Consider the following 57671-nt stretch of genomic DNA (forward strand, 5'->3'; position numbering starts at 1 on the left):
GACACCGAGTCCGTCCGCGCGTTCGTGTCCTACCTGGAGGCGCGCGACGTCCGCTGCGCGCGGCTGAGCGTGTCCGGGGCGTTCCACTCGCCCCTGATGCGGCAGGCGCAGCAGGACTTCGGCCGCTTCCTGGACGGCTTCACCCTCGGCGACCCGGAGACGCCCGTCATCGCCAACGCGACGGCCCGCCCGTACGAGCCCGGAGCCACGGCCCGCCTGCTCACCGAGCAGATCGTGCGGCCGGTGCGCTGGACGGAGAGCGTGCAGCACCTGCTCGGCCTGGGGGTCACCGACTTCACCGAGCTCGGCGGCCGGGTGCTGGGCAAGCTGATCGACCAGATCCGCTCGGCCCCGCGCCCGGCCGCCCCCGAGGCTGCCCCCGCGGCCGTGCCCGCGCCCACGCCCGTGCCCGCCCCCGCACCGGCCCCCGCCTCCGTCCTCGGATCGGCGTCCGTCATCACCGCGGAGACGCTGGGCAGCCCCCTGTTCCGCCGGCGCATGGGGCTGCGGTACGCCTATCTCGCCGGGGGCATGTACCGGGGCATCGCCTCCCCCGAGATGGTCGTCCGGCTGGGCCGGAACGGCATGCTCGGCTTCCTCGGTACGGGCGGCCTGTCGCTCCCGGAGATCGAGGAGGGCGTGCGGGCCGTCCAGGACGGCCTGGCCGCAGGACAGCCCTACGGCGTCAACCTGCTCGCCGACCACGACGACCCCGCGGCCGAGCGCCGCGTGGTCGAGCTGCTGATGCGCCGCGGCGTGCGCGTCGTCGAGGCGTCGGCCTTCATCCGGATGTCGCCCGCCCTCGTCCTCTACCGGGCCCGGGGCCTGCGCCGTGCCCCCGACGGAACGACGGTGTGCGACCACCGCATCGTCGCCAAGGTGTCGCGGCCGGAGGTCGCCGAGGCGTTCATGGCCCCCGCACCCGGGCCGGTGCTGGACAGGCTCCGCCAGGAGAACGCGCTCACCGACGAGCAGGTGGAGCTCGCCCGCACGGTGCCGATGAGCCACGACATCACGGTCGAGGCGGACTCCGGCGGGCACACCGACGGCGGCGTCGCCACGGTGATGATGCCGGCCATGCTCGCCCTACGGCAGAAGGCACAGGAGCGGTACGGCTACGCCGAACCCGTCTGCATGGGTCTCGCCGGAGGCCTCGGCACCCCGTCGGCCGTGGCGGCGGCCTTCATGCTCGGCGCCGACTACGTCCTCACCGGATCCGTCAACCAGTGCACGGTGGAATCCGCCACGAGCGACGTGGTCAAGGACATGCTGCAGGACACCGGCATCGCCGACACCGCCTACGCACCGGCCGGTGACATGTTCGAGATGGGCGCCCAGGTGCAAGTGCTGCGGAAAGGCGTCTTCTTTCCCACCCGGGCCAACAAACTGTTCGCCCTGTATTCCCATTACGAGGGCATCGAGGAGATACCGGCGAAAACGCGCACCCTCCTGGAACGCACCTATTTCGGAAAGAGCCTCGACCAGGTCTGGAACGAAGTCCGCGACTATCTCCGGTCACGGGGAAGGGACGCCGAGGCCGACCGGGCCGAGGCGCAGCCCCGGCTCCGCATGGCGCTGGTGTTCCGGTGGTACTTCTTCCACACCACGCGCCTCGCCCTGACCGGCGACGGCTCCGGCAAGGTCAACTACCAGATCCACACCGGGCCGGCGCTGGGCTCCTTCAACCAGTGGGTCGAAGGCACCCCACTCGCGTCGTGGCGCCGGCGGCACGTCGACCGGATCGGTCTCATGCTGCTCGAAGGCGCCGCCGAGCACATCGACTCCGCCGTGCGCCGATGGCACGGCACCCCGCAGCTGAGGAGCGCGTCATGACCCTCGCCCTGCCCGCCACGGGAGCCGAGGTCCGGCTCGCCGCCCGGCCCCGGGGATGGCCCACCCCGGAGACGTTCTCCGTCGTACGAACCGAACTGCCCGCCGTCCGCCCCGGCCAGGTGCTCGTGCGCAACCTGCTCATGAGCGTCGACCCGTACATGCGCGGCCGGATGAACAACGTGCGCTCCTACGTGCCGCCCTTCGCCGTCGGCAAGGCGCTCGACGGGGGAGCGGTCGGCGAGGTCGTGGTCTCGAAGTCACCGGCCCTCGCGGCCGGTGACCTGGTCCTGCACGGCCTCGGCTGGCGCGAGTACGCCGTCATGGGAGCCGCCGGCGCGGTCAGGGTCGACCCCGCGGCCGCACCGCCCGGCGCGTACCTGGGAGTTCTGGGCATGCCCGGCCACGCCGCCTACGCCGGGCTGCTGAAGGCGGCCCGGCTCCGCGAGGGCGACGTGGTGTTCGTCTCCGGAGCCGCGGGCGCCGTCGGCTCGCTGGCCGGCCAGATCGCCCGGCTGTGCGGGGCGTCGAAGGTCGTCGGGTCGGCGGGCAGCGCCGCGAAGGCGGCGTACCTGACCGGCGAACTGGGCTTCGACGCAGCCTTCAACTACCGCGACGGCCCGGTGCGGGAACAGCTCGCCGCGGCCGCTCCGGAGGGCATCGACGTCTACTTCGACAACGTGGGCGGCGACCACCTGGACGCCGCACTGCTCCAGGCCAGGATGAACGCACGGTTCGCCCTCTGCGGAGCCGTCTCGCAGTACAACGAGCAGGACGGGGCCACCGGCCCGCAGCAGCTGATGCAGGCCATCGCCAAGGGCATCACGCTGCGCGGCTTCCTGGTCAGCGAATTCGGCGGGCTCAGGGACGAATTCCTCACCCGGGTGGGCCGCTGGCTGGCCGAAGGCAGGATCACCTACCGCGAAACCGTCGTGAACGGGCTGGAGAACGCACCGGCCGCATTCATCGACATGCTGCGCGGAGCGAATACCGGAAAAATGCTCGTCAGAATCTCCGATTGAGTGCGGAATTCGCTGGCTTTTCGTTCCCGGGCCGGTATCGTGTTCTCCACGCGGATGCCGCGCCGGGGCGTACGAGAACCCGGTGAGCAGGCTTCGGACCATCCGGCCGCGGCGCAGCGGCCAGAGCCGCACCTCTTTCTCCCTCTCGCTCTCCCTCTTTCCCTTCCTTCTCCGGGTTCCGGAGAAGAATTTCCCACCCCGTAACGGAGGACCTCCCGTGTCCAGCACCCACACCCTCGCCCCCGTCCCCACCCCCGTCCCCGAAGAGGTCGGACGCCTCTACGACCGCCTGACCGCCCTCGACACCGCCAAGACCGGCGGAAGCCTCCACCTCGGCTACTGGGACCCCGAGGACGACGAGGTGCCGCTCGTCGAGGCCGCCGACCGGCTGACCGACATGATGACGGACCGCCTGGGGATCGACGAGAACCACCGCGTGCTCGACGTCGGCTGCGGAGTCGGCCAGCCCGCCATGAGGATCGCCCGCCGCACCGGAGCGCACGTCACCGGCATCTCCATCAGCCACGACCAGATCGGCCGCGCCACGGAGCTCGCCGAGGCGGCAGGGCTGGGCGGCCGCGTGGAGTTCCGCCACGCCGACGCCATGCGGCTGCCCTTCGAGGACGACTCGTTCGACGCGGCCATCGCCATCGAGTCGGTCTTCCACATGCCCGACCGCGAGCAGGTGTTCAGCGAGATCCGCCGGGTGCTGCGCCCCGGCGGCCGGCTGGTCCTGACCGACTTCTTCGAGCGCGCCCCCATCCCCGCGGACAAGCGGCCCGCCGTCGACCGGCTGCTCCGGGACTTCATCATGACGCTGGCCCAGCCCGAGGACTACGTGCCCATGCTGCGTCGCGCGGGCCTGCGCTTCGTCGAACTCCTCGACATCACCGAGCGGAGCGTGCGCCAGACCTTCGAGCAGATGAGCCGGACCACGCACGGCGAGGAGGAGATGCAGACCGCGTTCGACGAGGAGGCCGACGAGAAGTTCAGCCCCGCGGCCATGCTCGGCGTCGACGAGTTCGGATCCGTCCTGCTGACCGCACAGAAGCCCGCCTGACATGACCGACGACCACTCCGCGCCCGCCTTCCCCTTCCCCCGCACCTGCCCGTACCGGCTGCCCGCCGAGTACGCCGGCCTCCGCGAGAGCGAGCCGGTCTCCCGGGTGACCCTGCCCACCGGCAAGCCCGCCTGGATCCTGACCCGCTACGACGACGTCCGCAAGGCGCTCAACGACCCCCGCCTGAGCTCCGACCGGGGCAACCCGGACTTCCCCATGCTGGTCGAGATCGCCCACAGCGAGAAGGACTCCACCCTCTCCCTGGCCGGCATGGACGCCCCCCGGCACACCCGGGCGCGGCGCGCGGTGGTCGGCGAGTTCACCTACCGCCGGATGGAGGCGCTGCGCCCGCGCGTCCAGGACATCGTCGACGCGTGCGTCGACGACATGCTGGCCGGCCCCAAGCCGGCCGACCTGGTGAAGGCGATCTCCTTCCCGGTGCCGTCCCTGGTCATCTGCGAGCTCCTCGGAGTCTCCGACGCGGACCGCGACTTCTTCGAGGACCGCACCTCCCGGATGCTCAGCATGACCCTGCCGCCGCTGACCCGGCAGAAGGCCTTCCTGGACCTGCAGTCCTACCTGGACGAGCTGGTCACGAGGAAGGAGAAGGAGCCCACCGACGACCTCCTCGGCCGTCAGATAGCCAAGGGCCGGGACTCCGGGTCCTACGACCACGACGACCTGGTCGACCTGGCCTTCCTCCTCCTGACCGCCGGCCACGACACCACCGGGAACATGATCTCGCTCGGCACGCTGGCCCTCCTGGAGCGGCCGGAGCTGCGGGCCAGGATCACCGGCGACCCCGGCAGCACGCCGGACGTGGTGGAGGAACTGCTCCGGTACTTCACCATCACCGACATCATCACCACCCGCGTGGCCAAGGAGGACGTCGAGATCGGCGGCAGGACCATCCGCGCGGGCGAGGGCGTCTTCGCCCTCGGCGGTTCGGCCAACCACGACCCGGAGGTCTTCGAGAACCCCGGCGAACTCGACGTCGACCGCGGCGCCCGCCAGCACGTGGCCTTCGGCTACGGCCCCCACCAGTGCCTCGGCCAGAGCCTCGCCCGCATGGAACTGGAGATCGTCTACGACACCCTGCTGCGTCGCATCCCCGGTCTCCGCCTGGCCTGCCCCGCCGGGGAAGTGCCGCTGAAGAATGACGCGGCGATCTTCGGCCTGCACGCCCTGCCGGTCACCTGGTAACGACCGCCGGCAGCTGCTCAGCGAGCCGGACCGCCACCTCTCACGAGGCGGCGGTCCGGCCGGCGCCGTTTCCGGCCGGTCGAACAACACGGTTGAACGATGCGGTCCAGCAACGCGGGGAGCGGTGCGGTCAGACGATCCTGATGACCGCCGTCGGGCACCTCTCGGCGGCCTCCTCCACCGCCGCCCGCAGGCCGGCACCGGGAGTGGCGTCGAGCAGGATCACCGTGCCGTCCTCGTCGTTCTGGTCGAAGACGTCAGGGGCGATGAGCACACAGGTGCCCGCGCCGCAGCAGAGGTCCTCGTCGATCTCGATCCTCATCGGGTCCGCCTCCTTCACCAGCGCACCGGGAGCTCGAGGACGCCGTACGTCACCATCATCTCCCGGGTGCCGATCTCCTCCGCCGGAACGGCGAGCTCCAGCCGGGGGAAGCGGCGCAGCAGCGACTCGTAGCCGATCGCGAGTTCCAGCCGGGCCAGGTGGTGGCCCATGCACTGGTGGGGGCCGCTGCCGAACGCGACGTGACGGGTGGCGCCGCGACGGATGTCGAACGTGTCCGCGTCGTCGAAACCGAGCGGGTCGCGGTTGGCGGCCGGCAGCGACACCGTGACCACCTCGCCCTTGCGGATGTCCTGCCCCTCGAACTCGAAGTCCTCGGCGGCGACGCGGATCGGGCCGATCTGCACGACGCTGAGGTAGCGCAGCAGCTCTTCCACGGCGCCGTCCATCAGGGACCAGTCGGCGCGCAGGGCAGCCAGCTGACCGGGGTGGCGCAGCAGCGCGTAGGTGCCCAGCGCCAGCATGTTGGTGGTGGTCTCCAGCCCGGCGATGAGCAGGACGATCGTGATGCCCAGCAGCTCCTCGTCGGTCAGCTCGGTCTCCACGGTGAGCCGGCCGAGGATGTCCGGCCCCGGGGCCTTGCGCGCGGCCGCGATCAGGTCGTTCAGCATCCCGCCGAGCAGCATCATCGACTGCTGCATCTCCTCGCCGCTGCTGGAGAGGCTGAAGAGGACGTCGACGTGACGCGCGAACTGGGCACGGTCCTCCTCCGGCAGCCCGAGCAGCTCCGAGGTGACCAGCGTGGGCAGCGGCTTGGCGAAGGCCTGCACCAGGTCCACGGGCCCGCCCGCGTTCTCCATCCCGTCCAGCAGGCGGTCCGTCATCTCCTGGATGCGCGGCCGGAGCTCCCGCACGCGCCGGATGGTGAAGTGCTTGCTCAGCAGCCGCCGGTAGCGGGTGTGGTCCGGCGGATCCATGTTGACGAACATGCCCGGGGGCAGTGCGTCGGTGCTCAGTGCAGCGCCGGGGGACATGACCGGCGAGCGCTTCCCCGCCGGCAGGGAGCTGAACCGGGTGTCGGCCAGCACGGCCCGCGCGGTCTGCAGACCGGTGACCAGGTGGCCGACGTGCCCGTCGGGGTACTGCAACGGGGTCATCGGGCATTCCCCGCGCGCTTCCGCGAAGGGGGCGGGCGGGTCGAAGGGACAGCCCGAAGGGCGCGCCGTGGGGAAGGGACGCGCCGCACCTATTTCGGATTCCCGAGATGGCGACATGACGATGGCACCTCTTCGTGAGAGGAGAGAAAAAAGGGGAAAGGTTAGACGGCCCACGAGCCTTCCACAACTGCCTCTAGTGTTCTCCTTAGTGATGCGATGTGGCCTCAGGAGCCCGCCCACGCCGTCCATTTGGGATTCCCCTAGACCTGAGCCGGAGCAGCGCCGGAAACACGGCCGGGGGACGGAAACTGGGGTCACATCGCACCATGCCGCGGCATGGTGCGGTGCCTTTTCGTTCTCTGTGTGGGTGGGTGGAGCGCAATATGGTCGAGTCCGGGCTCAGCGGAACGGGGAATCGGGCCGGTTCGGCGGATTCGGCCGATGGCATCGCCGTCATCGGTCTGGCGTGCCGGCTGCCGGGGGCCGCCGATCCGGCCGCCTTCTGGCGGCTGCTCAGCGAGGGCGCGGACGCGATCACTGACGTCCCCCCGGACCGGTGGGACGGGGCCGCCGTGGCCGACGCCGATCGCTCGGCGCCGGGCAGGACCGACATCCGCCGGGGCGGGTTCCTCGACCGCATCGGCCACTTCGACGCCGGGTTCTTCGGGCTCTCCCCGAAGGAAGCCGCGGCCATGGACCCGCAGCAGCGGCTCGTGCTGGAGCTGGCCTGGGAAGCGCTGGAGGACGCGCACGTGCGCGCCGAGACGCTGCGCTCCACCCGCACGGGAGTGTTCGTCGGCGCCATCTGGGACGACTACGCGACCCTGCACTACCGCTCCGGGCTGACGGCCATCTCCCCGCACACCGTCACCGGCCTGCACCGCAGCATCATCGCCAACCGGGTCTCGTACTTCCTCGGCCTGAACGGCCCCAGCCTGACCGTGGACTCCGGCCAGTCCTCCTCCCTGGTCTCGGTCCACCTGGCGTGCGAGAGCCTCCGCAAGGGCGAATCGACGATCGCCCTCGCGGGCGGCGTGAACCTCAACATCGTCCCCGAGAGCACCCTGGGCGCCGCGAAGTTCGGCGGCCTGTCCCCGGACGGCCGCTGCTTCACCTTCGACGCCCGCGCGAACGGCTACGTCCGCGGCGAGGGCGGCGGCATCGTCGTCCTCAAGCCGCTGGCCCAGGCCGTCGCGGACGGGGACCCGGTCTACTGCGTGATCCGCGGCAGCGCGGTCAACAACGACGGCGGCGGCGACGGGCTGACCGTTCCCCTGCAGTCCGGGCAGGAACAGGTGCTCCGGCTCGCCTACGAGCGGGCCGGCGTGGACCCCGCCGACGTCGGCTACGTGGAACTGCACGGCACCGGCACCAAGGTCGGCGACCCGATCGAGGCGGCCGCGCTCGGCGCGGTGCTGGGCGCCGGACGCGACCCCGGGCGGCCCCTGCGGGTCGGCTCGGCCAAGACCAACGTCGGCCACCTGGAAGGCGCCGCCGGCATCACCGGCCTGCTCAAGGCAGCCCTGTCGCTGAGCCGGCGCGAACTGCCCGCCAGCCTCAACTACGAGACCCCGAACCCGGCGATCCCGCTGACCCGGCTGAACCTCCGGGTGCAGACCGAGCACACCGCCTGGGACGGCCGCGACGACCGCCCGCTTCTCGCGGGAGTGAGCTCGTTCGGCATGGGCGGCACCAACTGCCACGTCGTACTGGCGGAACACCTCGCGGGTGCGGAGACGAGCACGGGCGCGGGGACACGGAGGGGCGCCGGTACGGGCACGGGTACGGAGACGGGCACGGGCACGGGCACAGGTACGCGTACGGAGGAGGCCGGGGGCGCGGGTGCGGTCACGGCTCCGACGCCGTGGCCGCTGTCCGCCAAGACCGCCGCCGGGCTGCGCTCCCAGGCCGCCGCCCTGCTCGCGCACACCGAGGCGCATCCCGGCCTCGCCCTCCCCGACGTCGGCTGGTCCCTGGCCACCGGCCGCACCGCCTTCGAACACCGGGCCGTCGTCGTGGGCGAGGACCGCGACGACTTCCTGCGCGCCCTGCGCGAACTGTCCACCGGCGGCATCGACGCCGCACTGACCACGGGCCGCACCGGACCGCGCGGCAAACTCGCCTTCCTCTTCTCGGGCCAGGGCAGCCAGCGAGCCGGCATGGGACGCGAACTGGCCGGGGTTTTCCCGGCCTTCGCCGCCGCCCTGGACGAGGTGTGCACCCACCTCGACGCCGAACTGCCCCGGCCGCTGCGCGAGGTCATGTTCGCCCCCGAGGGCTCCGAGGAGGCGGCCGAACTCGACCGGACCCTCTACACGCAGACGGCGCTGTTCGCCGTCGAGGTCGCCCTGTTCCGCCTGCTGGAGAGCTGGGGCCTCACCCCCGACCTGCTCATGGGCCACTCCATCGGCGAACTCGCCGCCGCGCACGCGGCAGGCGTCCTCTCCCTCGCCGACGCCTGCACCCTGGTCGCCGCGCGCGGTCGCCTGATGCAGGAGCTGCCCACCGGCGGCGCCATGATCGCGGTCCAGGCCGCCGAGGACGAGGTCCGCGCCCGCATCGGCGACCGCACGGACCGCGTGAGCATCGCCGCGCTGAACGGCCCGGACTCCGTCGTCGTCTCCGGCGACGAGGACCTCGTCACCGAGATCGCCGCCGCCTTCGCCGCCCAGGGCCGCAAGACCAGCCGGCTGCGCGTCAGCCACGCCTTCCACTCCCCGCACATGGAACCCATGCTGGCGGAGTTCCGCCGCGTGGCGGAGGGGCTGACGTTCCACGCCCCGCGCATCCCGATCGTGTCCAACGTGACGGGCCGGCTGTCCGCGGAGACCGAAGGGTACGAGGGCCGCACGGCCGAGTACTGGGTCCGCCACGTCCGCGACGCGGTCCGGTTCGCCGACGGCGTCGCCCGCCTCGACGAGCAGGGCGTCCGCACGTACCTGGAGCTCGGCCCCGGCGGTGTGCTGACCTCCATGGCCCGCACCGGCGCCGACGGCGACGCCCTGTTCGTCCCCGCCCTGCGCGCCCGCCGACCCGAGCCGCAAGCCCTGCTGACAGCGGTCGCGTCCCTGCACGTCCACGGCCTGGAGCCGGACTGGACCGCCCTGTTCGACGCACGAGGAGGCGTACGCCGTAAGGTCGCGCTCCCCACCTACGCGTTCGAGCGGCAGCGGTACTGGCTGGACGGCGGCGACACCACGACCCCTGCCGCCACCACGTCGGCTCCTGCCGTCCCGCAGCCGGAGGAGACCGCGACCGCCGGCAGCGGGAGCACGCCTGTCGGCGCCCTGGCCGAGCGACTGGCCGGACTGCCCGAATCCGCACGCGACGAAGCGGTACTCGACCTGGTCCGCGCCCACATCGCCGCCGTCCTGGGACACTCCGAATCCCGCCAGGTCGAGACCGAGTGGACGTTCAAGGACCTCGGCTTCGACTCCCTCAGCTCGGTGGAACTGCGCAACCAGCTCGGCGAGGCCACGGGGCTGCGCCTGCCCAGCGGCCTGCTGTTCGATCACCCGACCCCTGCCGCGCTGGCCCGCCACCTGAGCGCGGAAGCCCTGGGCGGGACCGCGGCGGGCAGCGCCGCCCCCGCACCGGCGGCCGACCCCGACGAGCCGATCGCGATCGTAGCCATGAGCTGCCGCCTCCCGGGCGGGGTGAGCTCGCCGGAAGACCTGTGGCGCCTCGTCGCCTCCGGCGGCGACGCCATCTCCGGATTCCCGGCGGACCGCGGCTGGGACGTCGAATCGCTCTACGACCCGGAACCCGGAACGCCCGGAAAGTCCTCGACGCGGCACGGCGGATTCCTCCACGACGCCGCGCAGTTCGACGCGGGATTCTTCGGCATCAGCCCCCGCGAGGCCGCCGCGATCGACCCGCAGCAGCGGCTTGTCCTGGAGACCGCGTGGGAGGCCTTCGAACGCGCCGGGATCGACCCCGTCTCCCTGCGCGGAACCCGGGCCGGCGTGTTCATCGGCGCGACGGCACAGGACTACGGCCCCCGGCTCCACGAGCCGGTCGAAGGCATCGAGGGCTACCTGCTGACCGGCACGACGACCAGCGTCGCCTCCGGCCGGGTCGCCTACTCGTTCGGCCTGGAGGGGCCCGCCGTCACGGTGGACACGGCGTGCTCGTCGTCGCTGGTCGCCCTGCACCTGGCCATCCAGTCGCTGCGGAGCGGCGAGTGCACGATGGCCCTCGCCGGCGGCGTGACCGTGATGTCCACGCCCGGCATGTTCGTGGAGTTCAGCCGCCAGCGAGGCCTGTCGGCGGACGGCCGCTGCAAGGCGTTCGCGGCGGACGCGGACGGCACCGGCTGGGCCGAGGGCGTCGGCATGCTCCTGGTGGAGCGGCTGTCCGACGCACAGCGCCACGGCCACGAGGTGCTGGCGGTGGTACGGGGATCGGCCGTCAACCAGGACGGCGCGTCCAACGGCCTGACCGCCCCGAACGGCCCGGCCCAGCAGCGGGTGATCCGGCAGGCCCTGGCCTCCGCCGGCCTCTCCCCGGCTGATGTGGACGCAGTGGAGGCGCACGGCACGGGCACCAGGCTGGGCGACCCGATCGAGGCGGAAGCCCTCATCGCCGCCTACGGCCGGGGGCGGGACGACGACCGGCCGCTGTGGCTGGGCTCGCTCAAGTCGAACATCGGTCACACGCAGGCCGCGGCGGGTGTGGCCGGTGTGATCAAGATGGTGATGGCGATGCGGCACGGTCTGCTGCCGCAGACGCTGCACGTGGACGAGCCCACGCCGCACGTGGAATGGTCCGCGAGCGGCGTGCGGCTGCTGACCGAGGCGGTGGAGTGGCCCGCGGGCGAGCTGCCGCGCCGGGCGGCGGTGTCCTCGTTCGGCATCAGCGGTACGAACGCGCACGTCATCGTGGAGCAGGCCGAGCCGAGCGAGAAGCCCGCCGGCGAGACGGCGGCCGCGGGGCCGGTGCCGTGGGTGCTGTCGGCGAAGAACGAGGCGGCCTTGCGGGAGCAGGCACGTCGGCTGCTGGCCTTCGTCGATTCCGAGGGCGCCGAGGCGAGTCGGGTGGACATCGCGTTCTCGCTGGCCACGTCGCGGGCGGTGCTGGAGCGCCGCGCCGCGGTCGTGGGCACGGACCTCGCCGAACTCCGGCAGGGGCTGGAGACGGTTGCTTCGGGCGCTGCGCCGGTGGGCGGTGGCGCCGGGGGCAAGGTCGGGTTCTTGTTCTCGGGGCAGGGGTCGCAGCGGATCGGGATGGGACGCGAGCTGTACGAGGCGTACCCCGTGTTTGCTGCGGCGTATGACGAGGTGTGTGGGCGGCTGGATGCGCCGGTCGATGTGGATGCGGAAACGCTTCACCGGACGGGTGAGACGCAGCCTGCGTTGTTCGCGGTTGAGGTGGCGCTGTTCCGGTTGCTGGAGTCGTGGGGTGTGCGGCCGGATTACGTGGCCGGTCACTCCGTAGGGGAGATAGCGGCTGCGCATGTGGCGGGTGTGCTCTCGCTCGATGATGCCGCGAAGCTGGTGTCTGCTCGTGCCCGGCTGATGCAGGCGCTGCCTGCGGGCGGCGCTATGGTGGCTGTGCAGGCGACCGAGGATGAGGTGCTTCCGCACCTGACCGATCAGGTGGGCATTGCGGCCATCAATGGCCCGCAGTCCGTGGTGATTTCCGGTGCCGAGGATGAGGTCACGGCGATTGCTGAGGTCTTCAAGCAGCAGGGTCGTAAGACCTCGCGTTTGAAGGTCAGCCATGCCTTCCACTCGCCGCTCATGGATCCCATGCTGGAGGAGTTCGCCGAGGTCGTCCGCGGCCTTACCTTCAACGAGCCGCGGATCCCGGTGGTCTCGAACCTCACCGGCCACCTGGCAGAGTCGTACACCCCCGAGTACTGGGTCCGCCACGTCCGCGAGGCCGTCCGTTTCGCCGACGGCGTCCAGACCCTCCACGACCTGAACGTCACGACCTTCGTGGAGATCGGCCCGGGCGGCATCCTCAGCGCCCTCGTCCAGGCCTGCCTGGATGACGCCGTCACCGTCCCCGCCCTCCGCGCCGACCGCCCCGAGCCGTACGCCGTCGCCACCGCGATCGGGCAGCTCCACACCTACGGCGTCTCCCCGGACTGGCACGCCGTCTTCCCCGGCGCCCACCGCGTTGATCTGCCCACCTACGCCTTCCAGCGCGACCGCTACTGGCTCGACGCGCCTCAGCCGGCAGCCCTCGGCGCGCCGGGCGAAGCGATGGACACGGAGTTCTGGGACAGCGTCGAGAGCGAGGACCGGGAATCTCTCGGTGCGCTCCTGGGGCTGGCGCCCGCCGAACTGGACGTGGTCGCCCCCAGGCTGTCCGCCTGGCGCCGGCAGCGCCGCGAGCAGTCCACCGCCGACGGCTGGCGCTACCGGATCTCCTGGCAGCCGCTGCCTGACATCGGCGCCGTGCCGTCGGGGACCTGGCTCTACGCGGTCCCTGATGAGACCCCGTGGACGGCTGCGATCCATGCCGGGCTCACGGAACTCGGCGTCGAACTCGTCCCGTTCGTCGTCGACGGGACCGCCGACCGCGAGTCGCTGACCCGGACGCTGACCGACGCCGGGCACGCCGACGGCGTCGTCTTCACCGCTGCCGGGACGGATTCCCTCCAGCGGCTGGTCCTACTCGTCCAGGCCCTCGGTGACGCCGGGATCGAGGCCCCGCTGTGGTGCCTGACCAGCGGCGCGGTGTCGACCGGCGCCTCCGATCCGCTCACCGACCCCGTATCCGCACAGCTCTGGGGCCTGGGCCGGGTCGTCGCCCTGGAACAGCCGCAGCGGTGGGGCGGGCTGGTCGACCTGCCCGCCGAGCCCGGCTCCCGGGCGGTGGAGCGCCTGGCCGGGCTGCTGACCCAGGCCGACGAGGACCAGCTCGCCGTACGCGACTCCGGCGTGTCCGGCCGCCGTCTGGTGCGCGCACCGCAGAGCGCGGCACCGGCGGACACGTCCTGGGCGCCGCGCGGCACGGTGCTCGTGACCGGTGGTACGGGCGCGCTCGGCGGGCACGTGGCCCGCTGGCTGGCGACCTCCGGTGCCGAACACCTGCTGCTCACCAGCCGCCGTGGCATCGACGCCCCTGGTGCCGCCGGCCTCAAGGCGGAGCTGGAGGAACTCGGGGCCCGGGTCACCGTCGCCGCCTGTGACGCGGCCGACCGGGCCGCGCTCGCGGAGCTGCTCGACCAGCACGCCGTGAACGCCGTCGTGCACACCGCGGGCGTGCTTGACGACGGCCTGGTCACCTCGCTCACGCCCGAGCGCCTGCAGCACGTCCTGCGTCCCAAGGTGGACGCCGCGCTCCACCTGCATGAACTCACCCGGGACCGGCAGGACCTCGACGCCTTCGTCCTCTTCTCCTCGATGACCGGCGTCTGGGGCAATGGGGGCCAGGGCGCCTACGGTGCCGCGAACGCCTTCCTCGACGCCCTCGCCGAGCGGCGCCGGGCGCAGGGCCTGCCCGCCCTGTCCATCGCCTGGGGCTCCTGGGCGGACGGCGGCATGGCCGACGGCGCCGCCGGCGACCACCTGCGGCGGCGCGGCGTCCGGGCGATCCCCGCCCTTCCCGCGATCTCCGTGCTGCACGGTGCGCTCACCCACGGCGAGACCTTCGTGACCGTCGCGGACGTGGACTGGGACCGCTTCGTGCCGGCCTTCGCCGGAACCCGCCCCTGCCCGTTGCTGCAGGGAGTGCCCGAGGCCCGTACCGCCCTCGCGGCGTTCGCCCGGGCCGCGCGGAGCACCGAAGTGCCCGCATCCGCGCTGGTCCAGCGCCTCCTGGGCGCCGCGCCGGGGGAGCAGGACCGCATCCTGCTGGATCTGGTCCGTGAACAGGCCGCCACCGTCCTCGGCCACACGGGGAAGGGCGCCTTCGACGCCGACCGCACGTTCCGCGAGACCGGCTTCGACTCGCTCACCGCCGTCGAACTGCGTCACCGGCTCACCACGACCACCGGCCTCAAACTGCCCGCCACCCTGGTCTTCGACCACCCCACCCCCACTGCCCTCGCCCGCCACCTGCGCGAAGAACTCCTCGGCCGGCACGGGCTGGAGGCGGAAGCCGCGCAGGTCACGGCCGCCGCGACCGACGAACCGATCGCGATCGTGAGCATGAGCTGCCGCTTCCCCGGCGGCGTCCAGTCGCCGGAGGACCTGTGGGAGCTCCTGCGGTCCGGCCGGGACGCGGTCGCCGGGTTCCCCACCGACCGCGGTTGGGACATCGACTCCCTCTACGACCCCGACCCCGACCGGTCCGGCAGGACGTACGCGCGTGAGGGCGGCTTCCTCCAGGGCGCCGACCGCTTCGACGCCGGCCTCTTCGGCATCTCGCCGCGCGAGGCGCTGGCGATGGACCCCCAGCAGCGGCTGCTGCTGGAGACCGCGTGGGAAGCCTTCGAACGCGCCGGCATCGCCCCCGCCTCCGTCCGCGCCAGCCGGACCGGCGTCTTCATCGGCACCAACGGCCAGGACTACGCCAACGGGCTGCGCAACGCCCCCGAGGAGATCGAGGGCTACGCGCTCACCGGAAAGGCGGCCTCGGTCGTCTCCGGCCGCATCTCCTACACGTTCGGCCTCGAAGGCCCCGCGGTCACGGTCGACACGGCCTGCTCGTCGTCGCTCGTGGCCCTGCACCTCGCCGCGCAGGCGCTGCGCAGCGGCGAGTGCACGATGGCTCTGGTCGGCGGCGTCACCGTGATGACCACGCCGGACCTGTTCGTGGAGTTCAGCCGCCAGCGCGGCCTGTCGGCCGACGGGCGCTGCAAGGCGTTCGCGGCCGGCGCGGACGGCACCGGCTGGGGCGAAGGCGTCGGCCTGCTGCTCGTGGAGCGGCTCAGCGACGCCGTACGCCATGGCCACGAGGTGCTGGCGGTGGTACGGGGATCGGCCGTCAACCAGGACGGTGCGTCCAACGGTCTGACCGCTCCGAACGGACCTTCGCAGCAGCGCGTGATCCGCCAGGCCCTGGCCTCCGCCGGGCTCACACCGGCCGACGTCGACGCGGTCGAGGCACACGGCACCGGCACGAAGCTGGGCGACCCGATCGAGGCACAGGCACTCCTCGCGACGTACGGCCAGGAGCACTCCGACGACCGGCCGGTGTGGCTGGGGTCGGTGAAGTCGAACATCGGTCACACGCAGGCAGCGGCGGGTGTGGCGGGTGTGATCAAGATGGTGATGGCGATGCGGCACGGTGTGCTGCCGCAGACGCTGCACGTCGACGAGCCGACCGCGCACGTCGACTGGTCGGCGGGCGCGGTGCGACTGCTGACCGAGGCCGTGGAATGGCCCGGAAACGGCGGGCTCCGCCGGGCAGCGGTGTCCTCCTTCGGGATCGGCGGCACCAACGCGCACACGATCATCGAGGAGGCACCCGCCGCGGCAGCGGTCGAACCGGCCGCCGAACACGGTCCGGTGCCCGTGCCCTGGGTGCTGTCCGGCCGGACCGAGGCGGCGCTGCGGGCCCAGGCGGAACGCCTGCTGGCCTTCGCGAACGATGACGCGCCGCTGACCGACACCGGCTTCTCGACGGCCACCACGCGATCAGCTCTGGACCACCGTGCCGCCGTGATCGGCACCGACGCACGCGAACTGCGGGCGGGACTGGCCGCCCTCGCTGCCGGCGAGACAGCAGCGAACGTGGTGGCGGGGCGCGCCCACTCGGCCGACAAGGTCGGGTTCTTGTTCTCGGGCCAGGGGTCACAGCGGATCGGGATGGGGCGTGAGCTGTATGCGGCCTACCCGGTGTTTGCTGCTGCGTTTGATGAGGTGTGCGCGCGGCTGGATGCGCCGGTGGATGTGGATGCGGAAACGCTGCACCAGACGGGCGAGACGCAGCCTGCGCTGTTCGCGGTCGAGGTGGCGCTGTTCAGGCTGCTGGAGTCGTGGGGGATCCGGCCGGATTACGTGGCCGGTCACTCGGTAGGCGAGATCGCGGCAGCGCATGTGGCCGGGGTGCTGTCCCTCGACGATGCCGCGAAGCTGGTGTCGGCCCGTGCCCGGCTGATGCAGGCGCTGCCTGCGGGCGGCGCGATGGTGGCCGTGCAGGCCACCGAGGACGAAGTCTTGCCGCACCTGACCGATCAGGTGGGCATTGCGGCCATCAACGGCCCGCAGTCTGTGGTGGTTTCCGGTGCCGAAGATGCCGTGACTGCGATTGCCGAGATCTTCAAGCAGCAGGGTCGTAAGACGTCCCGCCTGAAGGTCAGCCACGCGTTCCACTCGCCGCTCATGGATCCCATGCTGGAGGAGTTCGCCGAGGTCGTTAGCGGCCTGAGCTTCAACGAGCCCACGATGCCGGTCGTCTCCAACCTCACCGGCCGCCTTGCCGAGCCGTACACCCCCGAGTACTGGGTCCAGCATGTCCGTGAGGCCGTCCGTTTCGCCGACGGCGTCCGAACCCTGCACGACCTGGGTGTCACGACCTTCGTGGAGATCGGCCCGGGCGGCGTCCTCAGCGCCCTCGTCCAGGCCTGCGTGGACGACGCGATCACGGTCCCGGTCCTGCGTACCGACCGCCCCGAGCCGCAGGCCGCCACGACCGCGTACGCCCAGCTGCATGTCAACGGCGTCGCGGTGGACTGGCACGCCTTCTTCCCCGGCGCCCGCCGCGTCGGCCTCCCCACCTACGCCTTCCAGCGCGAGCGCTACTGGCTCGATGCCCCCGCCTCCGTCGGCGACATGCGTGCGGTGGGCCAGGGCGAGGCCGGGCATCCGCTGCTCGGTGCCGCCGTGCCGCTGGCGGACGGTGACGGGCACCTGCTCACCGGACGGCTGTCGTCGCACACGCACCCGTGGCTGGTCGATCACGCCGTGAACGGGATCGCCCTCCTGCCGGGAACCGCGTTCGTCGAGCTGGCGATCACCGCGGCCGACGCCGTGGGCTGCGACCTGCTGGAAGAACTCACGCTGGAAACACCGCTGCTCGTGCCCGAGCACGGAGGCGTCGCGCTGCAGGTGCGCGTCGGAGCCGACGACGGGTCGGGCCGCAGGACGCTGACCGTGCACTCGCGGGCCGACGACGGAGATGCGTCCGCGTACGACTCCGCGTCCGAGCGGACGTGGGTCCGGCACGCCTCCGGCTCGCTGACCGGCGGCGCCCCCGGCCCGGTGGACGGTTCGCTCACCGCATGGCCGCCCGTGGGTGCGGAGCCGGTCGACGTCGACGGGTTCTACGACCGGCTCGCGGGCATGGCCCTCGACTACGGTCCCGTCTTCCAGGGGCTGCGCGCCGCGTGGCGGAGCGGGGACGACTTCTTCGCCGAGGTGGAACTGCCCGGCGGGGAGCAGCGGACGGACGCGGGCGCGTACGGTCTGCACCCCGCGCTGTTCGACGCCGCCCTGCACACCGTGTGGCTGGGTGCGGTCGAGCCCGAGGCCGGGACGGGGAACGGACTGCTGCCGTTCGCCTGGAGCGGCGTGCGCCTGGCGGCCGCCGGAGCTTCCGCGCTGCGCGTGAAGGTTTCGCGTGCGGGCGCCTCCACGGTGTCCTTGGTGCTGGCCGACGGCACCGGCGAGCCGGTCGCGCAGGTCGGTTCCTTGACGCTGCGCCCGGTCCCCGCCGACCAGTTGCGCGGCGGTGCCGGTGGCGACGACTCCGTCTTCGGGCTGGAATGGACACCGGTCAGCCTGCCGGCCGCGCCGGACGGCATGAGGATCGAGACGTACGAAGGCCTCGCCGCTCTGCAGGCCGCCGACTCGCCGGCCGGCGCCGACGCCGTGGTCGTGCCGTGCCCGACAGGGACCGGCGCGGATCTCGCCACCCGGGTCCGTGAGGTCACCAACGCCGTGCTGGAGCTGGTGCAGTGGTGGCTGGCCGAGGAACGGCCGTCACGCCTGGTGCTGGTGATGCGTACGGGCGAGCTGGCCCAGTCGGCGGTCCGCGGGCTGGTGCGCTCGGCGCAGAGCGAGAACCCGGACCGCATCGTGCTGATCGAGACCGATGCGGATGCCGATCCGGGTGCCGACGCCGATGCCGGTGCCGGTGTTCATGCCGATGTCGATGCGGGTCTCGTCGGGCTGCTGCCCGGCGTGATCGCCTCCGGTGAGCCTCAGGTTGCAGTGCGCGCGGGCGAGGTCCGGGTACCGAGGCTGGCCCGCATCGCCGCTCCCGACGCGGGTGCGGACGCGGAGCTCCCCGAGCTCGGTTCCGGGACCGTCCTGCTGACCGGCGCGTCCGGCGGACTGGGCGGGCTGTTCGCCCGGCACCTGGTCGCCGAGCACGATGTTCGCAGCCTGCTGCTGGTCAGCCGGCGCGGCGCGGACGCCCCCGGGGCGGCCGGCCTCACCGCCGACCTGTCCGCGCAGGGCGCCGACGTCACCTGGGCCGCCTGCGACGTGGCCGACCGCGAAGCCGTTCGTGACCTCCTGGCCGGGCAGCAGCTGTCCGCGATCGTCCACACCGCCGGCGTTCTCGACGACGGAGTCGTCGGTTCGCTGACTCCCGAGCGGCTGGACGCTGTGTTCCGCCCCAAGGTCGACGCGGCGCTGCATCTGCACGAACTGGCCGGCGATCTCTCCGCGTTCGTGCTCTTCTCCTCGGTCGCGGGCACCCTCGGCACGCCGGGGCAGGGCAACTACGCCGCCGCCAACACCTTCCTCGACGCCCTCGCCGAACACCGCCGCGCCCAGGGCCTGCCCGCCACCTCGTTGGCGTGGGGCCTCTGGGCGCAGGACAGCGACAGCGCGATGACCGGCAGCCTCGATCACACCGACCTCGCGCGCATCAAGCGCATGGGTCTCGCCCCGATCCCGCCGGTGGACGGCCTGCGGATGTTCGACGCCGCTCTGGCCACCGGGCAGGCGGCAGTCGTCCCGATCCGGCTGGACACCTCCGCCTTCCGGGACGGGCAGGGACAGCAGCCCGTTCCGCCGGTCCTGCGCGGACTGGTCCGGCTCGCGCCGGTGCGGCGCGCGGCAGCGGCGGCGAAGGCGGCCTCGTCCTCCCTGGGGCAGCGCCTGGCCGGGCTCCCGGAGGCCGAGCGCGAGCAGGTGGTGCTGGACCTGGTCCGTACCGAAGTCGCCGCCGTGCTCGGGCACGCCGGCGCGCAGTCGGTCGGCGCGGACGACTCGTTCAAGGACACCGGGTTCGATTCGCTGACCGCCGTCGAACTCCGCAACCGGCTCAACGCGGCCGTCGGCATGCGCCTGCCCGCCACACTGATCTTCGACTACCCGAACCCGCTCGCCCTCGCCCGCTTCCTCACCGCCGAAGCCGCGGGCACCACCGGCGAGACGACGGCGGCGCCGGCGACCGTGCCCGCGCCGGCCGCCGCGGCGGACGAGCCGATCGCGATCGTGGGCATGGCCTGCCGCTACCCCGGTGGCGTACGGTCGCCCGAAGAGCTCTGGCAGCTGGTGTTCTCCGGCCGGGACGCGGTGTCGGGCTTCCCCGAGGACCGTGGCTGGGACGTCGAGAACCTCTACGCCCCCGACCCCGACCAGTGGGGCACCAGCTACACCCGCGAGGGCGGCTTCCTGCACGACGCGGCGGACTTCGACGCGGAGTTCTTCGGGATCTCGCCGCGCGAGGCGCTGGCGATGGATCCGCAGCAGCGGTTGCTGCTGGAGACGTCGTGGGAGGCGTTCGAGCGGGCGGGGATCGATCCGGCGTCGGTGCGTGGCAGCCGGACCGGTGTCTTCGCCGGCGTGATGTACCACGACTACGGCGGCCGCGTGCACACCTCACCGGCAGGGCTTGAGGGGTACCTCGTCAACGGCAGCGCCGGCAGCGTCGCATCGGGCCGGGTCTCGTACACCTTCGGTCTTGAGGGCCCGGCGGTCACGGTGGACACGGCGTGCTCATCGTCCCTGGTGGCCCTGCACTTGGCGACGCAGGCGCTGCGCAGCGGCGAGTGCTCGATGGCCCTGGTCGGCGGCGTCACGGTCATGGCGAGCCCGGCGGTGTTCGTGGAGTTCAGCCGCCAGCGTGGTCTGTCGGCGGACGGGCGTTGCAAGGCGTTCGCGGCCGGCGCGGACGGGACGGGCTGGGCCGAGGGCGCGGGCATGCTGCTCGTGGAGCGGCTGTCAGACGCCCGGCGCAACGGGCACCAGGTGCTGGCGGTCGTCCGCGGCACCGCGGTGAACCAGGACGGCGCGTCGAACGGCCTGACCGCCCCGAATGGCCCGGCCCAGCAGCGGGTGATCCGGCAGGCGCTCGCCAACGCGGGGGTCTCGCCGGACCAGATCGATGCGGTGGAGGCGCACGGCACGGGCACGACGCTGGGCGACCCGATCGAGGCGCAGGCGCTCATCGCCACGTACGGGCAGGAGCGGCCGGAGGACCGGCCCCTGTGGCTGGGTTCGCTGAAGTCCAACATCGGTCACGCCCAGGCTGCGGCCGGTGTCGGCGGCATCATCAAGATGGTCATGGCGATGCGCCACGGCGTGCTGCCGCAGACACTGCACGTCGATGAGCCGACGCCGCACGTGGACTGGTCGGCAGGCGCGGTGCGGCTGCTGACCGAGCCGGTGGAGTGGCCTGCGGGCGAGCTCCCGCGCCGGGCGGCGGTGTCGTCCTTCGGCGTGAGCGGTACGAACGCACACGTGATCGTCGAGCAGGCGCCCGCAGCGGTGGAGCACCTTGCGAACTCGGAGGCCGGCCCGGCTGTTGTGCCGTGGGTGCTGTCGGCGAAGAGCGATGCGGCGTTGCGGGAGCAGGCACGCCGGCTGCTGGCCTTCGTCGATTCCGAGGGCGCCGAGGCGAGCCCGGTGGACGTCGCGTTCTCGCTGGCCACGTCGCGGGCGGTGCTGGAGCGCCGTGCCGCGGTCGTGGGCGGAGACCTCGCCGAATTCCGGCAAGGGCTGGAGGCGATCGTCTCGGGCGCTGCGCCCGTGGGTGGTGGCGCGGGGGGCAAGGTCGGCTTCTTGTTCTCGGGCCAGGGTTCGCAGCGGCTGGGGATGGGGCGCGAGCTGTATGCGCAGTACCCGGTCTTTGCCGCGGCGTATGACGAGGTGAGTGCGCGGCTGGATGCGCCCGTGGATGTGGAGTCGGAGGAGCTGAACCAGACGGGTTCGACGCAGCCTGCGTTGTTCGCGGTCGAGGTGGCGCTGTTCCGGTTGCTGGAGTCGTGGGGGGTGCGGCCTGATTACGTGGCTGGGCACTCTGTCGGCGAGATTGCGGCTGCGCATGTGGCGGGTGTGTTGTCGCTGGAGGATGCGGCGAAGTTGGTGTCGGCGCGTGCTGCGCTGATGCAGGCGCTGCCTGCGGGTGGCGCGATGGTTGCGGTCCAGGCGACCGAGGATGAAGTCCTGCCGCACCTGACCGAGCACGTGGGCGTCGCGGCGATCAACGGCCCGCAGTCCGTGGTGATTTCCGGTGTCGAAGATGCTGTGACCGCGATTGCTGGGGTCTTCAGGCTGCAGGGTCGTAAGACCTCGCGTCTGAAGGTCAGCCACGCGTTCCACTCGCCGCTGATGGATCCGATGCTGGAGGACTTCGCCGAGGTCGTCCGCGGCCTGTCCTTCAATGAGCCGCAGATCCCGGTGGTCTCGAACCTCACCGGCAGCCTGGCCGAGCCGTACACCCCCGAGTACTGGGTCCGTCACGTCCGTGAGGCCGTCCGTTTCGCCGACGGTGTGCAGACCCTCCACGACCTGGGTGTCACGACCTTCGTGGAGGTCGGCCCCGGCGGCGTCCTCAGCGCCCTCGTACAGGCCTGTGTGGATGACGCGGTCACCATTCCTGCTCTGCGTGCCGACCGCCCCGAGCCGTACGCCGTCGCCACCGCGATCGGCCAGCTCCACACCCACGGCGTCTCCCCGGACTGGCACGCCGTCTTCCCCGGCGCCCACCGCGTGGACCTGCCCACCTACGCCTTCCAGCGCGACCGCTACTGGCTTGATGTACCCGCGGCTCCCGGTGACGTCCGGGCCGCCGGCCTGGGTGCCGCGGACCACCCGCTGCTCGGCGCCGCCATCGCGACCGCCGACCGCGGGGGAGTCCTGCTCACAGGGCTGCTTTCCCTTGACACCCACCCATGGCTCTCCGACCACGCCGTCAACGGGACCGTTCTGCTGCCCGGCACCGCGTTCGTCGAGCTGGCGCTCAGGGCGGGCGACGAGACCGGCTGCGGGTGGATCGAGGACCTCACCCTGGAACTCCCGCTGGTGGTGCCCGCGCGCGGCGGCGTCACCCTCCAGGTGGCGGTCGGTCCGGACGACGAGTCCGGTCGGCGGCAGCTGAGCGTCCACTCACGGGTCGGAGACGGCGCGTGGGTGCGGCACGCGACGGGCGTGCTGTCCTCAGCGGAGGCGCCCGGCGGCGGCATCGGTGCATGGCCGCCGGTGGGTGCGGAGGCCGTCGACCTGACGTCGTTCTACGACGGACTGGCCGCTGCGGGCCTGGAATACGGCCCCGTCTTCCAGGGCCTGCGGTCGGTGTGGCGCAGCGGGGACGACGACGTCTTCGCCGAGGTCGCCCTGCCCGAAGGTACGGAGGCGGGCGCGTTTGCCCTGCATCCGGCGCTGCTGGACGCAGCCCTGCACGCCCTGGCGGCCGGTGGGCTGGTCTCGCTGGACGACGGCCCTCAGCTGCCGTTCGCATGGTCCGGTGTCGCCGTCCAGGCGGCCGGTGCGGCCATGGTCCGGGTGAAGCTGTCGCGGGCGGGCACCGGTTCGGTGAGGCTGGTCGTGGCCGATGGCGCCGGCGATCCGGTGGCCTCGGTCGACTCGCTGTCGCTGCGCACCGTATCGGCCGAGCAGCTGCGCGGTGCGGGGGGCGGTGACGCGCTGTTCGGCCTGGACTGGACGCCGTTCGCGCTGCCGTCCGCTGCCGACGCCCTGACGATCGAATCCGTTGCGGACTTCGCCGCGCTGCGAGAGTCGGGGTCGGGAGGGGAACCGGACGTCTTCGTCGTCCCGTGCCCGGCCGGATCCGCCGCGGACACCGCCACCCGGGTCCGTGAGGTCACCGATGCCGTGCTGGAGCTGGTGCAGTGGTGGCTGGCGGAGGACCGTCCGGCGCGGCTGGCGCTGGTGGCGAAGCCGGGCGACCTGGCCCATGCGGCGGTGTGGGGACTGGTGCGGTCCGCGCAGTCGGAGAACCCGGACCGGATCGTGCTGGTGGAGGCCGGGGACGCCGGGGACGCCGAGGCGGCGATCCGCGTGCTGCCGGGCGTGATCGCTGCCGGGGAGCCGCAGTTCGCGGTGCGCGGCGGGGACGTGTTCGTACCGCGCCTGGCGAAGGCGTCCGCAGCCGTCGCGAACACGCCGGACTTCGGCGCCGGCCCCGTCCTGCTGACCGGTGCTTCCGGCGCTCTGGGCGGCCTGGTCGCCCGGCACCTGGTCGCCGAGCACGGCGTCCGCAGCCTGCTGCTGCTCAGCCGACGCGGCGCGGACGCTCCCGGCGCGGTCGAGCTGGAGGCCGAGCTGGCGGCGTGGGGCGCCGAGGTGCAGTGGGCGGCCTGCGACGCGGCCGACCGGAACGCCCTCGCCGGAGTGCTGGCAGGGACTTCGGTCACGGCTGTGGTGCACACCGCCGGTGTCCTCGATGACGGCGTGATCGCCGCGCTCACCCCTGAGCGGATGGCAACGGTGCTGCGGCCCAAGGTCGACGCCGTGCTCAATCTCCATGAGCTGACGAGTGGTCTGTCGGCGTTCGTGGTCTTCTCGTCGGTGTCCGGCATCCTGGGCAGCGCCGGGCAGGCCAACTACGCCGCTGCCAACACCTTCCTCGACGCCTTCGCGGAACACCGCCGCGCCCACGGTCTCCCCGCCACCTCGCTGGCGTGGGGCCTGTGGGGTCAGGGCAGCGGCATGGCCGACAGGCTCGACCAGGCGGATCTCACCCGGCTCAAGCGGGTGGGCCTGGCCCCGATCGCCGTCGACGAGGGCCTGAGGCTGTTCGACGCGGCACTGGCCCTGGACCGGGCCGCCGTCGCCCCGCTCCGGCTGGACCTCGGCGGACTGCAGGGCACGGTGCCCTCGGTGCTCCGCGGCCTGCGCGGCCCCGTACGGGCCACGGCGCGGCGTGCGGCGCAGACCGCACCGAAGGGGTCGCTGGGGCAGCGGCTGGCCGGGCTGCCGGAGGCGGAGCGCGAGCAGGTGGTGCTGGACCTGGTACGTGCCGAGGTCGCCGCCGTGCTCGGGCACGCGTCGGTCGGGGCCGTACAGCCGGAACACGCCTTCCAGGACGCCGGCTTCGACTCGCTCACCTCGGTGGAACTCCGCAACAGACTGAACGCGGCGACCGGGCTGCGGCTCCCCGCGACCATGGTCTTCGACCACCCGACGCCCGTCGCGCTCTCCCGCTTCGTGCTGGCCGAGACGCTGGGCGTCCAGGAGCAGTCCGAGGCCGCGGTCGCCGCGGTCACCGGGACGGACGAGCCGATCGCGATCGTGGGCATGGCCTGCCGCTACCCCGGTGACGTGCGGACGCCCGAGGACCTGTGGCGACTGGTCGCCTCCGGTGCCGACGCGATCTCCGGCTTCCCCGAGGACCGCGGCTGGGACGTCGAGAACCTCTACGACCCCGACCCCGACCGCGCCGGCAAGTCCTCCGTGCGCCACGGCGGTTTCCTCCACCGGGCGGCCGAGTTCGACCCCGCCTTCTTCGGGATCTCGCCGCGCGAGGCGCTGGCGATGGATCCGCAGCAGCGGTTGCTGCTGGAGACGTCGTGGGAGGCGTTCGAGCGGGCGGGGATCGATCCGGCGTCGGTGCGTGGCAGCCGGACCGGTGTCTTCGCCGGCGTGATGTACCACGACTACGGCGGCCGGGTGAAGACGGCGCCGGAGGGCATGGAGGCCTATCTCGGCAGCGGGAGCGCGGGCAGCATCGCCTCGGGCCGGGTCTCGTACACCTTCGGTCTCGAGGGCCCGGCGGTCACGGTGGACACGGCGTGCTCGTCGTCCCTGGTGGCCCTGCACCTGGCGACGCAGGCGCTGCGCAGCGGCGAGTGCTCGATGGCCCTGGTCGGCGGTGTCACCGTCATGGCGACCCCTTCGACGTTCGTGGAGTTCAGCCGCCAGCGCGGCCTGTCGGCGGACGGGCGCTGCAAGGCGTTCGCGGCCGGTGCCGACGGCACGGGCTGGGCCGAGGGCGCGGGCATGCTGCTCGTGGAGCGGCTCTCGGACGCCCGGCGCAACGGCCACCGGGTGCTGGCGGTCGTCCGCGGCACCGCGGTGAACCAGGACGGCGCCTCCAATGGCCTGACGGCGCCGAACGGTCCTTCGCAGCAGCGCGTGATCCGGCAGGCGCTCGCCAACGCGGGCGTCTCGCCGGACCAGGTCGACGTGGTGGAGGCGCACGGCACGGGCACCAAGCTCGGTGACCCGATCGAGGCGCAGGCGCTGCTCGCCACGTACGGTCAGGAGCGGCCGGAGGGCCGGCCGCTGTGGCTGGGTTCGCTGAAGTCCAACATCGGTCACGCGCAGGCAGCGGCGGGTGTGGCGGGTGTGATCAAGATGGTGATGGCGATGCGCCACGGCGTGCTGCCGCAGACACTGCACGTCGATGAGCCGACGCCGCATGTGGACTGGTCGGCGGGCGCGGTGCGGCTGCTGACCGAGCCGGTGGAGTGGCCTGCGGGTGACCTGCCGCGCCGGGCAGCGGTGTCGTCCTTCGGCATTAGCGGCACCAACGCGCACGTGATCATCGAGCAGGCGCCCGTCATGGCGGAACTGCCTCCGGCTCCGGCCACGGGCCCGGGCTCGGGTCCGGTCGTCCCGTGGGTGCTGTCGGGCAGGACCGAGGCGGCGCTGCGGGCACAGGCGGAACGCCTGCTGTCCCTCACCGACACCGAACTCCTGCCGGCCGACGTCGGCTTCTCCCTCGCCACCACACGCTCGGCGATGGAGCACCGAGCCGCCGTGGTGGGGGAGACCCGGGACGAACTCCTGGACGGTCTGCGCGCGCTGGCCGCGGGTTCCTCGTCCGCCCGGGTCGTCGCGGGCGAGCCCGGCGCCGCGGGCAAGGTCGGGTTCTTGTTCTCGGGCCAGGGGTCGCAGCGGATCGGGATGGGACGCGAGCTGTACGAGGCGTACCCCGTGTTTGCTGCTGCGTTCGATGAGGTGTGTGGGCGGCTGGATGCGCCGGTGGATGTGGATGCGGAAACGCTTCACCAGACGGGTGAGACGCAGCCCGCGCTCTTCGCCGTCGAAGTGGCGCTGTTCCGGCTCCTCGCATCGTGGGGGATCCGTCCCGACTACGTGGCCGGTCACTCGGTAGGCGAGATTGCGGCGGCGCATGTGGCGGGTGTGCTCTCGCTCGATGATGCGGCGAAGTTGGTGTCGGCGCGTGCTGCGCTGATGCAGGCGCTGCCTGCGAGTGGGGCGATGGTGGCTGTGCAGGCGACCGAGGATGAGGTGCTTCCGCATCTGACCGATCAGGTGGGCATTGCGGCGATCAATGGTCCGCAGTCCGTGGTGGTTTCCGGGTCCGAGGACGAGGTCACGGCGATTGCTGAGGTCTTCAAGCAGCAGGGCCGTAAGACGTCCCGCCTGAAGGTCAGCCACGCCTTCCACTCGCCCCTCATGGACCCCATGCTGGAGGAGTTCGCCGAGGTCGTCCGCGGTCTGTCCTTCAACGAGCCCACGATCCCCGTCGTCTCCAACCTCACCGGCAGCCTGGCCGAGCCGTACACCCCCGACTACTGGGTCCGCCACGTCCGCGAGGCCGTCCGCTTCGCCGACGGCGTCCAGACCCTCCACGACCTGGGTGTCACCACCTTCGTGGAGGTCGGCCCCGGCGGCGTCCTCAGCGCCCTCGTCCAGGCCTGCCTGGATGACGCGATCACCATTCCCGCCCTCCGCGCCGACCGCCCCGAGCCGTACGCCATCGCCACCGCGATCGGGCAGCTCCACACCCACGGCGTCTCCCCGGACTGGCACGCCGTCTTCCCCGGCGCCCGTCCCGTCGACCTGCCCACCTACGCCTTCCAGTACGAGCGGTACTGGCTGGACGCGCCCGAGGAGTTCACCGGCGGTGCTGCTGCCACCGGGCTCGGGCTGGGGGCGGCGGAGCACCCCTTGGCGGGGGCGGCCGTCGCGCTGCCGGGCGCCGGCGGGTTCCTGGTCACCGGGCGGCTGTCGCTCCGGACCCACCCCTGGCTCGCCGACCACACGGTCATGGGCAGCGTCCTGCTGCCGGGTACCGCGCTCGTGGAGCTGGCGGTGCGTGCGGGTGACGAGGCCGGGTGCGCGCAGATCGAGGACCTGACGCTGGAAGCGCCGCTGATCGTCCCCGAGCGCGGCGGTGTGGCCGTGCAGGTGTGGGTCGGTGCCGAGGAGGAGCCGGGCAGGCGCGCGCTGAGCGTGCACTCCCGTCCGGAGGGCGCCGCGGCCGGCGAGCCGTGGGTACGGCACGCCGTCGGCTTCCTGACGGACGAGCTGCCCGAGCCGCCGCACGGTACGGACGTCGGCGCGTGGCCGCCGGTGGGCGCGGAGGCCGTCGACCTGACGGCGTTCTACGACGACCTGGCCGGACTCGGCCTGGGCTACGGGCCGGTCTTCCGGGGCCTGCGGTCGGTGTGGCGCAGCGGGGACGACGTCTTCGCCGAGGTCACCCTGCCCGAGGGCACGGAGGCGGGCGCGTTCGCCCTGCATCCGGCGCTGCTGGACGCGGCGCTCCATGCGATCGGTGCGGGCGGTCTCGTGCCCGTCGGTGACGGGCCGCTGCTGCCCTTCGCCTGGTCCGGGGTGAACGTCCGGGCCGCCGGGGCGACGGCGCTGCGGGTGAAGGTCTCGCGGACGGGCACCGACGCGGTGTCGCTGACCGTGGCCGATGCCGCGGGCGGTCCGGTGGCCACGGTCGGTTCGCTGTCGCTGCGGCCGGTGTCGCGGGAGCAGCTGCTCAAGGCCGGCGGGTCCGGCGCCGGCAACTCGCTGTTCGGCCTCGCATGGCAGCCGGTGGCCCTCAGCGAGGCTGATGCCGGGCTCGATGTGCGGAGGTACGCGGACTTGGCCGCTCTGTCCGCCGAACCGGACCTTCCCGACGTCGCGGTCGTGCCCTGCCCGACCGGGTCCGGTGCGGACACCGGCGAGCAGGTGCACGGCCTTGTGAGTGCCGAGCAGGTGCACGGCCTCGCGAGTGAGGCGTTGGCGCTGGTGCAGTGGTGGCTGGCGGAGGAGCGTCCGGCGCGGCTGGCGCTGGTGACCCGGCCCGGCGACCCGGCTCACGCTGCGGTGCGGGGCCTGGTGCGGTCCGCGCAGTCGGAGAACCCGGACCGGATCGTGCTGGTGGAGGCGGAAGACACCGAGGAGGTGGTCCGTGTACTGCCCGCCTTGGTCGCTTCCGGCGAGCCGCAGTTCGCGGTGCGCGGCCACGAGGTGCTCGTACCCCGTCTCGTCCAGGACGCGGCCACGGCCACGGCGGCCGGTGCCGGCGTACCCGATCTCGCCGACGGCACGGTCCTCGTGACCGGTGCCTCCGGTGCGCTGGGCGGGCTCGTCGCCCGGCACCTGGTGTCCGAGCACAAGGTGCGCCGGCTCCTGCTGGCGAGCCGCCGGGGCGCGGAGGCCCCCGGTGCGGCCGAGCTGGAGGCCGAGCTGGCCGCGTGGGGCGCCGAGGTCACCTGGGCGGCCTGCGACGTGGCGGACCGGGACGCCGTCTCCGGAATGCTGAACGGGCTCGGCGGTCAGCGGCTGTCGGCGGTCGTGCACACCGCAGGCGTGCTCGACGACGGCGTCGTCGCCTCGGTCACCCCGGAAAGGATGAGGGAGGTCTTCCGGCCCAAGGTGGACGCCGTGCTGAATCTTCACGCGTGCACGCGGGACCTGGACCCGGCCGCCTTCGTCCTCTTCTCCTCGGTCGCCGGAATCGTCGGCAGCGCCGGTCAGGCGAGTTACGCGGCGGCGAATTCCTTCCTCGACGCGTTCGCGGAATACCGCCGCGCCCACGGTATTCCCGCCACGTCGCTGGCGTGGGGCGTGTGGGAGCAGGCGGGCGCGATGACCGACGGCCTCGCCGAGGCCGACCGGGCGCGCATGGCGCGCAGCGGCGTGCTGCCGCTGCCGGTGGAGGAGGGGCTGCGGCTGTTCGACGCGGCGCTCGCTTCGGACGAGGCGGTGCTCGCCCCGGTCCGGATCGACACCGGTGCGCTGCGCACCGGCGAAGCGCCGGCGGTGCTGCGGGCCCTGGTGCCGGCCCCGGCCCGGAGGGCCGCGCAGGCCGCTGCCGCAGCGCCTTCCGCGGATTCGCTGGCACGCCGTCTGGAAGGCATGCCGGAGGCCGAGCGGGAGAAGGCGGTACTGGACCTGGTGCGCGGCGAGGTGGCCGCGGTCCTGGGCCACGCCTCGGCGCACACGGTCCGGCCGGAACACGCCTTCCAGGACCTGGGGTTCGACTCGCTGACCGCCGTCGAACTGCGCAACCGGCTGAACAGAGCCACCGGACTGCGGCTGCCCGCGACGCTGGTCTTCGACTACCCGACGCCCGCTCTCCTCGCCCGGCACGTACTCACGGAAACGGCGGGGGCGGCCGAGCCGTCCCTAGTGGAATCCCTACTTGCTGACCTGGACAAGGTCGAACAAGAATTGGTCACGAAGTTGTCAGAGGGTGAAGCCCGCGACCGGATCCTGTCAAAGCTCCAGGCTGTATTGGCGATTGCCGGTGAATCCGGCAGGGCGCCGGTGCCGGAAGGCCCTGGAACGGCCAGCGATCTGGAATCGGCCACGGACGACGAAGTATTTGATCTGCTTGGCAAGGAATTCGGGATCTCCTGACCGTCAGGGTGCGTCCCGGTCGTCTCCTTGCCGAATTCCGGTAAGTCTTCGCAGGGGTGAGGGACGATTTCGGTGGCGAACGAGGACAAGCTCCGCTATTTCCTGAAGCGAGTCACCGCAGATCTCCAGGAGACCCGGCGGCGCCTTCGTGACTACGAGGACGCCGCCGGGGAACCGGTGGCCATCATCGGGATGAGCTGCCGCTATCCGGGAGGCGTCAACTCGCCCGAGGAACTGTGGGAACTGGTCGCCGGGGGCCGGGACGCCGTCTCGGAGTTCCCCGCCGACCGCGGCTGGGACCTGGACGCGCTCTACGACCCGGACCCGGAACACCGGGGGACCAGCTACGCCCGTGAGGGCGCGTTCCTGAACGACCTGGCGCGGTTCGACGCCGGCCTCTTCGGGATCTCGCCCCGCGAGGCGCTCGCCATGGACCCCCAGCAGCGGCTGCTGCTGGAGACGTCCTGGGAGCTCTTCGAGCGGGCCGGCATCGACGCCGCCTCGCTGGCCGGAAGCAGGACCGGCGTGTTCGCCGGCGTGATGAACCACGAGTTCCTCGCCACCCTGCAGAACTCCCCGGAAGACCTCGAAGGCTATCTGGGCACGGGCACGTCGGGCAGCGTCGCGTCCGGCCGGGTGGCCTACACCTTCGGCCTGGAAGGCCCCGCCGTCACGGTGGACACGGCCTGCTCGTCGTCGCTGGTCGCCCTGCACCTGGCCGTCCAGGCGCTGCGCAACGGCGAATGCTCGCTGGCCGTGGCGGGCGGTGTCACCGCGATGGTCGGCCCCGCCACGTTCGTCGGCTTCAGCCGCCAGCGCGGCCTGGCACCCGACGGCCGCTGCAAGGCGTTCGCTGCCGGTGCCGACGGCACGGGCTGGGGCGAGGGCGCGGGCCTGCTGCTGGTGGAGCGCCTCTCGGACGCCCGCCGCAACGGCCACGAGGTGCTCGCGGTCGTGCGGGGCTCCGCCGTCAACCAGGACGGCGCCTCCAACGGCCTCACCGCCCCCAACGGCCCTTCGCAGCAACGGGTGATCCGCCAGGCCCTGGCCGCCGCACAGCTGACCACCGCGCAGGTCGACGTCGTGGAGGCGCACGGCACGGGCACGAAGCTGGGCGACCCGATCGAGGCGCAGGCACTGCTGGCGACGTACGGGCAGGGCCGGTCCGGCGACAAGCCGCTGTGGCTGGGGTCGATCAAGTCGAACATCGGCCACACGCAGGCCGCGGCCGGCGTGGCGGGCATCATCAAGATGGTCATGGCCATGCGCCACGGCGAACTGCCGCCCACGCTGCACGTCGACGCGCCGTCCCCGCACGTCGACTGGTCGGCGGGCGACGTACGGCTGCTGACCGAGCCCGTGCCCTGGCCCGCTGCGGACCAGCCGCGCCGGGCCGGTGTCTCCTCCTTCGGCATCAGCGGCACCAACGCCCACACCATCATCGAAGAAGCACCCTCGGCCACGGCGTTCACCGGCGACACCGCAGACACCGAGGCCCCGGAAGACAGCACGGAGTCCGTGGAGGCCGTGGCCGCAGAGGCCGCGCTTCCCGCCGAGGGCGGGCCGGTGCCGTGGGTGCTGTCCGGCAAGAGCGAAGCGGCCCTGCGGGCCCAGGCCGAACGCCTGCTGTCCCGTACGGACACCGCCACCTCGCCCCTGGACATCGCGTTCTCCCTCGCCACCACCCGCACGGCCCTGGAACACCGCGCGGTGGTGCAGGGCGAGACGGCGGAGGAACTCGCCGAGGGCCTGCGGGCGGTGGCCTCCGGCTCGCCCGCGCCGGGCGTGGCCCGCGGCCTGTCCGGCGGCGCCGGGCGCGTCGGTTTCCTCTTCTCCGGCCAGGGCTCCCAGCGCGTGGGCATGGGCCGGGAACTGTACGCCTCCTACCCCGTGTTCGCCGCCGCGTACGACGAGGTCTGCGCACGCCTCGGCACCCCGGTCGACGTCGGATCGGAGGAACTGCACCGCACGGGCACCGCTCAGCCCGCCCTCTTCGCCGTCGAAGTGGCGCTGTTCAAGCTGCTGGAGTCGTGGGGCATCCGGCCCGACTACGTCGCCGGCCACTCCGTCGGCGAGATCGCGGCCGCGCACGTGGCCGGAGTGCTGTCGCTCGACGACGCGGCGAAACTGGTGTCCGCCCGCGCCCGGCTGATGCAGGCGCTGCCCGCCGGCGGCGCGATGCTGGCGGTCCAGGCCACCGAGGACGAAGTGCTGCCGCACCTCACCGAGCAGGTGGGCATCGCGGCGATCAACGGCCCGCGGTCCGTCGTGGTCTCCGGCGCCGAGGACGCCGTCACCGCGATCGGCGAGGCCTTCCGGCAGCGGGGCCGCAAGACCTCGCGCCTGAAGGTCAGCCACGCCTTCCACTCGCCGCTCATGGACCCCATGCTCGACGAGTTCGCACAGGTCGTACGAGAGCTGGCCTTCGAGAAGCCGCGGATCCCGGTCGTCTCCAACGTCACCGGACAGTTCCTCGACGCCTGCACGGCCGACTACTGGGTCCGGCACGTCCGCGAAGCCGTCCGGTTCGCCGACGGCATCCGGACGCTCCACGAGCACGGCGTGACCACCTTCCTGGAGATCGGCCCCGGCGGCGTGCTCAGCGCACTGGCCCAGGCCTGCCTGGACGAAGCGGACGACGCGGACACCGGCGGTGCCGGAACCGGCGCCGCGGCGCTCGCGCTCCCCGTCCTGCGCGCCGACCGCCCGGAGCGGGCGGCCCTCGTCGCCGCCGTCTCCGAACTGCACGCGCACGGCGTCTCACCGGACTGGCACGCCTACTTCCCCGGCGCCCGTCGCGTGGACCTGCCCACCTACGCCTTCCAGTACGAGCGCTACTGGCTCGAAGCCTCACCGGCCGCGCCCGGCGACGTGCGCGCGGCCGGCCTGGGCTCGGCCGACCACCCGCTGCTGGGCGCCGCCGTCGCCCTCGCCGGTGGCGACGAACGGCTGCTGACCGGGCGGTTGTCGCTGCGCACGCACCCCTGGCTGAGCGATCACGCCGTGCTCGGGAACGTCCTGCTGCCCGGCACCGCGTTCGTCGAACTGGCGGTGCGCGCCGCCGACGAAGCCGGCTGCGACGTGCTGGAGGACCTGACCCTCGAAGCGCCCCTGGTGGTGCCCGAGCGGGGCGGCGTCGCGGTCCAGGTCTGGGTCGGCGCGGCCGACGGCACCGGCCGCAGGCCGCTGACCGTGCACTCCCGTCCCGAGGACGACGCGGACCTGCCGTGGGCCCGCCACGCGACCGGCTTCGTCACCGGCGCCACCGAAGGGGCGGGCGCCCCGGCCGGCCAGGCGCTCACGGCGTGGCCGCCCGCCGGCGCCGAGCCGCTCGGCCTCGACGGCTTCTACGACCGGCTGGCCGCCCTCGGCCTCGGCTACGGCCCGGCGTTCCGCGGCCTGCGGAGCGCGTGGCGCGCGGGGAACGACGTCTACGCCGAGGTCGCCCTCCCCGACGGCACGGACACCGGCTCCTTCCTCCTGCACCCCGCCCTGCTGGACGCGGCCCTGCACGCCATCGGCGCGGGCGGTGCCGACGGCTCCCTCGTCGCCGCGGCGGACGGGCCGCTCCTGCCGTTCGCCTGGTCCGGTGTCACCGTGCGCGCCACGGGTGCGTCCACCGTACGAGTGAGGCTGTCCCCGGCCGGTACGGACGCGGTGTCCCTGCTCGTCGCCGACGCCGCCGGCGAGCCGGTGGCGTCCGTGGAGTCGCTCACCCTGCGCGCGGTGTCGGCCGAGCAGCTCCGCAAGCGCTCCGACGACGCGATGTTCACGGTGGACTGGGCCCCGCTGGCCCTGCCGTCCGATGCCGACGGGACGACGGTCGCCCACGTCCCGGACACCGCCTCCGCCGCCTCCGCCGCACAGGCCGGAACCGGCGGCCCGTCGCAGCCGGACGCGGTCGTGGTCCCCTGCCCCGACGGCCCCGAAGGAGCCTCCGGAGCCGAGCGGGTCCGCGCGGTCACCACCGAAGTGCTGCAACTGCTCCAGCAGTGGCTCGCCGGGGAAGGGACGTCGCGCCTCGTGCTGGTGGCACGCTGCGACGACCTCGCCCACGCCGCCGCGGGCGGACTCGTGCGATCGGCCCAGGCGGAGAACCCCGACCGGATCGTGCTGCTCGAAACCGACCGCCCGGCCGACGCGGCCGAGCTCGTGCCCGCCGTCGTGCGCTCCGGCGAACCCCACGTCGTCGTACGCGAAGGCCAGGCCCACGCGCCGCGCCTCGCCCGCGCCGCCGCCCCGGAGCCGGCGGACGCCGCACCCGGCCTCGGCACCGTGCTGCTCACCGGCGCCTCCGGCGCACTGGGCGCGACCCTCGCCCGGCACCTCGTGACCGGGCACGGCGTCCGCAGGCTGCTGCTGGTCAGCCGCCGCGGCGCGGACGCCCCCGGCGCCACCGCCCTGGAGGGCGAACTCACCGCGCTGGGCGCCGACGTGACGTGGGCCGCCTGCGACGTGGCCGACCGGGACGCCCTCGCCCGGCTGCTGGCCGCGACACCCGTCGACTCGGTCGTGCACACCGCCGGCGTGCTGGACGACGGCGTGATCGCCGCGCTGACGCCGGACCGCCTGGACGCCGTGCTGAAGCCCAAGGCCGACGCCGTGCTCAACCTGCACGAGCTGACCGGCGAGGACACGACGCTCGTGCTCTTCTCCTCCGCCGCCGGCGTCTTCGGCAACCCCGGCCAGGGCAACTACGCCGCCGCCAATGCCTTCCTCGACGCGTTCGCCCGGCACCGCCGCGCCCAGGGCCGGCCCACGGTCTCCCTGGCGTGGGGCCTGTGGGAGCAGGAAGGCGCCATGGCCGACGCCCTCGACGAGGCCGGCAGGTCACGGATGGCGCGCTCCGGCGTCCTGCCCCTCTCCACCGAGGACGGGCTCCGGCTGTTCGACGCGGCACTCGCCTCGGACCAGGCCGTGCTCGTACCGGTCCGCCTCGACACCGCCGCCCTCCGGAACCGGCCGGCCGGGACCGTGCCCGCGCTGCTGCGCGGCCTCGTCCGTGGCACCGCGCGCGGCACCGCCCGGCACGCCACCACCGGTTCGCTGGGCGACCGGCTCGCCGGGCTGACCCGGGACGAGCGCGACGAGGCCGTCCTGGAACTGGTCCGGTCCGAGGTCGCCGCCGTGCTGGGACATTCCTCGCCCCGGGCCGTTCAGCCCGCGCACGCCTTCCAGGACCTGGGCTTCGACTCGCTGACGGCGGTGGAACTCCGCAACCGGCTGACCACCGCCACCGGCCTGCGCCTGCCCGCCACCCTCGTCTTCGACCACCCGACGCCCGCGGCCCTGGCCCGGCACATCGGCACCGAACTGCTCGGCGAGATCCCGGCCTCCACCGCCACGGCGGCAGCGCGGAGGTCCGCGGTCGCCGACGACGAGCCGATCGCCATCGTCGGCATGAGCTGCCGCCTCCCGGGCGGGGTGCGCTCGCCGGAGGACCTGTGGCGGCTGGTGGCGTCCGGCCGGGACGGCATCTCCCCGTTCCCGGACAACCGCGGCTGGGACGTCGACGGGCTCTACGACCCGGACCCCGAGCGCCTCGGCAAGACGTACGCGCGCGACGGCGGCTTCCTGCACGAGGCGGCCGAGTTCGACGCCGCCTTCTTCGGCATCAGCCCGCGCGAGGCGCTGGCGATGGACCCGCAGCAGCGACTGCTGCTGGAGGCGTCCTGGGAGGCGTTCGAACGCGCCGGGATCGACCCGGCGACCGTCCGGGGCAGCAGCACCGGAGTCTTCACCGGCCTGATGTACCACGACTACGGCCAGGGCCCGCGCGAACTGCCCGAGGGCGTCGAGGGCCTGCTCACCACCGGCGGCTCCGGCAGCGTCGCCTCCGGGCGGGTGTCCTACACCTTCGGCCTCGAAGGCCCGGCGGTCACGATCGACACGGCCTGCTCGTCGTCGCTCGTCGCCCTCCACCTGGCCGTGCAGTCGCTGCGCAACGGCGAGTGCACGATGGCCCTCGCCGGCGGCGTCACGGTCATGGCGAGCCCGGCCGTGTTCGTGGAGTTCAGCCGGCAGCGCGGCCTGTCGCCGGACGGCCGCTGCAAGGCGTTCGCGGCCGGCGCCGACGGCACGGGCTGGGGCGAAGGCGTCGGCATGCTGCTCGTGGAGCGGCTCAGCGACGCCGAGCGCAACGGCCACCAAGTGCTGGCCGTCGTGCGCGGATCGGCCGTCAACCAGGACGGCGCGTCCAACGGCCTGACCGCCCCGAACGGTCCTTCGCAGCAGCGGGTGATCCGCCAGGCCCTGGCCTCCGCCGGGCTCACCCCGGCGGACGTGGACGCCGTGGAGGCGCACGGTACGGGTACGACGCTGGGCGACCCGATCGAGGCGCAGGCGCTGCTCGCCACGTACGGGCAGGAGCGGCCGGAGGACCGGCCGCTGTGGCTGGGTTCCCTGAAGTCCAACATCGGTCACACGCAGGCCGCCGCGGGCGTCGCCGGCGTGATCAAAATGGTCATGGCGATGCGCCACGGCATGCTGCCGCAGACGCTGCACGTGGATGAGCCCACGCCGCACGTGGACTGGTCGGCCGGTGAAGTGCGGCTGCTGACCGAGGCCGTCGACTGGCCTTCCGAGGACCGGCCCCGGCGCGCCGCGGTCTCGTCCTTCGGCGTCAGCGGCACCAACGCCCACACGATCATCGAGCAGGCCCCCGCAACAGCCGAGCTGCCCCCGGCGTCCGACTCCGGTGAAATCGTGCCGTGGGTCCTCTCCGGCCGGAGCGAAGCAGCACTGCGGGCTCAGGCCGCCCGCCTCACGTCCTTCCTGGAAGACGCCGACACCGACGGCGACGCGCCGGCCCCGGCGGCCGACATGGCGTACTCGCTGGCCACGACCAGGGCGGCCTTCGAACACCGCGCGGTGGTGGTGGGGGACACCCCCGAGAGCATCCGGCAGGGACTGGCCGCCGTCGCGGACGGCTCCACGCCGCCCGGCGTGGTGACCGGGACCGCACGCACCGGCGGCAAGACCGTCTTCGTCTTCCCCGGGCAGGGGTCGCAGTGGGCGGGCATGGCCGCCGAACTGCTGGAGACCTCACCGGCCTTCCGCGAACGGATCGACGCCTGCGAGCGCGCCCTCGCGCCGCACGTGGACTGGTCGCTGACCGCCGTGCTGCGCGGCGAGTCCGACGTGGAACAGGACCGCGTCGACGTGCTGCAGCCCGTGCTGTGGGCGATGACCGTCGCGCTGGCCGACGTCTGGCGCTCTTTCGGGGTCACCCCCGACGCGGTCGTCGGCCACTCCCAGGGCGAAGTCTCCGCTGCGGTCGCCGCCGGAGCGCTCTCCCTGGAGGACGCGGCGCGCATCGTGACGCAGCGCAGTCTCGCCGTGCGCGAACTCCAGGGCCGCGGCGGCATGGCCTCGGTGACGCTGCCGGACGAGGAAGCACAGGAGCTGATCGGCCGCTGGGCCGGCCGCCTCGGCATCGCCGCCGTGAACGGCCCCGGGACCGTCGTGGTCTCCGGCGACACCGACGCCCTGGACGAGCTGCGTGCCCACTGCGAGCAGCAGGGCATCCAGGTCCGCAAGGTCGCCGTGGACTACGCCGCGCACTCGCCGCAGATCGAGCGCGTCGAAACGCAGGCCAGGGACGGCTTCGCCGGCATCACACCCCTCCCCGGCGCCGTCCCCTTCTACTCGACGGTCACCGGCCGGAAGCTGGACGCGGCCGAACTCGGCTCCGGCTACTGGTACCGCAACATGCGGCAGACCGTACGGTTCCACGACGCGATCCGCTGCGCACTGGCCGACGGGCACGACGTGTTCATCGAGGTCAGCCCCCACCCCGTGCAACTGGCGGGCATCCAGGACGCCATCGAGGCCGCCGGGACCGAGTCCGGGAGCCCGGCCGGGACCGGGACCGAGTCCGGTGCCGTCGTCATACCGACGCTGCGCCGCGGCGACGGCGGCCGGCACCGGCTGATGCTGTCGCTGGCCCAGGCGCACGTGCACGGCGTCGGCATCGACTGGGACGCCGTCCTGCCGGGCGCGCGCCGCGTCGGCCTGCCGACCTACGCCTTCCAGCACGAGCGGTACTGGCTGGGGACGGTGGCGGCGGCCGGTGACGTACGGGCGGCCGGGCTGGACTCCGCCGACCATCCGTTCCTGGGCGCGGCGGTGGAACTGCCCGACGCCGGCGGCCACCTGCTGACCGGGCTGCTCTCCCTGCAGGCCCAGCCCTGGCTGGCCGACCACGCGGTGCTGGGCACGGTGCTGCTGCCGGGCACGGCCTTCGTCGAGCTCGCCGCCCACGCCGCCGCCGAGACCGGCTGCGACCTGGTGGAGGAACTGACCTTGCAGGCACCGCTGGTCCTGCCCGAGCAGGGCGGCGTCGCGATCCAGGTCCTGGTGGGCGCCCGGGACGACTCCGGCCGCCGCCCGCTCAGCGTGCACTCGCGCGTCGAGGACGGCCCGTGGGTGCGCAACGCCACCGGCGCCCTCGCCACCGGCGGAACCCCCGTCGGCACCGACCTGAGCAGCTGGCCCCCGGCCGACGCGCAGCCCGTGGACCTGGACGGCTTCTACGACCGCCTGGCGGACCTCGGCCTGGGCTACGGCCCGCTGTTCCAGGGGCTGCGCGCCGCCTGGCGCGGCACCGACGCCGTCTACGCAGAGCTGGCCGTCCCCGACGAAGCACGCACGGACGCGGACGCGTTCGGCGTGCACCCGGCCCTGCTCGACTCCGCCCTGCACGCCCTGGGTGCGGGCGGGCTCGTACCGGCGGCGGACGGGCCGCTGCTGCCCTTCGCCTGGTCGCGCGTCACGGTGCACGGCACCGGGGCGGCCGCCCTGCGGGTACGGCTGTCGCAGGCCGGCGGGGACGCGGTGCGGCTGGAGGCCGCCGACGGCACGGGCCGGCCCGTCGTGTCGGTGGAGTCGCTGACGCTGCGCCCGGTGTCGGCGGACCAGCTCCGTACGAGCTCGCGGGACTCCCTGTTCACCGTGGAGTGGGCGCCGCTCGCCGCGGCGGCCGAGGCGAACGGGACGACCGTACGGGCCTACGACGACATCGCCGCCCTCCTCTCCGGCCTGGAGATGGATCCGCAGGGTGGTCCGGAGGGTTCGGGGGCCGCTGCGGAGACGAGCGTGGACGCCGTCGTCGTGCCGTGCCCGACCGGATCGGGAACGGACGCCGAACGGGTCCGGGAAGTCCTGGCCAAGGTGCTGCGGCTGGTGCAGGCGTGGCCGGCCGAGGACCGGGCTCCCCGCCTGGTGCTCGTCACCCGGGGCGCGGTCGCCGCCGGCGACGGCCCGGCGCAGGGCGATCCGATCCATAGCAGCCCGGTCCAGAACGGCCCGATCCAGAACGACCCGGTCCAGGCAGCCGTGTGGGGCCTGGTGCGGTCGGCGCAGTCGGAGAACCCGGACCGCATCGTCCTCCTCGACATCGACGGGGACAGCGACTGGGAGCACGTCGCGGCGACGGTCGTCCCCCGGTTGGTGGCGTCCGAGGAGCCGCAGGCGGCGCTGCGCGGTGACGCGCTCCTCCTGCCCCGCCTCGCCAGGGCCGCCACCGAAGCGCCGCAGGGCGCCCCCGACTTCGGCACCGGCACCGTCCTGCTGACCGGCGCCTCCGGAGCGCTGGGCGGCCTGGTCGCCCGGCACCTGGTCGCCGGGCACGGTGTCCGCAGCCTGCTGCTGGTGAGCCGCCGCGGCGCGGACGCTCCCGGCGCGGCCGAGCTGGAGGCGGAGCTGATTGCCGCGGGCGCCGGTGTGACGTGGGCCGCCTGCGACGTCGCCGACCGGGAAGCCCTCGCCGCGGCGCTGGCGGAGACGCCGGCCGGGACACAGGTGACGGCCGTGGTGCACACGGCCGGCGTCCTCGACGACGGCGTGATCGGCTCGCTCACCCCCGAGCGCCTCGACGCGGTGCTGCGCCCGAAGGCCGACGCCGTGCTGAACCTGCACGAGCTGACCGGCGACCTGTCGGCGTTCGTGCTCTTCTCCTCGCTCGCGGGCACGCTCGGCACCCCCGGCCAGGCCAACTACGCCGCGGCCAACGCCTTCCTGGACGCCTTCGCCCGGCGCCGCCGCGCGCAAGGACTTCCCGCGGTGTCGCTGCCCTGGGGCCTGTGGCAGCGCACCGGCACCATGACCGAGGACCTCGGCGGAGTGGACCGGACACGGCTCGCCCGCGGCGGCGTGGTGCCGCTGTCCGACGAGGACGGCCTCGAACTGCTCGACGCCGCGCTCGCGCTGGAGGAGCCCCTGGTGGTCGCGGCCCGGCTGGACCTCGCCGCCCTGCGGAACTCCTCCGCCCCGGTGCCGCCGCTGCTCAGGTCGCTGACCGGCGGCCGGCCGCGGCGCACGGACCGGGCCGCCGCCGTACCGCTCGCGCAGCGGGTCGCGGACCTGCCCGAGAGCGAGCGCGCAGAGGTGGTGCTGGAGCTCGTCCGGTCCGAGGTCGCCGCCGTCCTCGGCCACGGCTCGGCCAAGTCCGTCCAGCCCGACCAGGCCTTCGGCGACCTCGGCTTCGACTCGCTGACCGCCGTCGAGCTGCGCAACCGGCTGAACAGGGCCACCGGTCTGCGGCTGCCCGCCACGCTGGTCTTCGACCACCCGACGCCCGCCGCGCTCGCGCAGCGCGTGCTGAAGGACCTCCCCGGCGGCACGGGCGGGACGGAGCCGGTGTTCGACGAGATCGACCGCCTCGCCGCCGCTCTCGACAGCGCCGGCACGAGCACGGACAACATCACCCGCACCAAGATCAACATGCGTCTCCAGGCACTGCTCGCCCGGTGGAACGGGAACGAGCCGGCCGCTCAGGGAGACACCGGCGGAGCCGGGGACGAAGACGACCTCAGCTCGGCGAGCGACGAGGAGCTGTACGACCTCCTCGACGACGAACTCGGCATCTCCTGACGACCACCTCGGTCCCTCCGGCGACCACCACGGTCTTCCTGACGACCGCACGGTCTTCCGGACCACCACCTCGGTCGTCCTGACGACCACCTCGGCATCTCCCGAACTGCGCAGGCCACAAAGGGCGGGCAACACCAGATGATGAACGAAGACAAGCTCCGGGACTACCTCAAGCGGGCCACCACCGACCTGCGCCAGGCCCGGCGACGCGTGCGCGACCTGGAGGCCCGGGACCAGGAGCCCATCGCCATCGTGGGCATGAGCTGCCGGTTCCCCGGCGGCGTCAACTCCCCCGAGGAGCTCTGGCAGTTGCTGGCCGAGGGCGGCGACGCCATCTCGCCGTTCCCCGAGGACCGCGGCTGGGACGTCGACTCGCTCTACGACCCGGACCCCGAGCGGCCCGGCAAGGTCTACACCCGGCAGGGCGGCTTCCTGCACGACGCGGCGGACTTCGACGCGGAGTTCTTCGGGATCTCGCCGCGCGAGGCGCTGGCGATGGACCCGCAGCAGCGGCTGCTGCTGGAGACCGCCTGGGAGGCCTTCGAGCACGCGGGCATCGACCCCGCCCCGCTGAAGGGCAGCCGCACCGGCGTCTTCACCGGCCTGATGTACCACGACTACGGCTTCACGCCGGGCGTCCTCCCGGACGGGGTCGAAGGACTCCTCAGCACGGGCAACTCCGGCAGCGTCGCCTCCGGACGCATCGCCTACACCTTCGGCTTCGAGGGCCCCGCGGTCACCATCGACACCGCCTGCTCGTCCTCACTCGTCGCCCTGCACCTCGCCGTCCAGGCGCTGCGCAACGGCGAGTGCGCGATGGCGCTCGCCGGCGGTGTGACGGTCATGGCGGGCCCGAGCGCCTTCGTCGAGTTCAGCCGCCAGCGCGGCCTCGCACCCGACGGCCGCTGCAAGTCCTTCGCGGCGGCGGCGGACGGGGCGTCGTGGTCCGAGGGCGCCGGCCTGCTGCTGGTGGAGCGCCTCCGGGACGCCCGGCGCAACGGGCACCAGGTGCTCGCGGTCGTCCGCGGCAGCGCGGTGAACCAGGACGGCGCCTCCAATGGCCTGACGGCCCCCAACGGCCCCTCGCAGCAGCGCGTGATCCTTGAGGCGCTGGCGAGCGCCCGGCTGTCCGCCGAAGAGGTCGACGCCGTCGAGGCACACGGCACGGGCACGAACCTCGGCGACCCGATCGAGGCACAGGCACTGCTGGCGACGTACGGGCAGGACCGGGAACGACCGCTGCTGCTCGGCTCGCTGAAGTCGAACATCGGTCACACGCAGGCCGCGGCGGGTGTGGCCGGTGTGATCAAGATGGTGATGGCGATGCGGCACGGACTGCTGCCGCGGACGCTGCACGTGGACGAGCCGACTCCGCAGGTCGACTGGGCCGCCGGCGCCGTCGAGCTGCTGACCGAGGCGGCCCGCTGGCCGGAGTCGGACCACCCGCGCCGGGCCGGGATCTCCTCGTTCGGGATCAGCGGCACCAACGCGCACGTCGTCATCGAGCAGGCGACGGAGGAACCGGCGACGGAAGAAGCGCCGGACGACACGGCCGACGGCGAAGCCGCGGCCGGGGAGCCGCCGCGGCCGCGGACCTCGGTGGTGCCGTGGGTCCTCTCCGGCAAGACCGAGGCAGCGCTGCGGGAGCAGGCGGAACGCCTGCTGGCCTCCGTGGACCTCACGGCCGCCTCATCGGCCGACGTGGGGCACTCGCTGGCGGTCACCCGCTCGGCCCTCGAACACCGGGCTGCGGTGATCGGTGCCGACGCAGCAGAGCTACGAGCCGGGCTGACAGCGCTGGCAGCAGGTCAGCCCACGGCCGCTGTGACGACCGGGCGTGCGGGCGGCGCCGGGGGCAAGGTCGGGTTCTTGTTCTCGGGTCAGGGGTCGCAGCGGATCGGGATGGGACGCGAGCTGTACGAGGCGTACCCGGTGTTCGCTGCGGCGTATGACGAGGTGTGCGGGCGGCTGGGCGCGCCGGTCGATGTGGATGCGGAAACGCTTCACCGGACGGGTGAGACGCAGCCTGCGTTGTTCGCGGTCGAGGTGGCGCTGTTCCGGTTGCTGGAGTCGTGGGGTGTGCGGCCGGATTACGTGGCCGGTCACTCCGTGGGTGAGATTGCTGCCGCGCATGTGGCGGGTGTGGTCTCGCTCGATGATGCGGCGAAGTTGGTGTCGGCGCGTGCTGCGCTGATGCAGGCGTTGCCTTCGGGCGGTGCGATGGTCGCGGTTCAGGCCACTGAGGACGAAGTCCTGCCGCACCTCACCGGCCAGGTGGGCATTGCGGCCATCAACGGCCCGCAGTCCGTGGTGGTTTCCGGGTCCGAGGACGAGGTCACCGCGATTGCCGAGGTCTTCAAGCAGCAGGGTCGTAAGACCTCGCGTTTGAAGGTCAGCCACGCCTTCCACTCGCCGCTCATGGACCCCATGCTCGACGAATTCGGCCGGGTGGTTGCAGGCCTTACGTTCAACGAGCCGCAGATTCCGGTGGTCTCCAACCTCACCGGCAGCCTGGCCGAGTCGTACACCCCCGACTACTGGGTCCGCCACGTCCGCGAGGCCGTCCGTTTCGCCGACGGCGTGCAGACCCTCCACGACCTGAACGTCGCGACCTTCGTGGAGATCGGCCCGGGCGGCGTCCTCAGCGCCCTCGTCCAGGCCTGCGTGGACGACGCGATCACCGTCCCCGCCCTGCACGCCGACCGCCCCGAACCGCAAGCCGTCACCACCGCGATCGGGCAGCTCCACACCCATGGCGTCTCCCCGGACTGGCACGCCTTCTTCCCCGGCGCCCAGCGCGTCGACCTGCCCACCTACGCCTTCCAGCGCGAGCGCTACTGGCTCGAAGGCACCGCCGCGCTCGACGTCTCCTCGGCCGGCCTGGACTCTTCCGGCCACCCCCTCCTCGGAGCGGTGGTGGACACCGCCGGGGGACAGGACATGCTGTTCACCGGCCGGCTGTCCCCGGCCGACCTGCCCTGGATCGCGGAACGCACGGTCGGCGGTGCCCCGGTGCTCCCGGTGAGCGCGTTCGTGGAGCTAGCGCTGTGCGCGGGCCGGCAGGCCGGGTTCCCGCACGTGGAGCACCTGGACGTGGACGCCCCGCTCGTCCTGGCGCAGCAGGGCGCGGTCCGCATCCAGGTGCAGGTCGGCGGGGGCGAGGACACCGAGCGGCGGGCCGTGCGGATCTACAGCCGGCCCGCCACGGGCGGCGGCGAGGAGCCGTGGGCCTGCCACGTCACCGGAGAGCTCACCCGAAACGCTCCCGAGGCGGCGGACTTCGACTTGATGGTCTGGCCGCCGGAGGGCGCCGAGCCGGTCGACGTCGAGGACCACCCGAGCCTGCGGGCCGTCTGGCGGGCCGGGGACGAGCTGTACGCCGAGGCCGCCCTGCCCGCCGCTGAGCGGGACCGGGCGGACCGCTACGGCCTCCACCCCGTGCTGCTGGACGCCGCCCTGGACACCCTGGACCTCGGCCTCGACCACGACCGCGACCGTGCCGGCGATCCCGCCAAGCTGCTCATGCCCTACGCCTGGAGCGGCACGTCCGTGCACGCCCCGGGAGCCGCCACCGTGCGCGTACGGGTCCGGCCCGCCGACGGGGACGCGGTGACGATCGAACTGGCCGACACCGACGGTGCTCCCGTCGCCTCCATGGCGTCCGTGCGGACGCGGGTGGTGTCCGCGCAGCAGGTGCTGGCGGCGCGCGTGGCGCACCAGGACTGGACGTTCGAGGTCGACTGGGTCGAGCACACCGCTCCCGCCGCTCCCGGCACCGAAGCCGAGTGGGTGGTCCTCGGCGGCGACGGCCCCCACCCCGACCTCGCCTCGCTCCGCCGTGCGGTCGACGAGGGCGCGGCCGTGCCCTCCCACGTGCTCCTGCCCTGCGCCGTGAGCGAGGGCGATGCCGCCTCGGCGACACGGGAGCTGCTCGCCGGCGTGTTGTCGGCCGTCCAGGAGTGGGTCGCCGACGAGCGGTTCACCGATGCGCGGCTCGTGGTCGTGACGCGCGGAGGCGTCGCCCTCGACGGGACGGCCCCCGACCTCGCGCACGTCGCCGTGAGCGGCCTGGTGAAGTCGGCCCAGGCCGAGCACCCCGACCGGCTGCTGCTCGTCGACGCGGACACCGGCGACGCCGGCCCCGCGCTCGCGGCCCTCGCCGCCCTGGACGAGCCGCAGGCCGCCCTGCGCGGCGGCACGCTGTACGTACCGCGCCTCGCCCGGATCACCCCGCCCGAGGAGCCGGCCGGGCAGCCGTGGGACCCCGAAGGGACCGTGCTGCTCACCGGCGCGTCCGGCGGCCTCGGACTGGCGCTCGCGCGGCACCTCGTCGCCGAGCGCGGCGCGCGCAGGCTGCTGCTGGCGAGCCGTCGCGGCCCGTCCGCCGAAGGCATCGGCGAGCTCGTCGCCGACCTGTCCGGTCTGGGGGCGCACGTCGACGTGGCTGCCTGTGACATCGCGGACCGGGACGCCCTGACGGAGCTCCTGGCCTCGATCCCCGCCGAACACCCGCTCGTGGCCGTGGTGCACGCGGCGGCGGCCCTGGACGACGGCGTGATCACCGCCCTGACGCCGGAGCGCCTGGACACCGTGCTGCGGCCGAAGGCCGACGGAGCGCTGCTCCTGCACGAGCTGACGAAGGACCTGGACCTCTCCGCGTTCGTCCTCTTCTCCTCCCTGGCCGGCGTGCTGGGCAGCGCGGGTGCGGCGAGCTACGCGGCGGGCAACGCGTTCCTGGACGGGCTGGCCCAGCAGCGCCGCGCCGAGGGCCTGCCCGGCACCTCGCTGGCGTGGGGCCTGTGGACGGACAACGGCGGCATGGGCGACCGGATCACCGACGCCGACCGCAACCGCATGGGCCGGGCCGGAGTCGTGCCATTCACTTCCGCGGAGGGCCTGGCCCTGTTCGACGCCGCCCTCACCCTGGACCGTCCGGTGGTCGTGCCGGTGCGGCTGGACTTCCCGGGGCTGCGCTCCATGGCCCGTACCGGCATGATGCCGGCGGTCTTCCGCGGCCTCGTGCCCGCCACCGGCAGCGCGCCCGAGGAGGCCGCGGCCGCCGGCCGGACCCCCGCTCTGGCCCGCCGGCTGGCCGGAATGCCGGAAGCCGACCAGGAGAAGGTGCTGCTGGACCTGGTGCGCAACCAGGCGGCCGCCGCCCTGGGGCACGCCAATGCGGCCCGGATCGAGCCCACCACCGCCTTCCGCGACATCGGCTTCGACTCCCTGACCAGCGTGGAACTGCGCAACCGGCTCAAGGCCGCGACCGGCCTCCGGCTGAAGCCCACCCTGGTCTTCGACCACCCCAACCCCGTCGCGATCGCCCGCCTGCTGCACAAGGACCTGGTCCTCGACGCGGCCGCCGGGACCGCACCGGTGCTCGACGAGCTGGACCGGCTGGAAGCCCAGCTCGCCGCCGTCGCCCCCGAGGACGCGGTACGCGACAAGGTCACCGCCCGGCTCAAGGCGCTGCTCTGGAAGTGGACCGACACCCACCAGGACACCGCCGCGGCGAACACCGCCGCCACCGGTCCCGGCCACGCCCCCGGCACCGGCCTCGACCTCGACCGGATCGACGCCGCCACCGACGACGAGATGTTCGACCTCATCGACCAAGAGCTCGGGTCTCTCTAACTCTTCTCACGCACTGCTACCGAGGACGTAAAACATGTCGAACGACGACAAGCTGAGGGACTACCTCAAGCGCGTGATGGTGGACCTGCGCCACACCCGCAGGCAGCTGGGTGAGCTGGAGGCGAAGGACACCGAGCCCATCGCCATCGTCGGGATGGCCTGCCGCTACCCGGGCGGGGTCGGCTCGCCCGAGGACCTGTGGCGCCTGGTCTCCTCGGGCGGCGACGGCGTGACCGCGTTCCCCGCCGACCGCGGCTGGGACATGGACGCGCTCTACGACCCCGACCCCGGCCGCACGGGCCGGACGTACGTGCGCGAGGGCGGCTTCCTCCACGACGCCGCCGAGTTCGACCCCGCGTTCTTCGGGATCTCCCCCCGCGAGGCCCTGGTCATGGACCCGCAGCAGCGGCTGCTGCTGCAGACCTCCTGGGAGGCCTTCGAACGCGCGGGCATCGACCCCGTCACCGCCCGGGGCACGCGCGCCGGCGTGTTCGTCGGCACCAACGGCCAGGACCACGCCTACCTCCAGCGGCAGGGCGACAGCGACATCGAGGCCCACCTCGTCACCGCGAACACCGCCGCCGTCGTGTCCGGCCGCATCTCGTACGCCCTCGGCCTCGAAGGCCCCGCCGTCACCGTCGACACGGCCTGCTCGTCCTCGCTCGTGGCCCTGCACCTCGCCGCCCAGGCACTGCGCCGGGACGAGTGCTCGCTGGCGCTGGCCGGCGGCGTGACCGTGATGGCCACGCCGAACACCTTCATCGCGTTCAGCGCACAGCGCGGCCTGTCGCCCGACGGCCGCTGCCGCGCCTTCTCGTCGACCGCCGACGGCACGGGCATGTCCGAGGGCGTCGGCGTGCTCCTGCTGGAGCGCCTCTCCGACGCCCGCCGGCTCGGCCACGACGTGCTCGCCGTCATCCGCGGCAGCGCCGTGAACCAGGACGGCGCCTCCAACGGCCTGACCGCCCCGAACGGCCCGTCACAGGTGCGCGTGATCCAGCAGGCGCTGGAGAACGCCCGGCTCACCGCCTCCCAGGTCGACGCGGTCGAGGCGCACGGCACGGCCACCACCCTCGGCGACCCGATCGAGGCCGAGGCGCTGCTCGCCACGTACGGCCAGGAGCACCCGGAGGACCGGCCGCTGTGGCTGGGTTCCATCAAGTCGAACATCGGTCACACCCAGGCCGCCTCCGGCGTCGCCGGCGTCATCAAGATGGTGATGGCCATCCGCAACGGCGTGCTGCCGCAGACGCTGCACGTGGACGAGCCGACCTCACAGGTCGACTGGTCGGCCGGCGGCGTCAAGCTGCTGACCGAGGCCGTGCAGTGGCCCGAGTCCGACCACCCCCGCCGGGCAGCCGTCTCGTCCTTCGGCGTCAGCGGCACCAACGCGCACACGATCATCGAGCAGGCCCCCGTACTCGACGAGGAGCCCGCCGGAGAGCCGCCGGCCGAGGCCCCCGCCGCGGGTGTGCTGCCGTGGGTGCTCTCGGCGAAGAGCGACGCGGGCCTGCGGGCCCAGGCGGAGCGCCTGGTGTCCTTCCTGGAGAGCGGCTCCGGGCAGTCGCCGGCCGGCATCGGCTTCTCCCTCGCCACGACGCGCACCGCCTGGGACCGGCGGGCGGCCGTCGTCGGCGAGAGCCTGGAAGAACTCACCGAGGGCGTACGGGCGCTGGCGACGGGGACCCCGTCTGCTTCGGTGGTCCAGGGCACGGCCCGCTCCGGTGACAAGACCGGGTTCCTGTTCTCCGGCCAGGGCTCGCAGCGGGTCGGCATGGGGCGCGAGCTCTACGACGCCTTCCCGGCCTTCGCCGCGGCCTACGACGAGGTCCGCGCACATCTCGACGTGTCGCTCGACGCCGGCGCGGACGAGCTGAACCAGACCGGGTGCACGCAGCCTGCGTTGTTCGCGGTCGAGGTGGCACTGTTCCGGTTGCTGGAGTCGTGGGGGGTGCGGCCGGATTACGTGGCCGGTCATTCGGTAGGCGAGATCGCGGCTGCCCATGTGGCGGGTGTGCTGTCGCTGGAGGATGCGGCGAAGTTGGTGTCGGCGCGTGCTGCGCTGATGCAGGCGCTGCCTTCGGGCGGTGCGATGGTGGCCGTGCAGGCGACCGAGGATGAGGTGCTTCCGCATCTGACCGATCAGGTGGGCATTGCGGCGATCAATGGTCCGCAGTCCGTGGTGGTTTCCGGGTCCGAGGACGAGGTCACGGCGATTGCTGAGGTCTTCAAGCAGCAGGGTCGTAAGACCTCGCGTCTGAAGGTCAGCCACGCGTTCCACTCGCCGCTCATGGATCCCATGCTCGACGAGTTCGCCGAGGTCGTTAGCGGCCTGAGCTTCCACGAGCCGCAGATCCCGGTCGTCTCCAACCTCACCGGCCGTCTCGCCGAGCCCTACACCCCCGACTACTGGGTCCGCCACGTCCGCGAGGCCGTCCGTTTCGCCGACGGCGTCCAGACCCTCCACGACCTGAACGTCACGACCTTCGTGGAGATCGGCCCCGGCGGCGTCCTCAGCGCCCTCGTCCAGGCCTGCGTGGACGACGCGATCACCGTCCCCGCCCTCCGCGCCGACCGCCCCGAACCGCAGGCCGTCACCACCGCACTCGCCGAGCTGCACGTGCACGGCATCTCCCCGGACTGGCAGGCGCTCTTCCCCGGTGCTCGCCGCGTCGACCTGCCCACCTACGCCTTCCAGCAGCAGCGGTACTGGCTGGAGGCCCCCGAGGCCGAGGCGGCCGTCGTGGACGCGGTCGACGCCGAGTTCTGGGCGAGCGTCGAACGCGAGGACGCCCAGTCGCTCGCCGCCACCCTGGGGCTGAGCCCGGAGGAACTGGACGTCGTGGTCCCGAAGCTGTCCGCCTGGCGGCGGCAGCGGCGCGAGCAGTCCGTCGTGGACGGCTGGCGCTACCGGCTGACCTGGCAGCCGCTGACCGGTCTGCCCGCCGCGGACCTGTCCGGCCGCACTTGGCTGTTCGCCGCGCCCGAGGGTGACGAGTGGGCCGGGACGGTCCGTGCGGCCCTCGAAGCACGCGGTGCGCACCTGGTCCCGCTGACGATCGGCGCGGACACTAGCCGAGAGTCCCTGGCCGCCGAGCTGGCCCGGGCCGCCTCCGGATCCGAACCGCTCGACGGCGTGCTGTCGCTGCTCGCCCTCGACGAGACCGCCTCGACCGAACACCCCGGGATCTCCCGGGGGTTCGTGCGGACCGTGGCCCTGGCCCAGGCCCTCGGGGACGCGGGCCTCGACGCGCCGCTGTGGTGCGTCACCCGGGGTGCGGCCGCCACCGGCCGCTCGGACGACGCACCGCTCAGCGCCGTACAGCACCAGGTGTGGGGCCTCGGCCGTACCCTGGCCCTGGAGCACCCGCAGCGCTGGGGCGGCCTGCTCGACTTGCCCACGACGGTCGATGACCGCGCTGCCGGCCGTATCGCCGCGGTGCTGAGCCGGAGCACCGGCACTTCGGAGGGCCCGGTCGCCGGGACGCCGGAGGACCAGGTCGCCGTCCGTGCGTCCGGCGTGTTCACCGCCCGGCTCACCCACGCCCCGAGCGGCGCCGGGCGACGGTCGTGGTCGCCGCGCGGCACGGTGCTGATCACCGGTGGTACGGGTGCGCTGGGCGGGCACATCGCCCGCTGGCTGGCCGGTGCGGGCGCCGAGCACCTGGTGCTCGCCGGCCGCCGGGGAGCGGACGCCCCCGGAGCGGCCGAGCTGAAGGCCGAACTGGAGGCTTCCGGCGCGCGGGTCACCCTCGCCGCGTGCGACGTCGCCGATCGCGACGCGGTGGCGGCGCTGCTCGCCGAGCACACCTTCACCGCCGTCTTCCACGCCGCGGGCGTGGAGCAGCTCGCCCCCTTCGACGAGCTGACCCCGGCCGACTTCGCCCGCACCATGGCGGCGAAGACCGGCGGCGCCACGCACCTGGACGAGCTGCTGGGCGAGCAGGAACTCGACGCCTTCGTGCTCTTCTCCTCGATCGCCGGCGTGTGGGGCAGCGGCCTGCAGACCGCCTACGCGGCCGCCAACGCCTTCCTCGACGGGCTCGCCGCCCGGCGGCGGGCCAAGGGCCTGGCCGCCACGGCCATCGCCTGGGGCCCCTGGGCCGACGGCGGCATGGTCACCGACGCCGACGAGGAGCACCTGCGCCGCCGCGGCGTCATCACCCTGCCCGCCGCACTCGCCGTGACCGCCGTCCAGCGCGCACTGGACGCCGACGAAACCGCCGTCGTCGTGGCGGACATCGAGTGGGAACGCTTCATCGGACCGTTCACCCTCGGCCGCCCGAGCGCCCTGCTGTCCGAACTGCCCGAGGTGCGCCGCGCCGCGGACGCCACCCCGGCGGACGCCGCCGCGGGCACCGCCTCTCTCGCGGGCCGGCTCGCCGGACTCTCCGAGGCCGAGCGCACCGAGACCCTGCTCGACTTGGTCCGCGCCCATGTCGCGGCCGTCCTGGGCCACGCTTCGGCGGCGGAGGTGGAGCCGGACCGGGCCTTCAAGGACCTCGGCTTCGACTCGCTCACCGCCGTCGAACTCCGCAACAAGGTCAACGCGGCGACCGGCCTCGCGCTGCCGCCCACCCTGGTCTTCGACTACCCCAACGCCACCGCCCTCGCCCGCTTCCTCCAGAGCGAACTGCTCGGAGCGCAGGCCGCCGCGCTGCAGGAGCACGGCGCGGCCGCCGCCGACGACGAACCCATCGCGATCGTGGCGATGAGCTGCCACCTGCCCGGCGGGGTCGACTCGCCCGAGGCACTGTGGGACCTGGTGGCCTCCGGCGGCGACGCCATCTCCGCGTTCCCGTCCGACCGTGGCTGGGACACCGACACCCTCTACGACCCGGACCCCGAGCGCCTCGGCAAGACGTACGCGCGCGACGGCGGCTTCCTCTACGACGCCACCGACTTCGACGCCGCCTTCTTCGGGATCTCGCCGCGCGAGGCCCTGGCGATGGACCCGCAGCAGCGGCTGCTGCTGGAGACCTCGTGGGAGGCCTTCGAGCGGGCGGGGATCACCCCCGCCCAACTGCGCGGCAGCCGGACCGGCGTGTTCGTCGGCATGGCCTACCAGGGCTACGGAGCCGACGTGCGCCGGACGCCCGAAGGCGTCGAGGGACACCGGCTGGTCGGCGGCGCGTCCAGCGTCGTCTCCGGCCGGGTGGCCTACACCTTCGGCCTCGAAGGCCCGGCGGTCACGATCGACACGGCCTGCTCCTCGTCCCTGGTCGCCCTCCACCTCGCCGTGCAGTCCCTGCGGAGCGGCGAGTGCACGATGGCCCTGGCCGGCGGCGTGACCGTCATGGCCAGCCCCAACGTCTTCGTCGAGTTCAGCCGCCAGCGAGGCCTCTCGCCCGACGGCCGCTGCCGGGCGTTCGGCGCCGGCGCGGACGGCACCGGCTGGTCCGAAGGCGTGGGCGTGGTGCTGGTCGAGCGCCTCTCCGACGCCGTGCGCAACGGCCACGAGGTGCTGGCGGTCGTCCGCGGATCGGCCGTCAACCAGGACGGCGCGTCCAACGGCCTGACCGCCCCGAACGGTCCGGCGCAGCAGCGGGTGATCCGGCAGGCCCTTGCCTCCGCCGGCCTGACCCCGGCCGACGTGGACGCGGTCGAGGCACACGGCACCGGCACCACCCTCGGTGACCCGATCGAGGCGCAGGCGCTGCTCGCCACGTACGGTCAGGAGCGGCCGGAGGACCGGCCGTTGTGGCTGGGTTCGCTGAAGTCCAACATCGGTCACACGCAGGCCGCCGCGGGCGTCGCCGGCGTGATCAAAATGGTCATGGCGATGCGCCACGGCGTGCTGCCGCAGACGCTGCACGTGGATGAGCCCACGCCGCACGTGGACTGGTCGGCCGGCGAGGTCCGGCTGCTGACCGAGGCCGTCGACTGGCCCTCGGAGGACCGGCCCCGGCGCGCCGCGGTCTCGTCCTTCGGCGTCAGCGGCACCAACGCCCACACCATCATCGAACAGGCCCCCGTAGCGGCCGAGCTGCCCCCGGCGCCCGACTCCGGTGCGGTCGTGCCGTGGGTGCTGTCGGGCAAGGGCGAACCGGCGCTGCGCGCCCAGGCGGCCCGGCTGGCCGACCACCTCGACGCACAGCCCGGGTGGACGGCTGCCGGCATCGGCCTGTCCCTCGCTTCCCGCGAGACGTTCGAGGACCGTGCGGTGCTCGTGGCGCAGAGCGCGGACGAACTCCGGCAGGCGCTGGCAGCTCTCGTGGCGGGCGAGCCCGCAGCGAACGTGACCCTGGGCCGCGCCCGCAGCGAAGGCAAGACCGGGTTCCTGTTCTCCGGCCAGGGCTCGCAGCACCTGGGCATGGGCCGGGAGCTCTACGCGACGTTCCCGGTGTTCGCCGATGCGTACGACGAGGTGTGCGCGCGGCTGGATGCGCCGGTCGACGTCGATGCGGAAACGCTCCACCAGACGGGTTCGACGCAGCCTGCGCTGTTCGCGGTCGAGGTGGCGCTGTTCCGCCTGCTCGCCTCGTGGGGGATCCGTCCCGACTACGTGGCCGGTCACTCCGTAGGCGAGATTGCTGCCGCGCATGTGGCGGGTGTGCTGTCGCTCGACGACGCGGCGAAGCTGGTGTCGGCGCGTGCTGCGCTGATGCAGGCGCTGCCTGCGGGCGGGGCGATGGTCGCGGTCCAGGCGACCGAGGACGAAGTTCTGCCGCACTTGACCGATCAGGTGGGCATTGCGGCCATCAACGGCCCGCAGTCCGTGGTGATCTCCGGCGCCGAAGATGCCGTGACCGCAATCGCCGAGGTCTTCAAGCAGCAGGGCCGTAAGACCTCGCGTTTGAAGGTCAGCCACGCGTTCCACTCGCCGCTCATGGACCCCATGCTCGACGAATTCGCCGAGGTCGTCAGCGGTCTGTCCTTCAACGCGCCGCAGATCCCGGTCGTCTCCAACCTCACCGGCCGTCTCGCCGAGCCCTACACCGCCGAGTACTGGGTCCGTCACGTCCGTGAAGCGGTCCGCTTCGCCGACGGCGTGCAGACCCTCCACGACCTCGGTGTCACCACCTTCGTAGAGGTCGGCCCCGGCGGCATCCTCAGCGCCCTCGTCCAGGCCTGCGTGGACGACGCGATCACCGTCCCCGCCCTCCGCGCCGACCGCCCCGAGCCGCAGGCCGTCACCTCCGCGCTCGCCGAACTGCACGTCCACGGCGTCTCCGCGGACTGGCCGGCGTTCTTCCCCGGCGCCCGTCGCGTCACCCTGCCCACGTACGCCTTCCAGCGCGAGCGGTACTGGCTGGAGGGAGACGAGGACCCGGCCGCCACGGGTGCTCCGGCCGACGCGGCGGACTCCGGTTTCTGGGACACCGTGGAGCGGGAGGACGTGGAGTCCCTCGCCGCGTCCCTGGGCGTCGGCGCGGACGCTTCGCTGGCCGCGATCCTGCCCCGGCTCTCCGCGTGGCGGCGGCAGCGCCGCGAGCAGTCCGTGGTCGACGGCTGGCGGTACCACGTCACCTGGAAGCCGCTCGGCGCGCTCCCCGAGGGCGGCGCGTCCGGCACCTGGCTGCTCGTGGTGGCCGCGGAGAGCGAGTGGGCCGCCTCGGTCCGCACCGCGCTCGGCGAGCGCGGCCTGGAGCTGGTGACCCTCGTCGCCGGGCCCGGCACCGACCGGGCGACCCTGGCCCGCGAGCTGGCCGGCGCCGGCCCCGTGGCCGGCGTGCTGTCGCTGCTGGCCGAGGACGAGAGCGCCTCCGCCGGCCACCCCGCCCTGCCGCACGGCCTCGCCTCCACCCTCTGCCTGGTGCAGGCACTCGGCGACGCGGGCATCGACGCGCCGCTGTGGTGCGCCACCCGCGGCGCGGTGGCCACCGGTCGCTCCGACCGCGTGGACCGGCCGGTGCAGTCGCAGGTGTGGGGCTTCGGCCGGGCGGCGGCGCTGGAGTACCCGCAGCGCTGGGGCGGTCTCCTCGACCTCCCCGAGCTGCTCGACGCCCGGACCGCGGCCCGCGTGGCCGCCGTCCTGGGGCAGACCGCCGAGGACCAGGTGGCGGTCCGCGCCTCGGGCGTCTTCGGCCGCCGGCTCGTCCGGGCCGGCCGCGCCACCGACGCCGCCCGGAACTGGTCGCCGCGCGGCACCGTGCTGATCACCGGTGGTACGGGTGCGCTGGGCGGGCACGTCGCCCGCTGGCTGGCCGGTGCGGGCGCCGAGCACCTGGTGCTCACCAGCCGCCGGGGAGCGGACGCCCCCGGCGCCGCCGAACTCGTCGCGGAGCTGGCGGAACTCGGCGCCACCGCGACCGTCGTGGCCTGCGACGCGGCCGACCGGGACGCCCTGCAGGCACTGCTGGCCGCCCACCCCGTCAACGCCGTCGTGCACGCGGCCGGCGTCGGCGACCACGCCATGATCGAGGACACCGGGCCCGCTGCCTTCGCCGGCACGGTGTCGGCGAAGGCGACGGGTGCGCAGCACCTGGACGAGCTGCTGGCCGATCAGGACCTGGACGCGTTCGTCCTGTTCTCCTCGGGCGCCGGCATCTGGGGCGGCGCCGGCCAGGGCGCCTACTCGGCGGCCAACGCCTACCTGGACGCCCTGGCCGCATACCGGCGGGCCCGCGGGCGCACCGCTCTCGCCGTCTCCTGGGGCGGCTGGGCCGAGGGCGGCATGGCCGGCGTCGGCGACGGCGAGGAGATGCTCCGCCGCCGTGGCCTGCCGCCCATGCAGCCCGAACGCGCGATCACCGCGCTGCAGCAGGCGCTGGCCGACGACGAGACCGCCCTGACCGTGGCGGACTTCGAATGGGAGCGGTTCATCGGGCCGTTCACGGTCGGCCGCCCGAGCGCGCTGTTCTCCGACGTGCCCGAGGCGCGCCGCGCGCTGGACGCCCCGGCGTCCGGCGGCGCCGAGGCTGGCAACGCGCTGGCCGCGAAGCTGGCCGGGCTGCCGGCGAGTGAGCAGGACCGCACCCTGGTGGACCTCGTCCGCACCCACGCCGCTGCCGTGCTCGGCCACGGCGGCACCGCGGCGGTGGAGCCCGGCCGGGCGTTCAACGACCTCGGCTTCGACTCGCTCACCGCCGTCGAACTGCGCAACAAGCTCACGGCCGACACCGGCCTGAAGCTGCCCACCACGCTGGTCTTCGACTACCCGAACGCCACCGCCCTGGCCCGGTTCCTGCACACCGAACTGCTCGGCTCCCGGGCCGCCGCGCTGCAGGAACAGAGCAGCACGGCCGCCACCGACGACGAACCCATCGCGATCGTCGCCATGAGCTGCCGCCTGCCCGGCGGCGTGGGCTCGCCCGAGGACCTGTGGCAGCTCGTGCTGTCCGGCGGCGACGCCATTGCCGGCTTCCCCGAGGACCGCGGCTGGGACATCGACGGCCTCTACGACCCCGACCCCGGCACCCCGGGCAAGACGTACGCCCGCGACGGCGGCTTCCTCTACGACGCGGGCGACTTCGACGCCGCACTGTTCGGGATCTCGCCGCGCGAGGCGCTGGCGATGGACCCGCAGCAGCGACTGCTGCTGGAGGCGTCGTGGGAGGCGTTCGAGCGCGCCGGCATCGACCCGGCCTCGCTGAAGGGCAGCCGCACGGGCGTGTTCGTCGGCATGTCCTACCAGGGCTACGGCGCCGGTCTCCCGCAGGTCCCCGACGGCGTCGAGGGCCACCTGCTCACCGGCAGCGCCGCCAGCGTCGTCTCCGGGCGCGTGGCCTACTCGTTCGGCCTGGAGGGGCCGGCGGTCACCGTCGACACGGCGTGCTCGTCGTCGCTGGTCGCCCTGCACCTGGCCATCCAGTCGCTGCGCAACGGCGAGAGCACGATGGCCGTCGCGGGCGGCGTGAACGTCATGGCCGTACCGGCCGCGTTCGTGGAGTTCAGCCGGCAGCGCGGGCTGTCCGCCGACGGCCGCTGCAAGGCGTTCGGCGCCGGCGCGGACGGCACCGGCTGGGCGGAGGGCGTCGGCGTGGTGCTCGTCGAGCGCCTCAGCGACGCCGTGCGCAACGGCCACGACGTCCTCGCCGTCGTGCGGGGCAGCGCCATCAACCAGGACGGCGCGTCCAACGGCCTGACCGCCCCGAACGGCCCGGCGCAGCAGCGGGTGATCCGGCAGGCCCTGGCCTCCGCCGGGCTCACCGAGACCGACGTGGACGCGGTGGAGGCGCACGGCACCGGTACCGCGCTGGGCGACCCCATCGAGGCGCAGGCCCTGCTGGCGACGTACGGCCAGGGCCGCTCCGAGGACGCGCCGCTGTGGCTGGGCTCGCTGAAGTCCAACATCGGCCACGCCCAGGCCGCGTCCGGCGTCGCCGGCGTGATCAAGATGGTGATGGCGATGCGGCACGGTCTGCTGCCGCGGACCCTGCACGCGGACGAGCCGACGCCGCACGTGGACTGGTCCGCGGGCGCGGTGCGGCTGCTGACCGAGGCCGTCGACTGGCCGGAGACCGGCCACCCGCGCCGCGCCGCCGTCTCGTCCTTCGGCGTCAGCGGCACCAACGCCCACACCATCATCGAGCAGGCCCCGGTCGCGGAACCGGTCGCCGTCGCCCCGGTCGAAGTCGCCTCCGCGACCGTGCCGTGGGTGCTGTCCGGCAAGTCCGAGGCCGCCCTGCGGGACCAGGCCGAGCGCCTGCTGTCCCTCGCCGCGGAGGACGCCGGGCCGTCCCTCGCCGACGTGGGCCTCTCGCTGGCCACCACCCGTGCCGCACTGGAGCACCGGGCCGCCGTGGTCGGCGCCGACCGCGAGCGGATCGCCGAGGGCCTGCGGGCCCTGGTGTCGGGGGCGCCCGCCCCCGGTGTCCTGCGCGGCCGCGCCGACGCCGGCCAGACCGGGTTCCTCTTCTCCGGTCAGGGATCGCAGCGACCCGGCATGGGCCGTGAACTGTACGAGGCGTTCCCGGTCTTCGCGGAGGCCTACGACGAGGTGTGCGCCCACCTCGACCGGCACCTCGACCGGCCGCTGCGGGACGTGGTCTTCGCCGAGGACGGCGACGAGCTGAACCGTA

Annotated in this window: 10 protein-coding genes (2 of these 10 only partly in view); 8 read left to right on the top strand and 2 right to left on the bottom strand. The window is 73.4% G+C overall.

Annotated elements, in window-relative coordinates; all coding sequences use genetic code 11:
- The 4 genes from fabD to ACFZCD_RS02215 all read left to right on the top strand — a co-directional run.
- Positions 1–1833, top strand: partial view of an ACP S-malonyltransferase gene (fabD, locus tag ACFZCD_RS02200; protein ID WP_391826938.1) — the 3' portion only. Its footprint begins 495 nt before the window's first position; 1833 of the gene's 2328 nt are visible here — the last part of the coding sequence; the start codon falls outside the window, past its left edge; the stop codon is at positions 1831–1833.
- Entirely contained in the window at positions 1830–2852 is a 1023-nt protein-coding gene (locus ACFZCD_RS02205) for an NADP-dependent oxidoreductase (RefSeq protein WP_391826940.1), read from the top strand. Before fabD ends, ACFZCD_RS02205 begins: the two co-directional genes overlap by 4 nt.
- Before the next feature lie 217 nt (positions 2853–3069).
- Positions 3070–3912, top strand: a complete 843-nt coding sequence (locus ACFZCD_RS02210) for an SAM-dependent methyltransferase (protein ID WP_391826942.1) — start codon at positions 3070–3072, stop codon at positions 3910–3912.
- 1 nt (position 3913) lies between these two features.
- Positions 3914–5116 carry a cytochrome P450 gene (locus ACFZCD_RS02215; RefSeq protein ID WP_391826944.1) on the top strand — a complete coding sequence of 401 codons (1203 nt, stop codon included), beginning with the start codon at positions 3914–3916 and terminating at the stop codon, positions 5114–5116.
- A gap of 130 nt (positions 5117–5246) precedes the next feature.
- Here the strand turns inward: ACFZCD_RS02215 and ACFZCD_RS02220 are convergent, their stop codons facing one another.
- Both ACFZCD_RS02220 and ACFZCD_RS02225 read right to left on the bottom strand, forming a co-directional pair.
- On the bottom strand, positions 5247–5438 hold the full coding sequence (locus tag ACFZCD_RS02220) for a ferredoxin (protein WP_391826946.1): 192 nt from the start codon (positions 5436–5438) through the stop codon (positions 5247–5249).
- A 14-nt stretch (positions 5439–5452) separates the two neighbouring features.
- On the bottom strand, positions 5453–6553 hold the full coding sequence (locus ACFZCD_RS02225) for a cytochrome P450 (RefSeq protein ID WP_391826948.1): 1101 nt from the start codon (positions 6551–6553) through the stop codon (positions 5453–5455).
- A 383-nt stretch (positions 6554–6936) separates the two neighbouring features.
- On the opposite strand from ACFZCD_RS02225, the gene ACFZCD_RS02230 reads away from it, so the two are divergent.
- The 4 genes from ACFZCD_RS02230 to ACFZCD_RS02245 form a co-directional block, all read left to right on the top strand.
- Positions 6937–30201, top strand: coding sequence for a type I polyketide synthase (locus ACFZCD_RS02230; RefSeq protein WP_391826950.1), 23265 nt, complete (start codon positions 6937–6939; stop codon positions 30199–30201).
- 72 nt (positions 30202–30273) lie between these two features.
- Positions 30274–41073, top strand: coding sequence for an SDR family NAD(P)-dependent oxidoreductase (locus ACFZCD_RS02235; RefSeq protein ID WP_391826952.1), 10800 nt, complete (start codon positions 30274–30276; stop codon positions 41071–41073).
- A 138-nt stretch (positions 41074–41211) separates the two neighbouring features.
- Positions 41212–46707 (top strand): SDR family NAD(P)-dependent oxidoreductase, encoded by a 5496-nt coding sequence (locus ACFZCD_RS02240; protein ID WP_391826954.1) that lies wholly within the window; start codon positions 41212–41214, stop codon positions 46705–46707.
- Between the two features lie 34 nt (positions 46708–46741).
- Positions 46742–57671, top strand: partial view of a type I polyketide synthase gene (locus ACFZCD_RS02245; protein WP_391826956.1) — the 5' portion only. Its footprint extends 7511 nt past the window's final position; the window shows 10930 of its 18441 coding nt (coding positions 1–10930); it begins with the start codon at positions 46742–46744; its stop codon lies off the right edge, out of view.

It is taken from the genome of Streptomyces sp. NPDC008001 (assembly GCF_042958085.1).
Taxonomy (GTDB): domain Bacteria; phylum Actinomycetota; class Actinomycetes; order Streptomycetales; family Streptomycetaceae; genus Streptomyces.

What these genes read in the sequence shown, in the direction of transcription:
- ACFZCD_RS02205 (WP_391826940.1), top strand. Translation starts at nt 1,830, where the DNA reads ATGACCCTCGCCCTGCCCGCCACGGGAGCCGAGGTCCGGCTCGCCGCC.
- ACFZCD_RS02215 (WP_391826944.1), top strand. Translation starts at nt 3,914, where the DNA reads ATGACCGACGACCACTCCGCGCCCGCCTTCCCCTTCCCCCGCACCTGC.
- ACFZCD_RS02220 (WP_391826946.1), bottom strand. Translation starts at nt 5,438, where the DNA reads ATGAGGATCGAGATCGACGAGGACCTCTGCTGCGGCGCGGGCACCTGT.
- ACFZCD_RS02225 (WP_391826948.1), bottom strand. Translation starts at nt 6,553, where the DNA reads ATGACCCCGTTGCAGTACCCCGACGGGCACGTCGGCCACCTGGTCACC.
- ACFZCD_RS02230 (WP_391826950.1), top strand. Translation starts at nt 6,937, where the DNA reads ATGGTCGAGTCCGGGCTCAGCGGAACGGGGAATCGGGCCGGTTCGGCG.
- ACFZCD_RS02240 (WP_391826954.1), top strand. Translation starts at nt 41,212, where the DNA reads ATGATGAACGAAGACAAGCTCCGGGACTACCTCAAGCGGGCCACCACC.